The sequence below is a fragment of the Alteromonas sp. 38 genome (genome assembly GCF_902506055.1).
Taxonomy (GTDB): Bacteria; Pseudomonadota; Gammaproteobacteria; order Enterobacterales; family Alteromonadaceae; genus Alteromonas; species Alteromonas lipotrueae.
The window spans coordinates 1960279-2017949 of record NZ_LR733300.1 but is presented as its reverse complement, the minus strand read 5'-3'; the positions used below and the strand labels follow the sequence as shown (position 1 = coordinate 2017949).

56 protein-coding genes and 2 pseudogenes (2 of these 58 only partly in view) are annotated in these 57671 nt (G+C 41.8%); 47 read left to right on the top strand and 11 right to left on the bottom strand.

Going from position 1 to position 57671, the window contains the following annotated elements; translation table 11 throughout:
• Both FLAVO9R_RS08700 and FLAVO9R_RS08695 read left to right on the top strand, forming a co-directional pair.
• Nucleotides 1–172: the 3' end of a DMT family transporter gene (locus tag FLAVO9R_RS08700; RefSeq protein ID WP_159530530.1), read on the top strand. It extends 698 nt beyond the left edge of the window; only the last 172 of its 870 coding nucleotides appear in the window; its start codon lies off the left edge, out of view; it ends in the stop codon at nt 170–172.
• 96 nt (nt 173–268) lie between these two features.
• A complete protein-coding gene (locus FLAVO9R_RS08695) occupies nt 269–592 on the top strand; it encodes a hypothetical protein (protein WP_159530528.1) in 324 nt (107 codons plus the stop codon).
• A gap of 200 nt (nt 593–792) precedes the next feature.
• Here the strand turns inward: FLAVO9R_RS08695 and FLAVO9R_RS08690 are convergent, their stop codons facing one another.
• Genes FLAVO9R_RS08690 through FLAVO9R_RS08675 form a run of 4 tightly spaced genes read right to left on the bottom strand, consistent with a single transcriptional unit; the run spans nt 793 to nt 6495 of the window.
• Complete coding sequence (locus FLAVO9R_RS08690) at nt 793–3018, bottom strand: TonB-dependent siderophore receptor (protein ID WP_159530526.1); 2226 nt, start codon at nt 3016–3018, stop codon at nt 793–795.
• Entirely contained in the window at nt 3015–4337 is a 1323-nt protein-coding gene (locus FLAVO9R_RS08685) for a DUF3526 domain-containing protein (protein WP_159530524.1), read from the bottom strand. The genes FLAVO9R_RS08690 and FLAVO9R_RS08685 overlap by 4 nt, the downstream gene beginning before the upstream one ends.
• Complete coding sequence (locus FLAVO9R_RS08680; protein WP_201299251.1) at nt 4334–5779, bottom strand: ABC transporter permease; 1446 nt, start codon at nt 5777–5779, stop codon at nt 4334–4336. Before FLAVO9R_RS08680 ends, FLAVO9R_RS08685 begins: the two co-directional genes overlap by 4 nt.
• On the bottom strand, nt 5776–6495 hold the full coding sequence (locus FLAVO9R_RS08675; RefSeq protein WP_159530520.1) for an ABC transporter ATP-binding protein: 720 nt from the start codon (nt 6493–6495) through the stop codon (nt 5776–5778). Before FLAVO9R_RS08675 ends, FLAVO9R_RS08680 begins: the two co-directional genes overlap by 4 nt.
• A 312-nt stretch (nt 6496–6807) precedes the next feature.
• Here FLAVO9R_RS08675 and FLAVO9R_RS08670 point away from each other — a divergent pair, with 312 nt between their 5' ends.
• The 10 genes from FLAVO9R_RS08670 (at nt 6808) to FLAVO9R_RS08625 (ending at nt 15944) form a co-directional block, all read left to right on the top strand.
• A complete protein-coding gene (locus FLAVO9R_RS08670; RefSeq protein WP_159530518.1) occupies nt 6808–7986 on the top strand; it encodes a glutathione S-transferase in 1179 nt (392 codons plus the stop codon).
• 250 nt (nt 7987–8236) lie between these two features.
• Nucleotides 8237–9277 (top strand): hypothetical protein, encoded by a 1041-nt coding sequence (locus FLAVO9R_RS08665; RefSeq protein ID WP_159530516.1) that lies wholly within the window; start codon nt 8237–8239, stop codon nt 9275–9277.
• 79 nt (nt 9278–9356) lie between these two features.
• Entirely contained in the window at nt 9357–9695 is a 339-nt protein-coding gene (locus FLAVO9R_RS08660) for a hypothetical protein (RefSeq protein ID WP_159530514.1), read from the top strand.
• A gap of 116 nt (nt 9696–9811) precedes the next feature.
• Entirely contained in the window at nt 9812–10273 is a 462-nt protein-coding gene (locus FLAVO9R_RS08655) for a hypothetical protein (protein WP_159530512.1), read from the top strand.
• A 141-nt stretch (nt 10274–10414) separates the two neighbouring features.
• Nucleotides 10415–11128, top strand: a complete 714-nt coding sequence (locus tag FLAVO9R_RS08650; protein ID WP_159530510.1) for a hypothetical protein — start codon at nt 10415–10417, stop codon at nt 11126–11128.
• A 120-nt stretch (nt 11129–11248) separates the two neighbouring features.
• Entirely contained in the window at nt 11249–12277 is a 1029-nt protein-coding gene (locus tag FLAVO9R_RS08645) for a hypothetical protein (RefSeq protein WP_159530508.1), read from the top strand.
• A gap of 872 nt (nt 12278–13149) precedes the next feature.
• Complete coding sequence (locus FLAVO9R_RS08640) at nt 13150–13785, top strand: hypothetical protein (RefSeq protein WP_159530506.1); 636 nt, start codon at nt 13150–13152, stop codon at nt 13783–13785.
• Between the two features lie 165 nt (nt 13786–13950).
• On the top strand, nt 13951–14319 hold the full coding sequence (locus FLAVO9R_RS08635) for a hypothetical protein (RefSeq protein WP_159530504.1): 369 nt from the start codon (nt 13951–13953) through the stop codon (nt 14317–14319).
• 11 nt (nt 14320–14330) lie between these two features.
• Nucleotides 14331–14906, top strand: coding sequence for a hypothetical protein (locus FLAVO9R_RS08630; protein WP_159530502.1), 576 nt, complete (start codon nt 14331–14333; stop codon nt 14904–14906).
• A gap of 138 nt (nt 14907–15044) precedes the next feature.
• Entirely contained in the window at nt 15045–15944 is a 900-nt protein-coding gene (locus FLAVO9R_RS08625; RefSeq protein ID WP_159530500.1) for a hypothetical protein, read from the top strand.
• A 379-nt stretch (nt 15945–16323) separates the two neighbouring features.
• Here FLAVO9R_RS08625 and FLAVO9R_RS08620 read toward each other — a convergent pair whose 3' ends face one another.
• Entirely contained in the window at nt 16324–17055 is a 732-nt protein-coding gene (locus FLAVO9R_RS08620) for a CPBP family intramembrane glutamic endopeptidase (protein ID WP_159530498.1), read from the bottom strand.
• A gap of 102 nt (nt 17056–17157) precedes the next feature.
• Here FLAVO9R_RS08620 and FLAVO9R_RS08615 point away from each other — a divergent pair, with 102 nt between their 5' ends.
• From FLAVO9R_RS08615 to FLAVO9R_RS08560, 12 genes and pseudogenes are all read left to right on the top strand, one after another.
• A complete protein-coding gene (locus FLAVO9R_RS08615; protein WP_232370613.1) occupies nt 17158–18072 on the top strand; it encodes a LysR family transcriptional regulator in 915 nt (304 codons plus the stop codon).
• 299 nt (nt 18073–18371) lie between these two features.
• Nucleotides 18372–19232: a PhzF family phenazine biosynthesis protein gene (locus FLAVO9R_RS08610; RefSeq protein ID WP_159530494.1), complete on the top strand. Its 861-nt coding sequence runs from the start codon at nt 18372–18374 to the stop codon at nt 19230–19232.
• A gap of 108 nt (nt 19233–19340) precedes the next feature.
• Nucleotides 19341–19721 carry a DUF5071 domain-containing protein gene (locus FLAVO9R_RS08605; protein ID WP_159530492.1) on the top strand — a complete coding sequence of 127 codons (381 nt, stop codon included), beginning with the start codon at nt 19341–19343 and terminating at the stop codon, nt 19719–19721.
• Between the two features lie 84 nt (nt 19722–19805).
• Nucleotides 19806–20414 carry a DUF3885 domain-containing protein gene (locus FLAVO9R_RS08600; RefSeq protein ID WP_159530490.1) on the top strand — a complete coding sequence of 203 codons (609 nt, stop codon included), beginning with the start codon at nt 19806–19808 and terminating at the stop codon, nt 20412–20414.
• Between the two features lie 84 nt (nt 20415–20498).
• Nucleotides 20499–21014 (top strand): hypothetical protein, encoded by a 516-nt coding sequence (locus tag FLAVO9R_RS08595; protein WP_159530488.1) that lies wholly within the window; start codon nt 20499–20501, stop codon nt 21012–21014.
• Between the two features lie 372 nt (nt 21015–21386).
• Nucleotides 21387–21716: a hypothetical protein gene (locus tag FLAVO9R_RS08590; RefSeq protein ID WP_159530486.1), complete on the top strand. Its 330-nt coding sequence runs from the start codon at nt 21387–21389 to the stop codon at nt 21714–21716.
• A gap of 311 nt (nt 21717–22027) precedes the next feature.
• Nucleotides 22028–22108 (top strand): annotated as a pseudogene (locus FLAVO9R_RS20465) (hypothetical protein); the annotation flags it as partial.
• Nucleotides 22089–22331 carry a DUF2442 domain-containing protein gene (locus FLAVO9R_RS08580; RefSeq protein ID WP_159530484.1) on the top strand — a complete coding sequence of 81 codons (243 nt, stop codon included), beginning with the start codon at nt 22089–22091 and terminating at the stop codon, nt 22329–22331. The pseudogene FLAVO9R_RS20465 and the gene FLAVO9R_RS08580, both read left to right, overlap by 20 nt.
• 68 nt (nt 22332–22399) lie before the next feature.
• Complete coding sequence (locus FLAVO9R_RS08575; RefSeq protein ID WP_159530482.1) at nt 22400–22795, top strand: hypothetical protein; 396 nt, start codon at nt 22400–22402, stop codon at nt 22793–22795.
• Nucleotides 22796–22918: 123 nt separating this feature from the next.
• The gene (locus FLAVO9R_RS08570; RefSeq protein WP_218418393.1) at nt 22919–23431 is read left to right on the top strand and encodes a hypothetical protein; all 513 of its coding nucleotides are present in this window, start codon (nt 22919–22921) and stop codon (nt 23429–23431) included.
• A 128-nt stretch (nt 23432–23559) separates the two neighbouring features.
• The gene (locus FLAVO9R_RS08565; RefSeq protein WP_159530480.1) at nt 23560–23874 is read left to right on the top strand and encodes a hypothetical protein; all 315 of its coding nucleotides are present in this window, start codon (nt 23560–23562) and stop codon (nt 23872–23874) included.
• 122 nt (nt 23875–23996) lie between these two features.
• Complete coding sequence (locus FLAVO9R_RS08560) at nt 23997–25406, top strand: serine hydrolase domain-containing protein (protein ID WP_159530478.1); 1410 nt, start codon at nt 23997–23999, stop codon at nt 25404–25406.
• A gap of 349 nt (nt 25407–25755) precedes the next feature.
• Here FLAVO9R_RS08560 and FLAVO9R_RS08555 read toward each other — a convergent pair.
• Nucleotides 25756–26909 (bottom strand): annotated as a pseudogene (locus FLAVO9R_RS08555) (IS110 family transposase).
• 136 nt (nt 26910–27045) lie between these two features.
• Here FLAVO9R_RS08555 and FLAVO9R_RS08550 point away from each other — a divergent pair.
• The 11 genes from FLAVO9R_RS08550 to FLAVO9R_RS08500 all read left to right on the top strand — a co-directional run bounded on the left by FLAVO9R_RS08550 (nt 27046) and on the right by FLAVO9R_RS08500 (nt 36865).
• The gene (locus tag FLAVO9R_RS08550) at nt 27046–27471 is read left to right on the top strand and encodes a hypothetical protein (RefSeq protein ID WP_159530476.1); all 426 of its coding nucleotides are present in this window, start codon (nt 27046–27048) and stop codon (nt 27469–27471) included.
• Between the two features lie 143 nt (nt 27472–27614).
• Entirely contained in the window at nt 27615–28061 is a 447-nt protein-coding gene (locus FLAVO9R_RS08545) for a biotin/lipoyl-containing protein (protein WP_159530474.1), read from the top strand.
• A gap of 378 nt (nt 28062–28439) precedes the next feature.
• Nucleotides 28440–29201: an alpha/beta hydrolase gene (locus FLAVO9R_RS08540; RefSeq protein ID WP_232370612.1), complete on the top strand. Its 762-nt coding sequence runs from the start codon at nt 28440–28442 to the stop codon at nt 29199–29201.
• Nucleotides 29202–29346: 145 nt separating this feature from the next.
• Complete coding sequence (locus FLAVO9R_RS08535; protein ID WP_159530472.1) at nt 29347–29763, top strand: MAPEG family protein; 417 nt, start codon at nt 29347–29349, stop codon at nt 29761–29763.
• 237 nt (nt 29764–30000) lie between these two features.
• Nucleotides 30001–31134: an alpha/beta hydrolase gene (locus tag FLAVO9R_RS08530; RefSeq protein ID WP_159530470.1), complete on the top strand. Its 1134-nt coding sequence runs from the start codon at nt 30001–30003 to the stop codon at nt 31132–31134.
• Nucleotides 31135–31242: 108 nt separating this feature from the next.
• Nucleotides 31243–31617: a DUF6559 family protein gene (locus tag FLAVO9R_RS08525; protein ID WP_159530468.1), complete on the top strand. Its 375-nt coding sequence runs from the start codon at nt 31243–31245 to the stop codon at nt 31615–31617.
• Nucleotides 31618–31785: 168 nt separating this feature from the next.
• Nucleotides 31786–32388 carry a Pr6Pr family membrane protein gene (locus FLAVO9R_RS08520; RefSeq protein ID WP_159530466.1) on the top strand — a complete coding sequence of 201 codons (603 nt, stop codon included), beginning with the start codon at nt 31786–31788 and terminating at the stop codon, nt 32386–32388.
• A gap of 667 nt (nt 32389–33055) precedes the next feature.
• Nucleotides 33056–33760, top strand: a complete 705-nt coding sequence (locus FLAVO9R_RS08515; RefSeq protein WP_159530464.1) for a spondin domain-containing protein — start codon at nt 33056–33058, stop codon at nt 33758–33760.
• Nucleotides 33761–33770: 10 nt separating this feature from the next.
• On the top strand, nt 33771–34493 hold the full coding sequence (locus FLAVO9R_RS08510; RefSeq protein WP_159530462.1) for a spondin domain-containing protein: 723 nt from the start codon (nt 33771–33773) through the stop codon (nt 34491–34493).
• 142 nt (nt 34494–34635) lie between these two features.
• Entirely contained in the window at nt 34636–35349 is a 714-nt protein-coding gene (locus FLAVO9R_RS08505; RefSeq protein ID WP_159530460.1) for a response regulator transcription factor, read from the top strand.
• A gap of 28 nt (nt 35350–35377) precedes the next feature.
• Nucleotides 35378–36865: a sensor histidine kinase gene (locus FLAVO9R_RS08500; protein ID WP_159534506.1), complete on the top strand. Its 1488-nt coding sequence runs from the start codon at nt 35378–35380 to the stop codon at nt 36863–36865.
• Nucleotides 36866–36939: 74 nt separating this feature from the next.
• On the opposite strand, the gene yfaE is transcribed toward FLAVO9R_RS08500, so the two are convergent.
• The 4 genes from yfaE to ubiG form a co-directional block, all read right to left on the bottom strand.
• Nucleotides 36940–37212 (bottom strand): class I ribonucleotide reductase maintenance protein YfaE, encoded by a 273-nt coding sequence (yfaE, locus tag FLAVO9R_RS08495; protein WP_013784176.1) that lies wholly within the window; start codon nt 37210–37212, stop codon nt 36940–36942.
• A 73-nt stretch (nt 37213–37285) separates the two neighbouring features.
• On the bottom strand, nt 37286–38416 hold the full coding sequence (gene nrdB / locus FLAVO9R_RS08490) for a class Ia ribonucleoside-diphosphate reductase subunit beta (protein WP_159530458.1): 1131 nt from the start codon (nt 38414–38416) through the stop codon (nt 37286–37288).
• 86 nt (nt 38417–38502) lie between these two features.
• Nucleotides 38503–40824 (bottom strand): class 1a ribonucleoside-diphosphate reductase subunit alpha, encoded by a 2322-nt coding sequence (gene nrdA / locus FLAVO9R_RS08485; protein WP_159530456.1) that lies wholly within the window; start codon nt 40822–40824, stop codon nt 38503–38505.
• Between the two features lie 554 nt (nt 40825–41378).
• On the bottom strand, nt 41379–42083 hold the full coding sequence (ubiG, locus tag FLAVO9R_RS08480; protein ID WP_159530454.1) for a bifunctional 2-polyprenyl-6-hydroxyphenol methylase/3-demethylubiquinol 3-O-methyltransferase UbiG: 705 nt from the start codon (nt 42081–42083) through the stop codon (nt 41379–41381).
• 424 nt (nt 42084–42507) lie between these two features.
• Here ubiG and gyrA point away from each other — a divergent pair, with 424 nt between their 5' ends.
• The 10 genes from gyrA (at nt 42508) to pyrF (ending at nt 55373) form a co-directional block, all read left to right on the top strand.
• A complete protein-coding gene (gene gyrA / locus FLAVO9R_RS08475) occupies nt 42508–45204 on the top strand; it encodes a DNA topoisomerase (ATP-hydrolyzing) subunit A (protein ID WP_159530452.1) in 2697 nt (898 codons plus the stop codon).
• 96 nt (nt 45205–45300) lie between these two features.
• Nucleotides 45301–46386: a 3-phosphoserine/phosphohydroxythreonine transaminase gene (gene serC / locus FLAVO9R_RS08470; protein WP_013784171.1), complete on the top strand. Its 1086-nt coding sequence runs from the start codon at nt 45301–45303 to the stop codon at nt 46384–46386.
• A gap of 2 nt (nt 46387–46388) precedes the next feature.
• The gene (gene aroA / locus FLAVO9R_RS08465) at nt 46389–47669 is read left to right on the top strand and encodes a 3-phosphoshikimate 1-carboxyvinyltransferase (RefSeq protein ID WP_159530450.1); all 1281 of its coding nucleotides are present in this window, start codon (nt 46389–46391) and stop codon (nt 47667–47669) included.
• Nucleotides 47670–47826: 157 nt separating this feature from the next.
• The gene (gene cmk, locus FLAVO9R_RS08460) at nt 47827–48498 is read left to right on the top strand and encodes a (d)CMP kinase (RefSeq protein WP_013784169.1); all 672 of its coding nucleotides are present in this window, start codon (nt 47827–47829) and stop codon (nt 48496–48498) included.
• 121 nt (nt 48499–48619) lie between these two features.
• Nucleotides 48620–50290, top strand: a complete 1671-nt coding sequence (gene rpsA / locus FLAVO9R_RS08455; protein ID WP_159530448.1) for a 30S ribosomal protein S1 — start codon at nt 48620–48622, stop codon at nt 50288–50290.
• Between the two features lie 76 nt (nt 50291–50366).
• Nucleotides 50367–50654 (top strand): integration host factor subunit beta, encoded by a 288-nt coding sequence (gene ihfB, locus FLAVO9R_RS08450; RefSeq protein WP_013784167.1) that lies wholly within the window; start codon nt 50367–50369, stop codon nt 50652–50654.
• A 153-nt stretch (nt 50655–50807) separates the two neighbouring features.
• Nucleotides 50808–53147, top strand: a complete 2340-nt coding sequence (locus FLAVO9R_RS08445) for a PilZ domain-containing protein (protein ID WP_159530446.1) — start codon at nt 50808–50810, stop codon at nt 53145–53147.
• 94 nt (nt 53148–53241) lie between these two features.
• The gene (locus FLAVO9R_RS08440; RefSeq protein WP_041452528.1) at nt 53242–53499 is read left to right on the top strand and encodes a LapA family protein; all 258 of its coding nucleotides are present in this window, start codon (nt 53242–53244) and stop codon (nt 53497–53499) included.
• Between the two features lies 1 nt (nt 53500).
• Nucleotides 53501–54670: a lipopolysaccharide assembly protein LapB gene (lapB, locus tag FLAVO9R_RS08435; RefSeq protein WP_159530444.1), complete on the top strand. Its 1170-nt coding sequence runs from the start codon at nt 53501–53503 to the stop codon at nt 54668–54670.
• Between the two features lie 7 nt (nt 54671–54677).
• Nucleotides 54678–55373 (top strand): orotidine-5'-phosphate decarboxylase, encoded by a 696-nt coding sequence (gene pyrF / locus FLAVO9R_RS08430; RefSeq protein ID WP_159530442.1) that lies wholly within the window; start codon nt 54678–54680, stop codon nt 55371–55373.
• A 156-nt stretch (nt 55374–55529) separates the two neighbouring features.
• Here the strand turns inward: pyrF and ald are convergent, their stop codons facing one another.
• Nucleotides 55530–56660 (bottom strand): alanine dehydrogenase, encoded by a 1131-nt coding sequence (gene ald / locus FLAVO9R_RS08425; RefSeq protein ID WP_159530440.1) that lies wholly within the window; start codon nt 56658–56660, stop codon nt 55530–55532.
• Between the two features lie 146 nt (nt 56661–56806).
• Here ald and lrp point away from each other — a divergent pair, with 146 nt between their 5' ends.
• Together lrp and FLAVO9R_RS08415 are read left to right on the top strand one after the other, a co-directional pair.
• Complete coding sequence (lrp, locus tag FLAVO9R_RS08420) at nt 56807–57292, top strand: leucine-responsive transcriptional regulator Lrp (RefSeq protein ID WP_013784161.1); 486 nt, start codon at nt 56807–56809, stop codon at nt 57290–57292.
• 240 nt (nt 57293–57532) lie between these two features.
• On the top strand, nt 57533–57671 hold the beginning of the coding sequence (locus FLAVO9R_RS08415) for a DNA translocase FtsK (protein ID WP_159530438.1). 2549 nt of this gene lie beyond the right edge of the window; only the first 139 of its 2688 coding nucleotides appear in the window; its start codon is at nt 57533–57535; its stop codon lies beyond the right edge, outside the window.

Below are 57671 nucleotides of genomic sequence, written 5' to 3'. Positions count from 1 at the left end.
ATTACCTTTAATTCAATCGACAACGGCTGCCACGGTTCAGTTAAGCGTACCGGTAATTGCCACGCTGATGGGCTGGGCATTTCTTGCTGAAGCCATTAGCGTGCAAATTATGGTAGCCTCTTTAATGACATTAGGCGGTATTTGGTTGGTTATTAAAATGCGCAAAGCTTAATCTAATAAAGCTTGGCCTATAATAAGCCGCAACGCTAATATGAGCGGCAGCTCAGACTAAATACCGCAGCTTCGACCATTACTATAAGGGATTAACGTGGGCTTATTGACTAACATTCGCCGAGCACTAATTGCTTCTAAATTTCAGCGTAAAGACTTAAAAATTATTGAGGCTATCCCAGGCGAAAGGTTTGCCACCATTGTTTTTGACTTTAAAGATAAAGGCTGGGAATTAACTGACGCTAGAGGCGACCTTGATGTAAGCCGTGACAATTGGCAGGGCAAGCTTCGAAAAGGCACCAGCACGCTTACTTGCACATGGAGTAAGGATGACCAAGGCGAGATAGTGGGCTTAACCCGCATTGTTGAGGGCATAGCGAAAGACTACAACTTAAAAGTGCAATCTACGCCTAGTCGATAACCTAAGTCGTTAACCTTAGTCTAGGCTTACAACACATAAAAAAATGACGTAAATAAGCATAAGGGAAAAAGCTTATCTACGTCATTTATCAACTGATGGAGCTGTAACGTCTTAGCGGTTGTGTGAATAACACGCTATTACCATTTTCCATTGCAGCCATCTATGCTAGCTTTTTACTACAAAGCTTTTAACTATAAAGCCTAGAAGCGGTAAGACGCCGACACTCTAAAGCGGCGCGGTGCACCTGGCTCAACCCATACATCGGCAAAAGAGTTGGTGTAGTGCTCTTTATCGAAAAGATTGTCTACTTCTGCACGTACCACTAAGTTTTCAACCGGTTCAATTTGCGCAAATGCGCGCACGGTAGTGTAACTAGGTAAATAGAAGTCTGTTGCTGTTTGGCCTAAACGCTCATCAACGTACAACAAACCAGTGCCTAAGCGCACCGGCATATCTGAAACCGTAAGGCTTTTGCCTACTTGAACGCTTAGTTGATTTTCAGGCACGTTAATTAGCGGATCGCCCGCTTCAATAGCGGCCACAAAGTTAGCGTCAGCCGCATCGTTGGTACTTTCTGCATCGATATACGCATAAGATACCCACAAGCTAATGCCGTTGCTAAATTCAGCGTTTACATCTAGTTCAACACCACGACTACGCGCTTCCCCGCCAGGGGTTAAAAAGAAACCGTCAGACGCTTCATCGCTGCTATCGAACACTAAAATATTGCTTTGATCGATATTAAAGATAGACAGGGTGATGTCGCCGCGTACATCATCAAAGAACGACGTTAGGTCGGTTTTAACACCCACTTCGGTAGACTCAGATTGGTTTGGTTCAAACGGATTCCCTGCGTAATCAGAACCCGTAAGTTGGCGAAAGCCTTCACCGTAGGTGGCGTAAAAACTAATGCTGTCATCAAGTAAATACACCGCACCTAACTGAGGTGAAAATTGAGTATCATCTTGCGAGGTAATAGCTACCGGATCACTTAAGCGGTTTTGAATTTCTTGTTCAAATTTGTCAATTCGACCACCAAAGCGCACTTGAAACTTATCGGTAATGTTCACTTGGTCTTGAATGTACATACCCCATGCTTCTTGGGTTTCTAGGCGGTTTAGGTTGTCTGACAATTCAACATCAGCCACAGGCGAGTAATCTGGGTTAAGAATATCTACCACAAGATATTGGCTTAAATCTAAATCGTTAATGTCTGTGTCGCCAGAAAAATAAGATGGGCGGTAACGCAAGATAACCTGATCGTTTTCAAACTTATCGTAATCACCACCAATAATAACGCGATGGCTAATTGAACCCGTATCAAACTCACCGGCAATTTCGCCGCGCAGTACTACATAATCGGTTTCAAAGTCGCGGTAGCGTTTAAAGCGTGAAAGCAAGGTTTGATCTGGGTCGATAAACAAGGTTTGACGCCCTGCAAAGTTGGTTTCTAGTGCATTACCTTCAAAGGCAGTGTCACGTAAGCCTGCGCCGATAAGTAGGTTCCAGTCATCGTTGAGTTCATGAGAAATCTCAAGCTGGTGACCAACCACGTCGGTAGTAATCCTATCGCCAGATGGGTCGCCCACGAAGGTTTCAATAGGCTGAATTCCTAACTTACCATCCACCGCAATAACACCACGGTCGAAAGGGATTTTTTGTTTGGTATACTCAAGCTCGTAGGTAATACGGGTATCTTCAGAAAATTCCCAGGTAACAGAAGGGTAAAAGCCTAACTTTTCGGTTTCTACCGTATCTCTGAAGCTTTCAGCGTCTTCGTAAAAGCCCACTAGGCGAACGCCAATGTCTTCTTTTGCGCCCGCTACCGTTTGCACGTCAGCTTCAATGCGCATCTGATCCCAACTACCATAAGTGGCTTTTACTTCGCCACCTGAAACAAATTGTGGGCGCTTAGTGACTAAGTTAACTGCACCGCCAGGTTCACCACGACCAAACAATGCCGCTTTAGGGCCTTTTAATACTTCCACATGGTCGATACCCGCCAAATCACGAGGGCCACCAAAGCCACGGCCAGCATTAAACCCATTTACCAAGAAGCCACTTGGTAGGTTTTCATCACCAGAAAAACCACGAATGGCAAAACTATTCCACAACCCACCAAAGTTATTCTGCCTAGCTACCGAAGCAGAAAGATCTAATGCATCATTTAGGTTAATAGCACCTGCATCACCAATTAAGCCTAAGTCGATATCTTGCGCGGCGGCAGGCACTTCTTTGTATTCAAACGCACCTTGATAAGCGCGGTGCATGCCGTGTACCGTAATTTTCTCGACCTTTGCTTCTTCGTTTTTTTGAGACGCGCCTTGGGCATTTGGTTGACCGTCATTTGTTTGAGCAAAAGCAGGGGCATTGAAAAATGCGGCAATACTGATGGCGAGTGTAGATTTCACCCAGTTATTTTTCATTGGTGTTTTCCTGTGTGTTCATTTTTTGTTGTAGTAACTTGTGAAGTTGTAGTGAATTGTGGAAGCTGCTTAAGGCTGGCTTCTGTAAACTCAGGCGCAGCAAAAAGTTGTTGGTAATAAAACTCGCGCAACGATGCGTGAAACGCGCGCACCTTATTTTCATAATCAATCATAGATTGCACGTTGGTGTTAGCGGTGTTCGATAGCAAACGCTGTGTTAGCAACGAAGGCGATAACAAAGACACATAACCTGCCAGTTGGTTTTTTCTAAGGGTGGCTTGTTGATAAGCGTTAGAAAGTTCGCTTGCCCGTTCATCGCCAACTTGTTGAAAAGCGTAATACCATTTCCAGTTAAACGAACCATCACGTTCAGGATCGTACGCCGTGTAATTAGCCCATTGTGGGTGAGTTTCAATAAACTTTTCCCACGTGGCTTCTACCGGCTTATCCCACGCACCGTTTACCGCTTCACGTTGTGTAAGCACAATATCGCCACCTTCTGGTGTATCGACAACCGCATTAATAACGGTATGACCGGTAACAGGCACTATTACGGTGGTAATAAGCCATACACCCAACATTAACGAGGCAAGGTGGGTGGCACTGTATTTAGCAAAACGTTGCGCCGCGCCAATGGCCAATACAATGGCAGACCACACGCTTATAGTACCCAGTACAATAACGCAGGCTAGCAATATAGAACGTAGCGATGCGCCATTTACAATGGCAAAGGCAATAAAAGGAATAAGTGTAACTAAGGCTAACGGCACCAGAGTAACTAGCGTACGCGAGGTCCATACCGCATGGCTATTTCGCGCCGTTACATTAAGTAAATCGAAACGTCTGGCTTCACGCTCTTTTGCTTTTAAGTCGTACAGCAGCAAGATAATAAATAGCGGTAATAACACGCTTACCACAAAGGCAAAATCGAAACGCCCTAAAAAGGCTAGTTCTGGGTTGTCGGTGTCGCTTTCATATATTTGCCCTTCAAGGGCTAACATACGTATACGATGCTTCCACGGAAACACATCACGCTCACCCACAACAGCAAAGGCGAGGGGCGAAGGCGGCGCATAGGTTAGGTGAAAGGCGTAATACGCCACCATGCCATAGCTATTTTGATGGGAAAGCACCGCTTCACGCTCTACAGTGTCTTTTTCTAATAAGCGTTCAATAGTAGCTTGTTGCGCCTTCATTTCAGCATGACCCGACCACAAGGCTACCGTGCTTAATAGAAATACCACCAACAAGGTTAATTTAAATTGGCGGTGGGCAAACACAAACCCCGCTTCGCGCTTAATATCGTTAAACCGCATCATGGGTTTAGCCTCCTTACTGCAAGATTAAGAAGTAGTACAGCAACACCCACCCAAAGAAGAAGTTGTAAACAGTACATGGCAGCACTGCTTAAGCGCGCTGTGGGGGCTTCGGGCTGGAAACTAAATTCAGACAATACTGCCCAGTTACTGGCCTCTACTACCGCTTTGTCTGCGGCTTCTTCGCTATCGTTGCGGCTCATATCCAGTTTGTAATCTAGCTTTTCTACGTGCACTTTGTTTAAGCCTTGTACAAACTGCATACGTAGCATTTCGGCTTCACGCAAAAAACGGTGGTGAGTTTCAATACTGGTGCCCGCAAGCAGGGTAGAGAACGAACGCAGTGCCACGGTAGGGGAAAGCCAGCCAAACTGCCTTGCAATACGCGCTTGGGCTAGTTCTTCTTGCATGCGGCTTTCAGCAAATTCATTAATGACAACCGCTTGGCGCTGCTCTGAATATTGCGCCACTATGCCTCGAAAGTTCACAGGAAGGTCGTCTACCGAATCGACATTGTATTTCTCGAGAAGGTCTTGTTTAAGAGCCACAAAAGCCGGATCGTTAACATCGTGACCATCGCCTAAGCTACGAAGTTTTTCTTCTACTTTAAAGTCGGCTTCTAACTTACCAATAGAGGGCTCTATACTGGTCGCCACACTGCTGCCCATTCTAGGTAGCAATATGCAAGCGCTCATCCATATAACGATAAGCACGGTAAAGCTGGCACTGCTTTTTTCAAATAACGTAGAGCACGCGGTAACCACCACAGCCCATAACAAGAAATAAAGCATGTAACCCAAACAAAAAAGCGTTACCACTAAGGCGCTTTCATTGGAAAAGGCGACATACACGCAGGCCAATAACAAGGGCAGTAAAAAAACACCGCTAGCCAGCATTAATGCCACCAGTTTTCCAAGCACCAACTGCCAACGGCTAGCGCCTTGGGTAAGTAATAAAGTTAGTGTGCCGGCTTCACGTTCCCGTGAAACGCTGCCGTAGCCAATTAAAATAATAAACAATGGTGCTAACACCAACGCCAAAAAGCTTGGCGTTAAGCTACTAAAGCGGGTTAGCCCTGCAGACTGACGCTGCTCGGCAAACATTGCACTGTTTTGCCTGTGGCCTTCCAAGAAAATAGCGTTACCTGTATACGTGTCTACACCCGGTTCTATTACGCTAAGCGGGGTAGGCGTACGAAACACATAATGCCCGTAATGCACCATGCGGTGCGGATGTTTGTCGGGCTGCGATAAAAAGCGTTCTTCAGCTTCATGTTGAAGGTGTTCTCTGGCGTGCGCTGCCTCTTCAATATGAAAGCTATTTACCACAAGTGCAGCTAGGGTGAGTACACTGCCTAAAATTAACACCGTGGTAGCAACTTTGGTTCGCAGCCAATAACGCCACTGTTCGGCGCAAATTGTTTTTATTGTATTGTTCATATTCATTTGCGCCCTGCAAAAGCAGCGTGAACGGCTTCGGTATCGATAGGCGTATCACCCACGCGTTCAAACGACCCCGTAAGCTTGCCGTTACTTAGTAACACAATGCGGTGCGCAACCTGACAAGCCCCATATACATCGTGGGTTACCATGAATATGGTTGCACCATTGTTTGCTAATTCAGACACTAGCGAGTTAAATTCATCAATAGCAGCAGGGTCGAGGCCAGAGGTAGGTTCGTCTAAAAACAGCACTGGGGCATTACGAAGAATGGCTAATGCAATGGCGGTTTTCTGCCTCATTCCTTTTGAGTAATTCGATAAGGTGTTGTGCCACGCATTTTCTTGAAGGGCTACTTTTTTAAGGGCTTCATGAATAGCATCGTCCGTTTTTTCGACACCCGCAACCGACAAAAAGTAGCGAATGTTTTCATACCCTGAAAGGTGACCATAAAGCGTAACCGACTCCGGTAAATAAGCCACCGACTTTTGCACTTCGTTGGTATTGTCTGCTACCGACATGCCTATAACAGATGCTGTGCCAGCGCTAGGTTTCATTAACCCTAAAAAGGTTTTAAGCGTAGTAGATTTGCCTGCGCCATTACCCCCTAACAGGGCAAACACCTCACCTTTGCCTACTTCAAAATTAAGGTTATCAAGAATAGTACGTTGGCCTATACGTACCGATAATTCACTAGCACTAATTACAGATTTTGATGTCATTGATTTACGGTATAAAGTCGAAAGTTGGTGATATGTTATATTGTAACAATTGTGATGTGAAATACTTTTTGCTTTTTTCGTTTATATAGCTGTTAAGCGGTTGGGAATTGACTACTTGTTGGTGCTTAGACGGCTAGTTATTGGTGCGTAGCTGGGTAGTAAGTAAAGAGTCGATGGCTAATAAGTAAAGAGTAGAGGCTAGTAAATAGCCATTCTTATGGCGCTATATCATTGAACAAAATAGGCATTTCATAGACGTGAACATGACTTACTATTATCTTGTTGTTATTCAGCGTTTAAGAGTATGTTGTAGTGTATATTTTGTATGGTTCTGAAGTGTCTTTGTATACGGGTAAAATTCGTGCTTACCTTAACTATAAGCAACTGCCTTTTACCGAAGTGCTGTCTACCGTATCGGTATACAAAAAAATTATTCGCCCGAAAACCGGTGTTACCTTTATTCCGGTGGTAAAAACCCCTTCAGATGAATATTTACAAGATACCGCCCGCATTATTGATTACTTTGAAGCACAGGCTCGGGCTAATACACAGGCAGATACCAACACCAATAATCTATCAGTAGTACCCAACACACCGGCACAGCACCTTGTAAGCGAACTATTCGCCCTATGGGGAGACGAATGGCTGGTTATTCCCGCTATGCACTACCGCTGGAACAAAGATAACTTCCCTTTTATATATGAGGAGTTCGGGCAAGTAGTTACCCCTAAAGCACCAAAATTTGTTAGAGCGTATTTTGGAAAGAAACTAGCCAAAAAGTTTCAAGGGTTTGTGCCACTGTTAGGCATTACCGAGAAAAGCATTCCACATATTGAAGACTGGTACGAAAACACCGTTCTGCATTACTTAAACGAACATTTCGCCACCCATAAATATTTGCTGGGCAATAAACCCTGCACTGGTGACTTTGGTTTATTAGGCCCATTGTATGCTCATTTATACCGCGACCCTGCACCAAAACAATTGATGGATAAGCTAGCACCCAATGTAGCCGCCTGGGTAAAGCGAATGAATAACCCAAGCGCTGAAAAGCATACAAGTGCCGCTGCCAGCAACGACATAAATACCCCTGACTTTTTAGAAAACGACGAAGTACCTGCAACCTTATTGCCCCTATTAAAGAATATGTTTGCCCAGCAATGGCCGGTGTTGAAAAACACTTCAGAAGCGTTAGTTGATTGGCGAGAAAAGAATGCGAGTAATGAAAATACTTCGCGCTTTATTCCAAGAACAATAGGGCAGCACACGTTCAAAATAGGGCGGGGCGAAAGTCAAACTGTAGAAGAGCAACGTTTTATATCGAGCTTTCATCAATACAAATTGCAACGGGTATTAGATGTGTTTAATAGCATTGAACAGCCAAGCTTAGAATTGATGAGTTTGTTGGATGAAGTAGGGGGCTTGGAATATATGCAGCTGCAAGTGAAAGATCGGGTTGTTATTGAGGGGAATAGGTTGGTTTTTGGGTGAGTTTGTTGTGAATATCGGTGGGCTGTTTTTTATACAGCTGGTTGTATTTTTAAAGTTAGTAAAAATAAAAAGGAATTGTTCCGGAATGTGGGGATGGTTTTGAAAGGCAGGAACGTAGTAGATTGATAATAGAGTGTTTTCGTGCGAAAGTTTGTGGATTAGGAACGTGATGTACGGAAACTTTCCATCTTGTATAAAGGATCTTTTCCGTATAATAAGCTGTTAAATCTAATCAATACCGGAGTATAAATTGGCAAGGAATACCGTATATATTATTGGTGCTGGAGCGAGCTTTGAAGCTGACCTCCCCGTAGGGAATTCTCTAAAAGATGAGATTGCACGAATATTGAAAATGGAATTTGAGCATGGTTCATTTAAAGATGGCAATTACGATCTTTACCAAACGCTTAGACGCCATACAAACAATAATAATGCCGAAGTGAATGAATACCTTCAGGCGTGTAGGCATATAAGAAACAATATGCCCCTCGCCATATCCATAGATAATTTCATTGACTCAGAACGTGGTAATGAAAAATTAGCCCTATGCGGAAAGATTGGTATCGTTGATTCCATACTAAAGGCAGAGAAAAGAAGTAAGCTATATTTCGATCGGTATAGAGGTTCGCGGACAATTAATTTTTCTGCTTTAGAGAGCACGTGGTATCTTCCATTTTTTAGAACTCTTACCGAAAACTGTAGAGCCGAAGATCTAGCGAAAAGATTCTCCAGCATCACCTTAGTCATATTTAATTACGATCGCTGTATTGAGCACTTTCTACATAACGCACTGATGACCTACTATCGCTTATCAGGGGCCGAAGCAGCAGAAGTCATTGCAAAATTAACCTTCATACATCCATACGGTACTGTCGGTTCACTTCAGTGGCAAGATAGAGCAAGCTCTACTGTCATGGAATATGGTGGAGAGATTCAAACTCACCAACTAATTGAATATGCGCAAAGAATTCGAACTTTTACTGAGGGCGCTCATTCTGATTCTATGGGTATACTTAAATCAAATATGAAATACGCCGAACGTATCGTATTTCTTGGTTTTGCTTTCCATAGATTAAATATGGAACTCTTATCGTTAACAGATGTAGATCGCTATGAAAATCCTGCAGCAATTGACTGTTATGCCACTGCGTTTGAGACATCGAAGAGTGACCAGGAATCAATCAGCAGCTCAATATCACATTTATTTGAAGGCGAGCTAAAAATAAACATAGAAAATATGACTTGCTCTAAACTATTCAATGATTACTCAAGAAGTTTGGGTTATGCGTAGAGTCAAGGATTTAACAAGCAAAGGCAGCCGACGCATAAATGCGCGGCTGCTTTGAGCGTTATGGTTATAAGAGGGTTGCATGGAAGCTAAAATTTTAATTCCTTTAATGTCAGCGTTAATCGGCGCAATTATTGGAGCACTATCGTCAATAATTACAATCTCTATCCAACAAAAATCTCAGTCTAAAAGGGACAAGATGAAACTAGCATCTGAAATGGCTGAGAATGATCGTAAATTCTCACATGAATTAGCGAAAGAAAGAGGAAAGCCCTATACGTTATTACCTGTTAGTATATTTCAGCATTATCATTTTGAAATTCTTACAGCATTGGAAAAAGGTAATGTTAAAGCTAGTGACATCGAAAAAATAACAAGGAAAAATCAGGAGTTAATTAATGCTCTCGATGGTAATAAATAATAAACATAGCAAGCTGTTCAAGCGAGACAAATAACAGTTGGCGGGTTCCGCTCCGCTTCACATTTTAGCCAACTACAATTTGCCCCTTAACAGTGCGTTAGCCTTAAGGATAAAAATTGAGTTATTTCAAACTTCCAGAAAAGAATAAACAATTCATAATTACTATTGGAACTGTAGTCATCTACGGAGCAATATTCGCTATCACTGACACCCTATTCCCAGAAATCCCTGGGGATATTAAAAGGAAGATCACTCAGGGAGGTTTATTTGTGATATTTCTTTCTGGCTTACTGGCTAGCCAAAGCTTTTTGTGGCATTCGAAGGTACAACACAACAAAGAACTGGCAGAAATGGAAATTGAAAAGTCGGAAGAGAGCCTGAAGATTTTAAAGGCTCATGCAAAAAGCACCCCCACAGATTTAGCTCAGCCAATTAAAGAAAATAATGAAAAACTCATAACAGCCAAATCAAAATTGGAAGAAGTTAATAATCACCCATCGACTTTAATTTTTTCAGGAAAATTATCAGTATTTCTGCTTGGGCTAGGGACTTTGCTTTCTATAGTTGGCGCAGGTTAAAAAGGCTAACAAACCGCTGTAGTCGGTCGCAAGCTCCCTGGGACAATAACACGTGGGCTCAGTCGCTTCGCTCCAAATTTTAGCCCACGTGTTATTGCCCTAAGCGGTGCGTTAGCTGCTTTCTTAACTGAGACTCAAATTATGGATGATAAAATTGTTATTGCTCTTATTTCTGGTGGGGCAGCCTTGGGGGCTGCAATTGTTACTGGATTAGTAGCTAAGGCTTCTGCAAAAGAAAAAACAAAACAGATCGAAAGTCAATTGTCACAACAGCTCCAAAATAGTCACTTCGAAAATGCCCGAAGCCATCTAGATGACCTATATATACCTATTGGAAAAGCGATAGCATTATTTGAAAGCAAATTTCGAAAGTTCCACACACAAATAGATATAACTTCTAACGAACATAATCAAGAACAACTAGAAAATATGGTAAATGCTATTGCAGATTTCGAAGAACTCCTCGATACGTTGAGAGCTCAAGGTGCGGAAGTATTTATGATTCCAGAGCTTGAAGAGTTGGTATTTGCATTCGCAAGCTTTTTGAGAGAGTCTCTCAATACATCGGAAACAATTCAAAAAGCCATTATAAAAATGGATTTTGGGATTTTTGGTTTTTCAACATCTTCTGAGCACTCTTTTGAGGTGCAGGGTTCAACCGCTGCAAAATTTAAAGGGAAGATACGTTTGCCAGGAATGCCATTTGGTTTTGCATTAGAGGCTGATGAAATATTGGCCGCCCCTATTATTTCTCAAGATTTTATAAATCATGTATCAAAAACACTACCTAAAATTAAAGCCTCGATCAAAATTGTTACGCTTGGTCCGAGGGGACTCGATAGCTCAAGCAGCTAACAAGGCAATCATGGATGGGACGTCTAAAGCTTGGCTGGCGCTCATTCTTCGCTTATTTTAGCCAAGCATCTATACGCCCCATATTGCGGAGTTAGCTCACTAGGGATACCCTTCACAATTATGAATTTATTCCAACCTATTGTAGACCTAGACAAACAACACAAAAATTTTGTTTCAATAATTAACTTCTCTAATGAGAATGATCGTAAAGAGCTATTGCGTTGGTGTAATGGATTTCCTGACAGGGACAATAAGTTCGTACACGAATTTCAGACGACCTTTAATTCAAGCTTTTGGGAAATATATCTATATGCTGTATTTAAAGAATTAGGTTTAAAGATGGATTGGTCTCATGCATCTCCTGATTTTCTATTAGATTACGATAATCAAGATATTGTGATAGAAGCAACTATCGCGGCAGCAGCGACAGGTAAAACCCCTGAATGGGAAAAAGATTTAGAAAAAGGGACTCCGACAAGATTTAAACAGGTGAATATGGAATCAATTATTCGTCTTGCAAATTCAATCTCAACGAAATACAGAAAGTACAAAAAATCTTATTCAAAGTTAAACCATGTAAAAGCTAATCCGTTTATCTTAGCTGTAGCACCATTTGAACAGCCACATTTTAATTTGCAATGTGAAGTGCCAATCATGGCACTTTTGTATGATTTTTATGTTGATGAGGACGCTTATAAAGACCAACCACATTTATATCCAAATGGACCTCCAGATGTAAAGTTGGGCTATGTAGAAAAAGAAAATGGTGCGGAAATTGAATTAGGTTTGTTTGAAGATAATAGTCACTCTGAAATCAGTGCAATTATACTAAGCACAACTGCAACCTGGGGTAAAGTTGAAGCGATGGCAGCTGAAGTTGAACATCGTTTTGTGAATACTGTCTGGTTGTCGGAGGCTGAACTCAAACCTATTTATAGAAGCTCCGTAACTGATAATAACAAAGAGACTATTCTAGATGGGTTATACGTTTTTCATAACCCATTTGCTAAAAGACCTTTAGATCCTAAAGCTTTCAGGCGTAAAGGTATCACTCAAGTATTTGTAGATCCTAATACTAAAAAGATCACCAAAGAGAGAAACGGTTTATGCCTTTTGCATAGGCAAACTATGAATGTTGTAAAAAAGTGAGCTAACAAGCAATTCAACAAGGGCAAACGACTAAACAAGACAGGCATGTTTGGAAAAGTAAAGCTGCTTTAACGAAGGCTATATTCGTCGCTTGTTGTGTAGGTAAACGTTTCTTTTTAGTTGATGCTCAGAAAAAAGCAGAAGTGCGCGTAAGAGTAGCAGGCGCTTAAGTGTATTTATTCCTTCACCAGCGTGAAATAGTAATCAGTTTTGCGAGATTTGCTATTTAGATGCAACGCTATCCCAGCAATCGCATTGCACTTTGTCGACCTTCAACCCGTTGCTAATGTTGGTTGCGTATTGCTCAAGGTGAGTCACTTTGCCAGCGGTGTGCTAAAGCAGGTTTCAAACTGGGTGGATAAGATTAGCCATTCAGATTAAAGAAAGTGTACTAAGGGAGTGTTTTGGTGGTTTCGAATTATACCTGCCTTGTTGAGTATTGTTGTTTTCGAATTATGCCTGTCATGTTTAGTTCATGTTTAGTTCATGTTTAGTTCCCATTAGGCGACGGGATACACAACATGGTTTGATTATTCGTTCCGACAAAGAGGTAAAATATCCCGCTCAAGAACTAATAGCGAGTATTAGGGTAATCTATAGCATGAGACAGCGGAGTAACCGGTGGGACGATGCAGTGTTGGAATAATTTTTCAGTCGTATGAAGTAGTTAAATATTATATCTTCGACTATGTTGAGTTTTTTTATAACCGCATAAGCCAGTATTCAACACTGTGCTATGTCAGCGCACATTGATAGGAAGAGGCTTACGCTCAACATGGATGTTCACTTTTAGCGGGAAAGCCAACTTTACTTATTAAATCAACGGTTTATAATGTCACTTCTTTTCCTTTATACTTTACAGATCAAACACAATGCCTAATATCGTTAATACATTTTCTATATACGCCACCACCGTTTCTATAGCTCTTACAATTATTGGCGGTATTGCATTAGGTACCTATACATTAGGTAAGGATACAAGCTTAGGTGAAATTTCTGAGCTTAAGCTTCAGCTTTCATCTTATGAGAGAGTTAAGAACTTAGATGTTCAAACACTGGTAAAAAAATTAAGCCAAACTGCAGAAAAGTTATCAATCAATGTTGAAGAGCAAAGAATACTAAAAGAACTGAAAGCAAAAAATATACTATTAACAGAGGCACTTACAACTTCAGAAAATAAATTGGATTCAACTGTAAAGTTACTTTCTAACATTAAGTTGCAAAATGAATCTCTAAAAACAAAATTATCTGAATACAACCTTAATAATAAAAAATTTAGTGTTTCAAAGCGCCAAACAATAGAATTAATTAAGGGAGGTACTGTACTTGGCTTACATGATGTTAGTACTTTCAGTTCATATGCTGAGTTTAACGTTGGAAACAAGAAACAAAAACTAGAGGTAGGTAATTCGCTTTTGGTAAACGTCTCTTCAAAAGAATGCTCTTTAACATTATTAACAGTTACTTATTACGATTCCGCAGAGTTTAGATTAATCTGCCCAAGCTAATATGTTACTTAAAAGGACAAAAAATAGCTGGCTTTTGTTCATTCCTCGCAAATTTTAGCCAGCTATTTCATTGCCGCTTAGCAAGATGTTAGCTAATCTGGGCTTTTCCTTAGATGGCCAATTAAAAACCACAATACTATTGATGGTGTCACTGTAATCGGCATTATGACTACTGAGAAAATAAAAAAGTCTGTGTCTTCCGAACCATTGGAAAACTGCCAATTGGAATTCAAGAAATTGGAAAACGCTGTGGCTCCATTGGCAAAGTTAACTGACAATAGCCAAATAAATACAAGCGTGACCAAAAGTGCCACAACCCCTCTTATTTCGGGAGTAGAAATGAATAAGGAGTCACGGACACGTTTAGAGTTTATTACCCATTGTGTGGCTAATGCCCAACCCCAAATGGACGAAATCGCGAGTCGGTACTCTGAGAAAAAACTCTCAAAGTGCGTCAACATGACTATGCCAAACAATATGGAGATCCAATTAGCAATGAGTATTGATAATATCCCGCTTAGAATTGCCATATAAAGAGTCCAGAAGTGGAAAAAATTAGTAAAGATAATAAACCGGTCCCTGAAATTTTCAATCTCTGGGCTGTGCTGGCAACGATTGTCGCAGCAATTAGCCTATTTAAGTTTGTTGCAACAACTCTAGATATTGGCGTCTGGGCTGTTCTGTTAAAAGTGCTAGATTACTATAGTTCGATTGCTCTTTGGATTTTTCAATATATCCCTTCCTTAATTGACTTAAATATTCCTAACAAAACAGCGGAAGGGTGGGCTCTTTGTTTTATACAGGGTGGCTGCGTAGGTCGAGCATTTATTAAACTCGCAGCTCCAGAAGATGCTAGAAAAAGACTCATGTTTATTTCGCTAGTAATATTGGTAATTATCGTCTCAAGTTTAACTATGGTTACTGGTATGATAGGGGCGTTTTCTCAAGTGGCATTCTTTCACCCCAGATATAGAAAAGAGGCTTATGAGCTACTATTTAGAAAGTCTTATAACAACAACGGACTAGAAATTGTAGTAACACTTGCAATGATTTATTGGGTTCTAACAATTTTAATAATGCTAGCCTTCTTTGTTTTAAATGCTTTTGCTCCCTCTGGTTAATTATGGGCTCGATTATTATTTTATTGCTAAATTAGTAGAATGAAAAAAAATAGCTAACAAAGCCAGTCAGCAGGACGCAGCAAAGCTGCGCCTCTGCTGGCGGCATTAGCACTTCAATGGAGCCTGTAAATATCTGCTATGTATAAAAAGTCATTAGACGTTATCTGCTTAGGAAACATCAAAGAAGCCGCATTGTATTTCGATAGGGTAATTCCTGTTCAATGCAATGCATTAAAACATAATGACGAAGGTCCTTACGTTACATTGCCAGAAGAAGTTCCTGTCAGAGTCGCAACTGACTTAATTTATGGTAACAGTGCACCCGATTATAAAATCTTAGAGTTTATGACTAAGAAATGGTCACCATTTGTTGATGCTTTGCATAAAGAGTTTAATGGTAAAATATCAAGATATAATGTGGACGACTATCGTGAATTATATGAAAAAAGTGAAATTGGACTTAAAGGGGCTTCTATAAGAAGCCACTTTTTAAGCTTTGCGAGCACTTTAGGTGTGCAAAAACCAACGATTCTTCTGAAAGAAAATAATGACAGCTGTGATTTTGAAACAGCCTATTTAAACGTAAGCATGAAAGGTATTGATCTAATTGATACGTCTAGCGCTTCGTGGGATCAAATCATGGAACTTCGTATGGACACTGAAGCTCATAAGTCTTTAAGGAATTTGAGGCTATTTATATACGAGAATTATGTAGGAAAGCCATCAAGTTATATCTTCGATGATGTGAGCAAACGACTGGATGTGTATTCAGATGTTAGTAAAAAACATGGTTTTGAATTAACAACTTCAGTTTTAAGTGTTTTACTTGATTCCAAAAATATTCAAGCATCTTTGGCTGCTGGGTTAGCAGCTAGTTTTTTTGGTGGTGCAGAGCTTGCTGTTGGTGCTGCCTGTGCTGTAGAGCTGGGTAAAGGCTCTTTGGAACTTGCTAAAAAATATCATCCAATACAGAGCTTTAAACTAAGCCATGAGCTAGCATATTTAATTAAGGCTCAGGAAGTTGGAGTAAAGTGCTAACAAGCGCGTGCACCAAGGACTAAATTTCCGTCGCGCTTTTTGGCATTGCTACGCAATTATACGCCAAAAACCACAACAAAAATTTAGCCTGTGGCGCGGCTAAACAAGACAGGCATATTAGGGAAGGTAAAGCTTTTTATGAAGGCTATATTCGTCGCTAATTGTGTAGGTAAACGTTTCTTTTTAGTTGATGGTTAAAAAAAGAAGAAGTGCGCGTAAGAGTAGCAGGCGCTTAAGTGTATTCATTCCTCCACCAGCGGCCTGCTTAAAGCAGGTTTCAAACTGCGTGGTCAAGATAAGACATTCAGATTAAAGAAAGTGTACTAAGGGACAGTTTTACCGGCTTCGAATTATGCCTGTCTTTTTAAATTTAAAGAAACTAACAAGCGTCCGTAATGCTACTCGCTTGTTCTGGCTTCGGATTACTACACACTATGTAGGCTAATAGCCCACCATAAATATTCACAAGTGCGTGCACTGCAATCGCAATCCATATTGTTTCTGTAAGCCATGAAATTACACCTAATATTATGCCCATAACGCCCGTTCTTAGCACATGAACGCTCCCTTGATACGCATGTGCTAAACCAAAAAGTAAGCTCGAAACTAGAAGAGCAGGCCAAAAACCAAGGAAAGGTGTCATCAAAAACCATAGAAACCCGCGAAACAGAAGTTCTTCACAAATGCCAGCTGATAACGACACGCCACACGTAAAATACATTAATTCTTTTGGGCTTCGCGGCATCAGCCACGCTACGTGTTCCAATTGTGCTTCAAGTGTTGGGTGTGTCTCTTTTGCGTTTTTCGTCATTATTAAATTAAGCGCAAAATAGCCTGTCATCGCTAACACGGCCAATGCACCTAACCAGTTATTAGTGCTGCCTACCCACACAAGTGAAATTTCAACAGTACTTATCTGCTCACTATACAAGCCAATAACTAGATATAAAGTGGGCAACCATAGCAAAACCATTGTTGAAGCGTAGGCTTCTAATTTTGATTGTTCGCCCGATACAACGGCCAGTTCAGTTTTATTGCCTTCCCACAAGCAATATAGCGGTATGGCAAGGATGATAACCAACATTGAGTAGGACCAGATGCTTACATTCATAAATAGTTTCTTAAGTGACTTCGTAATGCTTACAGCATATTCAACTGGCTTTGTTAAAAAAATAAATTAATATTAAATAATAGATAAACTAAAAGTTTAAGCATGAGTAATGCTATGCAATTAAGAGAATTACGAACGTTTGAGTTAGTGGCTCTAGAAGGGAATATGACTAAAGCCGCAGCGTTAATGTCGAAGAGCGTAATGGCGGTTAGCAAGCAAATTAGTAATTTAGAACACAGTGTGGGTCAGGCTCTTTTTATTCGTACACGCAGGGAGCTCAAGCTTACTGAGTATGGGAGAGAGTTTCTTAAGCGATGTACTGCACTGAATAATCAACACCGAGAACTGCAGCGGTGGGTTCAATCGACAGAGTACGAGGTGTCGGGTGAAATTCGAATTTTAACGCAAGCTAACGAAGTAATTACAGAGACTTTTACACCATGGATAGGGGAGTTTCTTAAACAATACCCACTTTTGAACGTTGTACTGGATGTGAAGGAGTCTCTCGTCGACATTGCACATGACGAATATGACATTTATTGGGGGGTTGGCTCGTACTTAGGTGACCGCTTTAACGGATTGAAGCAACGTTCTTTATATAATGAGCGCTATGGCATTTTTGCTTCGCCCGAGTACCTTAAAAGAAAAGGCACTCCCAAAGTACCTGATGACTTAGAAACACATGATGTTGTTGGTTATTTGTATAACCAGCCAAGTAATGTATTGGTATTACAGTCTCAAACAGGTGAGGTAATTCATAAGATTCTTAACTCACGGGTAAAAGCCGTTGCGGGCATGGTTGAGTGTGCTCAGTCTGGATTAGGATTAATAAATGCTTTACCTAAGGCTAAACAGATTGAGGAGGCCGTAGAAGATGGTTCATTGGTACCAGTGATGGAAGAGTACTGGTGGGATAGAGCTGAGGCGTTTATTTACTATCATCAAACTGTCACGGTAGAACCAAAAGTGCGCGCGTTTATCGATTTCTATCTTGATAAACGGCCGCACTGGGCTTAGTCACGAATAGAGACTAAACAAGACAGGCATCTTTGTGTACAAACGTATACATATTGTGCCTGTCTTACTCTCTAGGCTGTTTATTTATACAGTTAGTCGAGTTTTTTGAATGATTAAAAATAAAAAGGAATTATTCCGGAATGTGGGGACACTTTTTAAAGGTTAGATTGTAGTTGATTGATAATAGAATGTTTTCGTGCGAAAGTTTGTGAATTAGGTACATGATGTACGGAAAGACTCCATCTTGTATAAAGGATTTTTTCCATATAAAAAGCTGTTATACGGGGAAGAAGTTGTTGGTGAATATCGAAGTTAATTTGGTCAGCTCATTTACAGTAAATGGCAAAGGCGGAAACCCTGCAGGTGTTGTCTTGAATTCAGACAAACTATCGGATGCTCAAAAATTGAAAATTTCACAAGCTGTAGGGTATTCAGAAACGGCTTTTGTTTCCAGTGATGACGAAGCTGATTATGAAGTTTCTTTCTTTACGACAACAGGTGAAGTTGACTTTTGTGGACACGCTACATTAGCAACTTTTTCTACTTTGTACCAAAAGGGCATTCTAACAGCAGGTTCTTATGTTCAACGTACGAAAGCTGGAATATTACCAGTAACCATCGAACCAAGTGGTAAGGTAATCATGGAGCAGCAATTACCTCAAAAATTAGATTGTTTTTCATATCAAGAAATTTCAAATGTTATTGGCATTAAAAGTAGCATACTAGAAAGCACTAAGTTACCTATTGAAGTTATTTCAACAGGTCTACCTGATGTGATTATTCCGGTTCCTAATGGATATTTAGATATAATAAAACCAGATGACGAACTTATCGCTAACTTTTGTGAAAAGCATAAAGTTGTTGGTTTTCATGTTTTTGAACTTTGTGGTTCTGAAAGTAAACTTACAGCAAGCTGTCGTAATTTTGCTCCCTTTTTTGGTATCTCAGAAGAATCAGCTACGGGTAGCTCTAGTGGTGCTTTAGCATGCTATCTTGTAGAGCATTTAGCCTTGGGAAGTAACTATGTTTTTGAGCAAGGTAGAGTAATGGATTGTACTTCAATAATTACAGCATCTGTTAAATCGGATAACTCTACTGTAATCAGTGTAAAGGTTGGTGGCTTCGCAAGTAATATTGGTACGGCGGTAATCCCCGTATAACAAGGGTTTTCAAGACGGACAAATTACAGTTGGCTTTTTGTTCGTGCCTCACTTATTTTGGCCAACTGCAATTTGCCGCTTAAAACGGCGTTAGGTGTAGTACTGATAATGATTCCTTTATCAAAGCATGATTTAGACTCCGTAGAAAAACTATCTGCTGCTTCTGACTCGGAAGTAATTGCAATACTTCCCGATCTATTTAAATGGTTTGAAGATTGTAATTGGCCTGTTTTTCCAGCAATCTGCAAAAGGATCTCCAAGCTACAAACAGGTCACCAAACTGAAATCAAGAACGTTCTGCTTGGCCAAGATGTAATTTTAAAATGTAATGTTGTCGGTCATCTGTTCCCATTAATGGATTTAGCACAGGTCTTGCAATATCGTTCACTTTTACAATCCTTAGTGGACAATGCATCATTGGAAGACTTCACGGAGGGGTTAATTGATTATGTTGAAATTCAACTTTCAAGAATTGCGAAAAACACCTAACAAGGCGCTTAAGCTCACTCACTCCGTTCGTTGGGACAATTACTTGCTGCTTGGCACTTCGTGCAAGTATAAGCAGCAAGATAATTGCCCCTTAGCTTAGCGTTAAATTTCACCATGATTGAAGAACTTGCCAAATTCTGGAGTAGCGAATTCGATAATTTCGCTCCTGAAGCTCATAACTTAAAACATGAGTATAAAAGCCGATGGGTACGCTTTCATTCGTTGCCAGAGTCGAAGCGATATCCAGAAAATGAAGATGAGTATTTAGAGGTCTTGCATAGGCACAATATCGTTCTTCAAGAGTTGTGCGGTAATGGAAGTAAGGTTTTCGTTGTATTACCAGAGTACTCTGAGGAAAGAGTACCCTCGCAACCAGAGCCAGAACTCTTAAAGCTATTTTCAGCCAGTGAACCTTGGTGCACACTGGAGCAACACGAAGATGATGACGATTACGAATCCTATTGGCATCTTCATGTGTCAGAGGTCGAGTACACAGGCAGTGAGCTGAATAGCCTTTTTCGTATGGTGGCCAACGATGAGGTGGGTAATATTATGATTATCTGCCCCAGCAAAGGCATCGTTTTTCACCCCTATGATGGTGGCGCGGACATCGTGTTGGCATCAGCAGAGGAAGGAGATCAACTAAAGGAGCAGCACCGTGAATGGTTATCGTCGCATCCTGAGGGTTTCTAAATTTAACAAGCGCATGTTGTCGGACTGGTTTTCCGCTGCGCTCCAAACCAGCCGCAAATGCGGGCTTAAGTTACCAAGGAAGATATGCGCAAATTTCTAGCTCTGGATAAACAATCGCAATTTAATCTTCGGAAAAAGTTTCCTGACTTGGATAAGTTAGTTGCTGTGGAACAAACTGATGCATATACCTATATGGCAATTTCAGTTTTCGATCGATGGCTGGGAGAAGAAGATTCAATCAAATACTTATCTGACGTTTCTGTCAAGGAACAAAATAGCCGAGATTCAAAGTTCGTTAAATTTGCTAAAAAGTTGATCGACAATACCGAAGTTCTAAATTTCACATTCAAAGGTCGGTGGATTTCAGCAACACCACAATTTCGTAAATTCACTTCAAACACAGCTAAAGAAAAATACTTGATGTGTGCTCAACATAATGTGGATAGTAGTCACTTTTATAAAGTTGTGTTGCCTGAATTAGAAGCCGTGTATTTCGAAAGTTGGGACGACACAAATGTTTTCTATTTGCGTAATCCAGAACATGCTGTTCAAATTGCAAAGTGGGCTAATGAATGTGGCTTGTATCGTCTCAATAGGTAACTTAACAAGTCAATCAAAAGGACGCAAAAACGCTTGGCTTGCGCTCCTTCGTCGCTAATTTTAGCCAAGCATTTCTGCGCCTATTATTGAGGCGTTATATTCTAAAAAGGAAAAGTTCAGTTGGACTCTTTTTTTGCTATTGCAGTTTTTCTCTTTGGCTTCGTCTTCATAGCCGCTGCAATTTTATTTGCTTATCTAGCTTATAATGACCGACTAAGAGGAATTGACTGGTTGAAACCTGCTGTACTCATAAGTTTTTGCTTATTCGTCGCTTACAACACTTTTTCAAGTGGCTATTATCGTATGATAAAAAGCGGCTTAATAGGATGAAAGCGAGCGAACATAATAAGCTGTTATATGGTACAAGGAAGTATGGTGCACAGAAAAAATATTATCGAAACGTTACAATTGATTGCCTCATCAGAAAATCAGTTTTCATACGAAAAAAATGTACCTATTGCTAATGTTCCAGCTGAGCTGTTTTGTATGTGGTTCGACGATTTTTATCATCCCAACTCTACTGAGTTTGTAAATGCATTTAATACTAATGAGCTAATCGATCTCTCATTGTTTAATGAATACTTCGATAAATTTGGTGAAAATGTACCAATGAATAATGGTGTATCAGGCTTGCAAAGTGATTCGAATTGGCTTGCTATCCAATCATATGCAGGTAAATTATTAGACAAGAATAAGTGGTAAGTACCATATAACAAGCCCATGAATTCGTTCGCAAGCTCACTGGGGCAAATACTCGTTGGCTTTACCTCGTACCTCGGTCATTATAGCCAAAAAGTATTTGCCCCTTATGGGAGCGTTATCTTCCAATTGGCATATGCGCTCTTCTGCGATAATCTTAATTTATGCCGACAGTATTAAGATTAGGGCCTTATCGTTTCTTCTTTTATAGTGATGAAAACGATGAACCAGCACATATTCAGCGAGAGAAGATGCTTGCTTAATTCTGGTTAAAGCCCGTTGCTTTAGCTAGCTCTACTCGTTTTCCACCGAAAAAGTTAAGAAAACTCGAGCAATTGGTGGTAGAAAATAAAGAAACATTTTTGGAGGCTTGGAATGGCTATTTTAGCAGTTGAACATCACCCTCTTGCTCATTCAGTTAGTTTCGACTCAGACTCACTTATTATCAGCCTAATTGATGGACGCACTCTTTCCGTTCCTTTAGCTTGGTTCCCATCTCTTTCATCTGCGACTGCAGATCAACTTAAAGATTGGGAAATACTAGGTGATGGCGAAGGTATTCATTGGCCTCAACTGGACGAAGACTTAAGTGTTAATGGTCTACTTTTGGGCAACTAAGGAAAGAAGATAACAAATCAATAAACACACTCACTACGTTCGCTGGGACGCATACAAGGATGGTTCAGGTGAAGTTAAACCTTCAATACGCACATAACTCGCATGAAGAGTCAGAAGATAAACCTATTAAATTAGCAGAAGAAGCTTTAATGGAATTTGATGATTTTGATTGGGTTGGACAAGCTAAAGAAGCCAATAAATTACAAAAATGTGCACCTACACTGTCATTAATTATTAATGAAGGCAAAGAATACATTTGGGTTTCACCTTTCGAGAATAATAATGGATTAACATTTGTTTCTGAATGCTACTTTCCTTGCGTTGTACCTTCTTGGTTTGGCTTATCTAAAAAGCAGGGAACCATTAATTTGTCCTCCCAATCTTTATCTCTTTCCGATGCGCGTCGAGTCATTGAACATTTCATTAAAAAAGAACATGATAATTTGCGTACAATGTATGCATAACAAGCCCATGAATTCGTTCGCAAGCTCACTGGGACGCCTTCTCGCTGGCTGGCGTCACTACGTTCCTAAGTTTAGCCAGCGTTCAGTCGCCCTTATGTGAGCGTTATGTCACAAGGAGTTTTTTTGAAGAACTTAATATTTTTAATATTGCTACTGCCTAGTTATGGATTTGCATCAAACTTAGACATAGATATAAACAAAGGATTTTTAGGAGCTAAATGGCTCTCTTCTCAAGAAGAGGTTGAAGCCGTGTTAGGCAAACCGAATGGATATTATCGAATAAATAAGAATAGAACGCTTTTGTTCTACGGAAAATCGGTAAGCTTACTCATTTCAAGAAATAGATTCCGAGAAGTTCATATCGGTGGCGATTTATCAGACGCGTTTTCAGAACTTCCGACAACATTTAACACAAAATATGATGTCAGTAACTTAACTATCAATGGTAAGCCATTTTTCAGGGAGCGATTTGAAAAAGTCGAGGAAGCGCTGAAAATTGAATTGGGAGTTCCATCCTACAGCGTCTCTGCCGGCACGGACGAAGTATTTGTTGATTTGAGCTTTTCTGGCGTAGGCGGTTATGGTTCAGAAAACGAGTTTGTTCTAAGGAAAATAAGCTTTGCCTACCAATTGTGACATAACTAAACGCTTAAGTCGCAGTCCGCTAGGGCGGCCTGCTGGGAAGCTAACACGCAGGACGGCTTCGCCATTATGCCCCACATGTCTGCGCCCCTTATTGAAAAGTTATGTGTTTCGAGATATCTATGAACTCTGAGAAATTTGTGTCTTTATTAAAGTCTGAATTAGACAACTCATTTGAGCTTTATGCTAATAAGGAATCTTATATTGGCAGTAAACTTGACTCATTAGATCTCTCTACTGAGAACAAAGACGAAGTGTTAGCACTCGTCAAAGATGCTGTAACAGAAAACTTATATGTTTTGCTCAGTGCACTTGAGGGGAGTAGTTCTCTTGCAGGTAATCAGCAAATCTATACTGTTTCAGACGAAAATAATTCTATTATTAGTGGTGAGTTAGATTCAGAGTTCTATATGCAAGTCATTGAAGCTAATATATAAAACATATAACAAGCCAATCAAGCGGGACTAAAAACAGTTTGCTCGGTTTCGCTTCGCTACATATGTTAGCAAACAATTTTTAGCCCCTTATTGGTGCGTTATGACAGAAAGGATTCCGCCAAATGGTTCAAAATTTAGCTTTAATCTTTCTTTTATTCTTTGCCAGTTCTTCACTGGCTTTGGACAGTGAGGATATAAAGCAAGATAAATCTGTTAGTCTCGCAACGATTGCAGACAGCATCGCCATGCAATACCAGCAGATGGGCTGGTTTTCCGGCGCATTACTGATAACTAAAGATAATGAGGTGGAGTTTGTGTCATCTTATGGCTTTCAGAATGTCGAAGAAAAAATAAAGAACAGCATTCAAAGTCGCTTTAATCTTGGCTCCATCATGAAAGACTTTACCAAGGTCTTGATCTTGCAACAGGTTGAGGCTGGTAAATTAAAGTTAAGTGATAAACTAGTTAGCTTCGAGTTGGGGTTCAAACAACCTGATGCTGATAAAATCACGATTGAGCACCTACTAAATCATAGTGCAGGCTTTGCTGATATCTTTGTGGCTGAATATCGTCAGAATCAACTTGCATTTGATACTCTAAACAAGAAAATAAAGATATTGATAAATAACCCCCTTTTATATACACCTGGTACTGATCGAAAATATTCAAATTATGGGTATGTGGTATTAGGAGTGATTCTTGAGAAAGTAACTGGAAAGCCTTTCGAAGAACTACTCAAAAACAATATCTTCAATCGGGTTGAGATGTCTTCAACGACCTTCAGGCCGGTTAATTCTCATGAATATCAGTCAGTCCGATATACATTCCAGTACAATGGCAATTTGAGGAAGGTCGGTATTATTGAACACCCTAGTCCCGATGGCGGCATTGAATCGACTGTTGTGGATGTGCAACGATTTTATCGAGCGTTATTCTATAGCAATAAGTTATTAAAGAACTCAGACGCGATTAATCGCCATTTATTTGCAATGGACGGCTCCCATTGGGGCGCATATGGAGGTGGTCAGGGCGTCAGTGCAGCCGCGGAAGTAGATTTGGACACTAGCTATGAAATAGTTGTTCTGGCAAACACTGATCACTTAGTTGCCGAACGCATTTCTGGTCGAATACACTCTTACATCAAAAATGGTGAGTATCAACCAATTAGACAATTGGAAAAAAACTTTGCCTTTAAGTACTACCAATCAAAAGGAAAACAACAATTCTATAAACACTTCAAACAGGTTTATAACGACAATGGTTACAGTCGATTCATCGGCAGAACAATTAATGAAGTAGGAATGGAACTACTTAATACAAAATCATGGACCGAGGCATTTGATATGTTCGAATATTTAGTTTCATTGTTTCCCAATGCACCGCAGGCCTACGACAGTTTGGCATTCGCCTATTTATCGAAAGGAGATAGCGAGGCTGCGAAAAGTACTTTTAGCAAATCTTTAACTATTGATGGTAGTTTTAAAAGTGATTACGTGAGTGATAATTACGGTCATAACAATACGCTCAAGTAAGGACAGGCTATCGCCAGCCTCTTAGCTTTGCGTTGGTATGACTCCCCTTGTCAATAAAAACCGAGTGTCTCCCTGACATTTTTTCGGTCCATAATTAGCTGCTTTCTTGCTCTAAATAAATGAGCTAACGCACCGGATGAGGTAGTAATGTCGTCGGTTGTCATGCTGGTATTCGTGGATTATTCATCTCTCGATGAACAGCGCCTACCTTACTCACTCCGCCGTGGTCACCTTCTCATCAGTCTATGTTCGTGGATCAATAACCGTTAAGTTATTGCCGTCATAACGCCCTCGTAGGTTGTGCCACATTCCGCGGCCTGATCCGAATGCGTTAGCTCAAACTCGTTTGTCATGCAGGTACTCTGCTCAGTCTTAATTTTGGATTGACCGGCGTAAGCACGACCTCTCTCACAATAGCCCATATGTAGGCTGCCATTTCTCTGGCTATTGCGGTAATAATGAGATTGTAATGTTTACCTTTCTTGCTCATTCGCTGGTAGCGTTTGCACAGGCGAAGCTGTGCTTTCCACGCAATGTCGACGATGTCTTTGGGTAGCCCTTCTTGCCGGATTTGAATATTAGTCGACACATTCGCGGGATATCGATAGCTGTGCGCCCCCTCAATTAACAAGCGCCTAGCTCTGCCGTTACCAGACTTCGTAATAGCGCCCAAATGACGTTTTCCGCCTGAGGAATGCTCGCTTGGTACCAAACCTAAATAAGCCATAAGCTTCCTAGGATGGTCGAAGCGGTGTAAATCACCAAGTTCCGCAACAACCCCAACCGCCACTAGCAGTCTCACACCACGCATGGCTTGGATCGCTTTAACGACAGGATAATACCGCCACTGGTGTACGTGATGTGTCAGTTCGTTATCTAACCTTTCCAATCGTCGTATGCGCTCTTCTATCGTTTGTAAGTACTCTTGCAGCACAATGTGCTGCGCGGGATGAGGTAATATCAACTCAGTCAGCCACCGCAGATGTTTCTTCGACCAATTAGCAGTGCCCTCATATCGAATATTATTTCTCAGTAGCAGCGCTTTGAGTTGGTATTTGGCTTCTTTTAGATCCTTCATGGCAAGCTCGCGAGCGCGGGATAAATCTCTTACTGCCTCATCTTCTGGCTCAGGCACATAAATAGGCGTGAGATCTTCCGACTTTAGCAGCTCACCAGCTTCAATGCATCGCGCCTATCGGTCTTGATATGTTCACCAGGCTTTTTCGGAATAAGGGAGGGCGCAACGACGTAGCAACAATGTCCTAAACTTGCGATAAGTCGATAAATCCAATATCCACATGGCCCTGCTTCATACACCACGTGAATCGTTGCCCCGGGGTATTTCGATTCAAACTGACGAATGAGCTTTTTGACGCTGACTTTTGAAGAAGAAATTCGGCCATAGTGCACCGCACTTGCTCCACGCTGCTCTTCACAATAGGCAACCTCGTGAAACTCTTTATGCGTATCCAATCCGATAAAAATCATGCTATGTTTGTTCATGCTAGCCTCCAAATTGATTTAGTATTGAACAAACTAATTATGGCTTTGGCTGAAAAGTTAACCCACGAAAATGCGGAGGCTAACATTTCACAGGGAGTCATTGTGTCTATGTAGCCAAGGATAGTTCGGTGTTTGTATGACCTACGAAGAATTTTATTACAGTATTGATTGCAACTTTCCTTATCATGATGAAAATGAGTGGAAACGAATTATTCAACAATCTATCGAGATTGGTGATGACGCGCCCTTTCTGGTATTGCACGAAATATGTCGCGTGCCAGCTTCAGAAAAGATTGAAGAATCTAAGCATTTAGAAATGTACAACTATTGGAAAGAGTCATTTTCTAGCCCTGTACAAGAAATCGTTGAACCTGCCTCACTCACATATATTAATAAAGGTGAACTAACAGACAACGAGGCGCTGGAGATTATGGTTAAACTTTCAAAGTTTCCAAACTCGTACAATGCCCTTCAAGTTGTTTTACTTTCGTGTCCCGATGATGAAGAGTTAGTCGACGGAAAGTATGAAGAAATTGTTAGTATGTGGAAGTTGGCTACATAACAAGAAATTAAACAAGGACAAAAAACAGTTGGCTTGTGCTCCTTCGTCGCTAATTTTAACCAAGCATTTTTCGCCTATTAGTAAGGCGTTATAAATAGGACTTACCCAAACTTAGTGGGTAAGACCAATCCCAAGGAAGGTAAGTGAATACTGAAATTAAAATACCTCAATTACCAGAATCAACTAATTCCGCAAATATCATTCGAATTTATGTTAATGAAGGTCAAGAAGTTGAGTACGATCAAGCGTTGTTTGATATCGAAACAGAAAAAGTAGTTCTAGAGGTAGTATCACCATCAGCGGGTGTCGTAGAGGGTTTCAATATATCTCAAGGGGAGCAGATTGTTTCAGAGCAAGTCGCAATGAACTTACGTGTAAAAGCAAATTCTGACACGCCTGCCGAATCAAAGAAAATTGAGTATATTGAAACTATAGTAGAGAAAAAAGTTAAGGAAGATTCAGATAGATTATTACTAGAAGAAACTATAGGTAATTCTTTATTTGATAAAAGAGGCCAAATCTGCGGATTATTTGGATTCGTAATAGGAATAATAATTGGTGTCATTGGCACAGTCGTTGTCCTCGGCTAATTCGGGTTATAACAAAAACATCAACGGAAAACTGCTCGCTGTAAAGCGCTCGTATTTTCTAGTTATATTAAGCGACTAAACAAGACAGGCATAATTGGAAAGGTAAAGCTGCTTTTGCGAGATTTGCTATTTAGATGCAACGCTATCCCAGCAATCGCATTGCACTTTGTCGACCTTCAACCCGTTGCTGATGTTGGTTGTGTGCGTATTGCTCAAGGTGAATCACTTTGCCAGCGGCCTGCTTAAAGCAGGTTTCAAACTGCGTGGTTAAAGTTAGCCATTCAGATTAAAGAAAGTGTACTAAGGGACAGTTTTGGTGGTTTCGAATTATGCCTGTCTGGTTAAGTTTCTTAGTTCTTCGAAAAAGGAGTTTAAAATTTGAAAACCTATTACCTGTTACTTTCAATTTTCTTTTGCTTTACCGCAGATGCCCAAACTCACAAAGTGAACGTTATTGTTCCTCAGTCATACGAAACTGAGACATCAAAAGAATACCCTGTTATTTACTTACTAGACGGCACCTCGAATCAGAATATGCTAAATGGCATGCTTCAAAGACTCCATTTATCAAAGGGGTCTTATGAGCATATTATTGTAAGTATCGATGTAGAGGATCGGCTGGATGATTTCGCACCAACCGTAAACATGGATCCACGAGGCCCTGTTGGAAAAGGAGGTGGCGGGGACCAATTTTTAGATTTCTTAGAAAAAGAGCTTATGCCGCGCATCAACAAAAAATATCGCACAAGTGAATTTAATTCCATCGCTGGCCACTCTGTTGCTGGACTGCTAGTTATCCATAGCTTTCATTCACGCCCAACACTTTTTCAGTCTCATCTAGCCTTCAGTCCTGCTGTCTGGTGGGGAGCAAGAGAGACGGCTAAATCGGCTCAAAATTACGTGCTCTCAAACGGAGGCAGCGAAAATTACCTTTATATGAATATTGGAAGTGAAAACGGTGAAATGAAATCAGTGTATAACTCGTTTGCAGCTACACTATTGAAAAACCGTTCCATCGACTTAAAGTTAAAGCTAAACGAGTTTGACGATGTTTCTCACGATTTCACAATGGTTGCGGGCTTATACAATGCTTTATCAGGGTTATATCAATATCAGCGCGGTAAGGGCATACAACAATGACATTACATTGCTCGCAAGCTCAATGGGACATTCACACGATGGCTCTGTCCCTTCGTTCCAATTTTAGCCTACGTATTGCGACAATTTACCCTAGCGTATTTGCAGTGATGTACGCATAACAAACTGGTTACATAAGGAGTTACGAATGAATTCTAGTCATATCTTTTGGCCTGTATTGGCTCAGGTTTTTCTTACCCTAGTACTTTTTATCATTCTGGGAGCAAGAAAGGCCAAGGTAGTGAAAGCTGGCAAGGTTAATCGTCAGCAAGCGGCGTTAGATAATCGGGTATGGCCTGAAGAGGTCGTCAAGGTTTCCAACAACATTGCCAACCAATTTGAAGTCCCGATCCTTTTCTACGTTTTATGCGTTGTTCTCTACAGTATAAATGCCGCCGGTATTGTGGCCGTCGTTCTGGCTTATATGTTTGTTGTGAGTCGATACGCGCATGCCTGGGTCCACGTGGGGTCCAACTATGTGCCAATGCGGTTGCGGCTCTTCATGGTTGGTTGCGTGGTGTTACTTGCCATGCTTGGAGTTGCAGTTTGGAAATTGGCTGCATGACCGGTGTCTGCATAACAAAGCAATCAAATTTGTTTCGGCCTTCGGCGGGCGATTCCCCCGAATTAGTTGTTTCAAAATTCTTGAAACTGTAGAGTTTGTTTGGGGTAATGCAAGTTAAGAGTCTTTATCAACATTATGCGAAATTTATCTAAAATAAATTAATTAACAACACTCGTGTTGGGTTGTTGTCGTTTCCCACTCTAATGGTGAGTAGTGTAATAAAATTAAGGAAAATGATTGAAAAAATTAATTTACGGAATACTGCTGCTTATACTGGGAAGCCACAGTAATAGCTGGGCTATATCGAAGCTACCGACATTACAAGAATTGACGATTGATAGTAGTGTACTTGGTGAAAAGCGTGATTTAGTGGTTTACCTGCCGGCGGGGTATAAATTTAGTCAAAATCATTACCCCGTATTATACCTGACCGATGGTGACATTCAGGGATCACATACTGTTGGCACAATAGACTATCTAGCAAAGTTTGAGCAGATACCGCAAATGATTGTAGTGGGTATTGTAAACCCAGCTAAAACACGTATTAGAGATCTGACGATAACACCTTCAGATAAGCAAAGTCTTAATCAACTGGAAAACGCAGACAGATTTTTAGACTTTGTAGAGAAAGAAGTCATTCCTTATGTGAAACAGCAGTACCGCATTCTGGACTATCAAATTCTATCTGGAACTTCTCATGGCGGGCAGTTTGCTATCAATGCAATGGTAAAGCGGCCAGACTTATTTAATGGCATTATCGCCATCAGCCCATCTTTATACTGGAATAATCGGCAATTGCTTGGGTTAGCCGAGCAAGCTCTAAAAGACAAAAAGTTACAAGGACGTCTGTATATGTCGATAGCTAACGAAGAGCCAACCATGACAGATCCGTATCAACAGTTTATCGATCTACTTGTTAGTTATCCATCTGAGAAGCTGGTAGCCACATCTCAGACTTTTAGTGATGAAACGCATAATACAACCGCGCTCAAAGGGCAATATGCCGGATTAAAATACTTGTTTTCCGAATGGCCTATTCCAGAGGGTGAGCCTAAAACGTTGGCTGATTTACAGTCAAAATTTGCCAGTCGCTCAACACTTCTCAAAACACACTTAAAAATTCCAGAAGATAAAGTCAATGGTTACGCCCAGTGGTTGCAATACTTGAACCGTCATGATGATGTGTTGGAATTATTGGAGTGGAATCGAAAAAACTATCCTCATTCAGTAGATGCACATTCAGCCTTAATTAAGGCCTATATGGATTTTAAAATGACAGAAGAAGCCGAGTCAGCCCTTAAAAATGCATTGAAGTCAGTTAATGACCTTAGCCCAAAACAAAAATCACAGCTTAAAAGTTTGATTTTATAAGCATTCGTGGTGAGGCTACTCGATAGCACAACCTGACCCATGAATAAATTCTGCTGTGCAAAGCATCAAATGGCAAAATGACAAAATGGAGTGTACTAAATAATAGATATGTTTGATAAAAATCCAATTCACAGAATTGCTAGCGTATTGCCCCCAGCATTGGTGAGTGCGTTTGAAAAGCAAACATTTTATTCTACTGAAGAAGTGAAGCGTATTTTTGATAGTGAGCTCAAGACTAAACACAATGTAGAATATGCTTTTGCCATGTTTTGCTCGCAGGCTGAGTTCGAAAAATTGGGTTTAGCGTCAACTTATAATGATCTGCGCTTAGACGTATCTAAAACGTGTTTTGGAAATTGGCCTCGATTTAATTTCGAATCACTATTAGATTATTCTCGTCGCTCAACCATCGGTGGTGAAAGTGTTGTTATTGGGGGGGAAGGTGGTTGTGGGGATGGCGGCTGCGGCGGAGGTGGCGAATAGTCTTTTTTATGAGCATGGGATAGTATTTGGCATGCGCTTTTAGAAAAACAAGCCAGTGTGATTAATAAGCAGCCGTGTTATTTATTCTGAACATTCGCTCAACGTTACTAACTATTATTTATCTCGTGGTGAGGTGGGGGGAACCTTCTTTCTTCCCAAGGATTCGAAATGAGTATCTTGCTTTTTTTAAGTACGGCTTTAGCTTTAACTTTAAGTCTCGTCAGAGAAATCGCTAAAAGAGGAGAAGATAGCTTAGCTGTCACGGTTTGGAAATTTTTTAGCTATTACACTACGCTCTCAAACGTTCTTGTCTTGTTATGGTCTGGAGTTATTACTTTTTCTTCCTCACAGGCAGTCAGTACCTTCGCGCTTAATGCCAATATCGCCGCTGCCATTACGTTTTACATCTTTACGGTAGGTATCGCTAATTACCTTATCTATGGATGGCTTAAACTGTCATTCTTCGAGCGTATTGCTGATTTGTTTGTTCACGCTATCACGCCGCTTGCTACATTAACGTATTGGTTGTTATTTTCAGAAAAGCAACAACTCGAATACTCATTGGTAGGGTATTGGCTAATCTTTCCGTTAAGCTACGCCCTTTACACCATTCTGCATGGTAAATGGTCAGAATTCTATCCTTATGAATTTACGAACATTAATGAACTTGGAGTCAAAAAAGTTTTTTTTAATGCGTTGGCCTTATCAATTTGCCTGTTAATAGGTGCTACTTTTTTTATATTTATAGGCAAAGTGATTGGTCATTTTTAACGAAAGAGATAATTGACTCGCATTCCGTGCATGGGCTGATATCTAAGGGCTTACTTCATTTCTAAACCTCACTTTCCTGCACTTGATAATGGAAGGTTATGAAACATTATGGAGAGCCTATTTGCCACATGATAAATTACTATAAAGTAAAGAGTATTCAGGCTTATTTACCAAAAAACAAACCTATTTTTGAAGGGGGTTTTGATTCCGTTTGTTCCAATTAAGGCAGTTCATGCAGCTGAAGATTCTATTTAAGTCATCTTGGAAAAATTTACGTAAAGCATATTGATGAAGAAAGCTGCTCATTTTAGTGGAAGTGTTTTCACCAGAATGCTGTCAAAATTTGATGTGTGGCGGCGTAAGTACGCAATGTCTAATAATTTGTGCATGCGGCGAATACATTTACTGGCTCACTCTATGAGTAATCGAGTGCATAGAACACCCATTAGCTATTGCGGTAAATACGATCATCATGGCCACCAAACCCATGATTCACCTCTGGTTACAGTGGACTCGTTACCTTATCGAACACATTTATCGAGCCAACTTTACAAACCTGTTATGTCATCAGTACAGTTTTGTCCCAATTTCTGGATACTTTCGTGACATCTTTCTTTCAGTATTGATAGGGCGTTAACACTCACTCATTCATTACTAAGGAAACATCATGAAGCGATTTAATAAAATTTCTGCAGCGGCATTGCTTGCGTTTGCAAGCCAACAAAGTTTCGCTGCTGATATAACGGTAGAAATTCAGAACTTAACTCACGGGTTGTACTTCACACCTATTGCCGCTGTGGCGCACACCGCTGATGCTAGCTTGTTTGAAGTGGGTGAGGCTGCCAGCACTGAAATTCAAATGATGGCCGAAGGCGGCAGTTTAGACGGTATTGCTACCATTGGCACTGCTATTGGTGCAGACGTTATCGCCAACCCTGCAGGCGGGCTGTTAGCGCCCACCATGTCTACGTCAGCCGACTTAATGACCGCAGACGACAATGTTGTATTGTCGGTTGTAGCGATGATCCTTCCTTCTAACGATGGTTTTATCGGGTTAGATAACTGGGAAATTCCAACAGAAGCTGGCACCTATACGGTTTTCATTAATGCCTATGATGCGGGAACAGAAGCTAACGACGAATTACGTGGTAGCGGCGAACCAGGTATGGCGGGTATGCCAGTACCACCTCCACTAGACCCATTACTTGGTAACGGCGGAACTGGTGTAGCAGGCGCAGATACTAACACTACCGTACATATTCACCGCGGAAACATTGGCGACGACTCGTTAACGGAAGGTGCAAGTGATGTAGACAACGCCGTTCATCGTTGGTTGAACCCAGTAGCTAAAGTAACAGTAACCGTACGATAAGGAGGCTGTTATGCAATATTTAGCCAAACATTATAAAAAAGCATTGGTACTTACGTTACCCTTTTTGCTTGCGGCGTGTGGTGATGACGATACCCGTGAAGTAATTGTAGAAGTAGAAGTGCCAGCTGAAATTCCCGATCCAGTGCCGGTATCGTACGACGTAACTGTAACTAATTTAACCAATGGTCAGCCAGTATCTCCGCCTGCGGTAGTGCTGCATAGCGAAGGTACGTTATGGGAAGTAGGTGCAGTTGCATCAGTGGAACTAGAGCGTATTGCTGAACAAGGTGATTCTGCCGACTTTTTAACATTAGGTGATGCAAGTGCTGGCGGCGTTGGCCCAATTACCCCAGGTGACTCACAAACAATTAGTGTCACCATTAACGATATCACTGACGCTAACCTGACTATTGCTGCCATGCTGGGAAATACCAACGATGCCTTTACCGGTATTAACAGTTGGAGCCTAGCCAACCTTGAAGTAGGTGCTACCTATACTACTGTTAGCCCAGCTTATGATGCAGGTACGGAAGCAAACACTGAAAGTGCAGCAACCGTGCCAGGCCCAGCAGCCAATGGTGAAGGCTTTAGCCCAAGTCGTGACGACACAGGGTTTATCTCAATGCACCCAGGTGTGGTGAGCTCAGATGACGGGCTTTCAACCTCGGCGTTAACGGTTGAACATAAGTTCGATAACCCGGTTATTCGTATACAAATTACGCGAACAGAGTAATGAAAAACAATGCCTCTATCGCTAGAAGAACGGCCAATTCAGCCGCTAATTTAACGGGCAAGTAAATAAAAAGCGTTAATCTTGTGAAAGATTAACGCTTTTCCATCGTTCTATTAGTTTTTGAACTGTGGTTTTCCCAAAAATGACCGACAAAATATTAATTGTTGAAGACGACCAAGATATCGCAAATTTAATGCGGGTTAATCTGTTAGAACTGGGTGTTGAAATAGAACATCAAACTGATGGAAAAGTAGCACTGGAATGCGCGTTGTCTGATGAATTTGCCATTGTAATTTTGGATGTGATGCTACCTAGCATGAGCGGCTTAGATATATGCCGCAAGGTGCGAGATGCCTTGCCTATGCAAAGCATTATTATGCTTACCTCGAAAACCTCTGAAACCGACAGAGTATTAGGGTTAGAGCTTGGCGCCGACGATTACATGACAAAGCCATTTAGCGTAAGAGAACTGCAAGCAAGGGTGCGTTCTCAGCTTCGAAAATATCATGTGGTGCAGCAAACTCAAACTACGCAACAACAAGCAGATACACCGTTAAAATTAGGTCGCCTTGTTATCGACCAGCGAAATCATCAGGTATTTTTATCTGAAGAAGAATTGGTACTAACCGCCACTGAATTTGAATTGCTTCATCACTTAGCCAGTCACCCTGGGCAAGTGTTTAGTCGCAGCCAATTATTAGAATCGGTGTGGGGTTACCATCATAGTGGCTACGAGCATACGGTGAATTCACATATAAACCGGCTGCGTTCGAAGTTAGAAAACGACGCCACCGCGCCCCAAATTGTACAAACCGTATGGGGTGTAGGGTACAAATTTAATCCTCAAGGAGTATAGCCTCGTGAATAACCTCATAAATAGCCCCATGAAATTTGGCTTTTATCCTCGCCTTGCCGTGTGCTTGGTTGGCGTATTTATGGTGGTGATGATTGCCTGTTTTTACTCCACGAATTTTTTACAAGAACGTACTCAACAAGAAGCAGAACAAAAACTGCATATTGGATTAGCGGAACATCTTGTTAGTGATAATCCGCTGCTTAAGGAAGGGGTATACGACTACGAAGCCCTTGGAAACCTTTTCCATACGCTAATGATTTTGGGCCCAAGTTTTGAGTTCTATTATTTAGACCCTGAAGGCACCATTCTTACGTATTCGGCCGAGCCTGGAAAAGTGAAAGCCGAGGCGGTGGATATTGCCCCTATAAAACAGCTTATTAATACCGATCGCGGTTTTCCTATTGAAGGCGATGACCCAAGAAACATTGGCCTGCAAAAAATATTTTCTGCGGCACCGGTTTATAACAACGAACAACTGCAAGGCTATTTGTATGTGATTATTGGTGGTGAGCGTTACGACTCCATTATCGCGAATTTACAAAACAGCCAGAGCATGCGCGAAGTCGCATTATTTATGTTTGTTGGTTTGTTTTTGCTTTTGCTAGCGTTACTTGTGTTGTTTAAATATTTCACCACGCCATTAAGACGCTTAAGCGATGATATGGACTGCGTACGAGAAGCCGATTTTCATCGTGAAAAACTACCCCCTAATTTGGCTACATGGAACAGAAACAGCGCCAACGAAATAGACCGCTTAGGCTGTGCGTTTACCGATATGCTTACCCATATAGACAATCAGTTCGAACAGCTTAATAAAATTGATAGCCAGCGGCGTGTACTGCTTGCCGACTTATCACACGACCTGCGTACTCCTTTGGCTAGCCTACAAGGTTACATTGAAACATTAGCGCTGAATGAAGACAGTTTATCTAAAGAAGATAGAAGACATTTTGTGGATGTGTCGCTTAAAAACGCGAAAAACTTAAAGCATCTTATCGACCAAATATTTGAGCTTGCGTATTTAGAAGGCGGGCAAGTTACCTTGCATCAAGAGTCTTTTCCGTTAGGTGAATTACTGCATGATGTGGCCGCAAAGTTCGAGCTTGATGCGAAACAGAAAAATATCGCTATTAAAGTTATTCCCGATCACTTTGAATACTACGTGTTTGCTGATATTGGCAAGCTTGAGCGCGTGCTTACGAACCTTATTGCCAATGCTATTCGCCATACCCCGGAAAATGGCAGCATAGACCTTGCTGTGGTGTTACATAACGATAAGCTTAGAGTAGATATTCGTGATACCGGTATTGGAATTAGTGATAAAGAAATAGCGTACATTTTTGATGCTAGGTATCAGGCCAGTAATACAGAAAAAGATACGTGTAGCCATGCAGGTTTAGGTTTGGCTATTTGCAAAAAGCTAATGGCACTGCTTAATTCCGATTTGAGAGTAGAGAGTCAATTAGGGAAGGGCACGTGTTTTAGCTTTGAACTTACCTTAGCGAACAGTCATTAAGGTTGGGCTTAAGCGGTAGGTAAATTATAGCGGGCTTGATTTATAACGGTACTCGATTCATAGCGGGGCTCGATTTATAAAGGCACTTTGATTTTAAGCGGACATAAGGCTACGCAGCAGCACGGAAGAATTTCGTCATCATCAATAAAGGCGAGGGGATCGGTAGTATATTCTACTTCGCCTTCAATCAGCTTAGTTCTACACGCACCGCAAAAACCTTCACGGCAATGGTAGTGAATATTGATGTTAGCGGCTTCAAGGGCGGTAAGAAGCGTAGTATCAGGGGGGGATGAAATACACCCCACATCAACAACGTCGATGCGGAGTGTTTTATCAGCTGTGCTCATTATTTTTTGGCGCTACTTCTTAGCGTTTTTGTAGTGTGCTCTGTTAGCGCTAGCGCTCAAAATCAGCTTAGCGCTACAATTCGAAATCAGCAAAATCGTCTTCACTAACCGCAGAGTCAATTTGACCTACCAAGTAAGAACTAATTTCAGACTCTTGTGGCGCTACCTGAACGTTGTCAGAGTTAAGGTAGTTATTCATCCACGGCAGAGGGTTACTGCTGATTTCAAATGGTGCATCTAGGCCAATAGCCGTCATACGTTGATTGGCAATATATTCAACGTAAGAACAAAGGATTTCTTTGTTAAGGCCAATCATAGAGCCATTCTGGAAAAGGTAATCAGCCCATTCTTTTTCTTGCTGAACGGCATTCATGAAGATAGCGCGAGCTTCTTCTTTGCAATCTTGTGCAATTTGCGCCATTTCAGGGTCGTCTTTGCTTCGTGCCCACAAGTTCAAAATGTGTTGGGTAGAAGACAAATGTAGGTTTTCATCACGGGCAATCAGGCGGATAATTTTAGAATTACCTTCCATCAACTTACGTTCCGCAAAGGCAAACGTACAGGCAAACGACACGTAGAAACGAATGGCTTCTAAAGCATTCACTGAGTTCATACACAAGAAAAGCTTCTTCTTTAACTCGTACATGTTGATGGTATGTGGCACGCCATCAACAGTGTGCACACCTTCACCTTGTGTTTGCCATAATTGAGTGGCAAAAATAAGGTCGTCGTAGTACTTCGAAATGTCGGCGGCACGGCGCTTAATTTCATCGTTAACCACAATGTCTTCAAAAATATCGCTAGGATCTGAAAACAAGTTACGCAAAATGTGCGTGTAAGAGCGAGAGTGGATGGTTTCAAAGAAAGACCATGTTTCCACCCAGGTCTCAAGCTCAGGCAATGAGATGATAGGTAGAAAGGCAATATTAGGGCTGCGGCCTTGAACCGAGTCTAATAGGGTTTGGTATTTCAAGTTTGAAATAAAGATGTGCTTTTCAGGGTCGGTTAATTTTTGAAAATCAACACGATCGCGAGATACATCTACTTCCTCAGGGCGCCAGAAAAAGCTAATTTGCTTTTCAATAAGCTTTTCGAAAATGGCATGCTTTTGTTGGTCGTAACGGGCTACATTCACCGGGTTACCGAAGAACATAGGTTCAACCAATGGGTTGGTACTTTGCTGATTAAACGTAGTATATTTCATGAGTGCCTAACTAAAAACTTAATGATAAACGCGTTTTATTATTTATGTTCTTGCTGCGATACCGATTTCGCAAAAGCGGGCGCGTGCTAAATTTTGCACGCACCGCCTGCACAATCATCGTCTTCTTCTATAACCACTTCTTCTTGACGAGGTAACGGCTCATTGGCTTTAACATCTAATGCTGAAGCGTCTGTCGCACCATCGCGTGTGTTGTGGTAGTACAGGGTTTTCACACCCAGCTTGTACGTTGTTAATAGGTCTTTCAGTAACAGCTTCATCGGAACCTTGTTACCGTCATAACGGCTAGGATCGTAGTTGGTGTTAGCAGAGATAGTTTGGTCGATAAACTTCTGCATAATACCTACTAGCTGCAAGTAACCATCGTTAGAAGGAATATCCCACAACAATTCGTACTGATCTCTTAAGCGCTCGTACTCTGGTACTACTTGCTTAAGTACGCCGTCTTTACTTGATTTAATACTAATAAAGCCACGTGGCGGCTCAATACCGTTGGTTGCGTTTGAAATTTGAGAAGATGTCTCAGAAGGCATTAACGCAGACAAAGTAGAGTTACGTAAACCGTGAGTCTTGATTTCTTCACGAAGGGCATCCCAATCGTAATGAAGTGGCTCGTTACATACGCCATCAAGATCTTTCTTGTAGCTATCGATAGGCATGATGCCTTGCGAATAAGTCGTCTCGTTAAACTTAGGACACGCGCCTTTTTCTTTCGCTAAGTTGTTCGATGCTTTCAGTAGGTAATACTGCATAGCTTCAAACGTGCGGTGAACTAGGCCATTCGCGCTATGGTCTGAATACTTCACACCATGTTTAGCTAAGTAGTAAGCGAAGTTAATAACACCCACACCTAAGGTTCTGCGACCCATAGTGGCATTGTATGCCGCTGGTACTGGGTAGTCTTGGTAATCGAGTAGATTATCAAGTGCACGTACTGCTAGGTCTGATAATTCTTCAAATTCGTCTAGTGACTTAATGGCCCCTAAGTTGAAGGCAGATAGCGTACAAAGGGCAATTTCACCTTCTTCGTCGTTAACGTGCTGCAAAGGCTTAGTAGGCAATGCAATTTCAAGACAAAGGTTACTTTGACGTACAGGTGCCACTTCAGGGTTGAACGGGCTGTGCGTGTTACAGTGGTCAACGTTTTGAAGGTAAATACGACCTGTGCTTGCACGCTCTTGCATGAACAAGCTGAACAGCTCCATAGCTTTAATGCGCTTTTTACGAATGTTGTCGTCGTTTTCGTATTGCACATACAAACGCTCGAACTTTTCTTGATCGGCAAAGAACGCATCGTAAAGGCCAGGTACGTCAGATGGGCTAAATAATGAAATATAGTCATCTTTCATCATGCGTTGATACATGAGTTTGTTGAACTGTACGCCGTAGTCTAAGTGACGAACGCGGTTTTCTTCTACACCACGGTTGTTCTTAAGCACTAATAACGATTCAACTTCCATATGCCATAGTGGGTAGAACAAAGTAGCTGCGCCACCACGAACACCGCCTTGCGAACAGCTTTTAACGGCTGTTTGGAAGTACTTGTAGAAAGGAATACAACCTGTGTGGAAAGCTTCTCCACCACGAATAGGGCTACCTAGTGCGCGAATACGGCCAGCATTCACACCGATACCTGCTCGCTGGCTTACGTATTTAACGATAGCGCTAGCGGTAGCGTTAATTGAATCAAGGCTATCGCCAGTTTCAATTAGTACACACGAGCTAAATTGACGAGTAGGGGTACGTACGCCAGACATAATTGGCGTAGGTAGTGATAACTTAAACGTAGAAGCGGCATCGTAGAAACGACGAATGTAGCTCATACGGGTATCTTTCGGGTAGTTAGCGAACAGACACGCTGCTACCAAGATGTATAAGAACTGGGCACTTTCGTAAATTTCACCGGTTACACGGTTTTGAACCAGGTACTTACCTTCAAGCTGCTTAACGGCGGCGTAGCTGAAGTTCATGTCGCGCCAATGATCGATATAAGTATCCATCTCGGCAAATTCTTCAGCAGTATAATCTTCAATTAAATGCTTATCGTATTTGCCCATCTCAACCATATTAGTGACATGGTCAAACAGTGCAGGGGGCTCGAACTGACCGTAGGCTTTCTTGCGAAGGTGGAAAATAGCAAGGCGAGCTGCCAAGTATTGGTAATCAGGCGCGTCGGTAGAAATTAAGTCTGCAGCTGATTTGATAAGGGTTTCATGGATTTCGCTGGTATTGATACCGTCGAAAAACTGGATTTGAGCTTTAATTTCAACTTGTGAAACTGAGACGTTTTCAAGTCCTTTTGCAGCCCATGTCACCACCTTATGAATTTTTTCTAGGTCGATGGATTCTTGCTCACCATTTCGCTTGGTGACGGATAAACTATTATTCATGTTACTCTGGCCGTTGTCTGTTAGCGCGCGAGGCGTGGGTATATCACCCTGTTATAATGTGTATTCTTTTTAAGTTAGTTGTTTCGCTGCGAAGTAATACATCTGCGTAAGACCATTTGCGCGAAATACACAACTAACCACGACCAACCCTAAACTTATTAGCGCATAAGTTTGAGAGATGCCGCTGAATGCTTTTCTTTAATAGTATGTTTTGTCTGATCATCCGAATAAACGCAGTAAAAGGATCGTTGTCGATCTCAATAATCTCCAAAAAAATCGCTTTGGGATCCCGCGTTGGATTAAACACAAGATAGTGAGGTTTGCCTCACAATGCAACCCAATATCTGGTGCTTAAACGACCACTTAAACTGGCACGGATTTTAGGTTAGTAGTGACTAACTTTTTAGCTTTCTACAAGCCTTAAATATACTGATTGCAAGTACTATTCGAAAAAATGATCGAGGCTTAAAATAATTTAACTTAATATCGTACTTAACACCTAAACACGATATGTGGTGTTGAAATTATCATCAAGCCCCAATATGTAGTGCTAATTAATCTTGCGACACCGTATATAGTAGGTAGTTAACGTCTACATTGCGGTCAGAAAGATAAAAGCCCTGGGAAACAGGGTCCATATGTAAGCCGGTCATATCTCGTGGTAGCAAACCGGCATCATCTGTCATCTGCATAAGTTCAGAAGGTTTAATGAATCGAGAATGATCGTGAGTGCCTTTTGGCACCAGCTTTAATAAATACTCAGCCCCAACGATCCCCATCAAATAAGACTTTATATTTCGGTTTAATGTAGAGAAGAAAACATGGCCACCAGGCTTAACTAATTTAGCGCAAGCCCGCACTACCGAAGCAGGGTCGGGAACATGTTCAAGCATTTCCATACAAGTCACTACATCGAACTCGCCTGCGTGACTGTCTGCGAAGGATTCAGCGGTAACACAGTGGTAGTCAACATTGATGCCCGACTCTAAACCGTGAAGCTTGGCAATTTCTAAAGACGCACTTGCCATATCGAGCCCAACAACTTCAGCACCGGCTTTCGCCATAGACTCAGCCAATATGCCGCCACCACAACCAATATCCACCACTTTCTTGTTAAACAAGCCATTGCTGTGTTGGTTAATAAAATCTAAACGAAGTGGGTTAATTAAATGTAGGGGTTTGAACTCACTTTCAGGATCCCACCACCGTGAGGCTAACTCTGAAAACTTATCAATTTCCTGCTCATCAACGTTTGTCATTTATATTTTTTCCTTTCTGCGCCTGCTTATTGTTTTGCACTAATTTATAGCATCGATTTTTATATACCGATTTTGCAAAAGAACGCACATGACTGATGCCGCTCGACAGATAGAAGATATCTGCGATTAATTAAACACTGCCTATATAAGAGCAATAACATAACGCAAAACCAGCGTTAAGGCATCGTTTTTGGCACTTGAATGCCGTTTCGAGTGCCTGCTTGAACGAAAAATAATCGCTTGTTAACGAGTACGTAAGGAAGGGCAATTAAGCGCTACATAAATGTGTCATCAAGTGTTACACTCGAAGCAAGATTATGAGCCCATAATAACAATGCAAATCTATCGTTTGCTTCTCTATATTGTGTAGATTGAGCTAGATAGATAATGCAGAACAAACCGAAAAAAAGGGATTAAGCAGTTTATGTCTGATAACGCTAACGAAATCCTCCCCGTTAATATTGAGGAAGAGTTAAAGAACTCCTATCTCGATTACGCGATGAGCGTTATTGTCGGGCGAGCATTGCCTGACGTGAGAGATGGTTTGAAGCCTGTACACCGCCGTGTGCTGTTCGCAATGAACGAACTGAAAAACGACTTCAACAAACCATACAAGAAATCTGCCCGTGTGGTAGGTGATGTAATTGGTAAGTATCACCCACATGGTGATTCTGCGGTATACGATACTATTGTACGTATGGCCCAGCCATTCTCACTTCGCTATATGTTGGTAGACGGCCAAGGTAACTTTGGTTCGGTAGATGGCGATTCAGCCGCTGCGATGCGTTACACCGAAATACGTATGGCAAAAATTGCCCACGAACTTCTTGCCGACCTCGATAAAGAAACCGTCGACTTCGTACCTAACTACGATGGCACTGAACACATTCCAGAAGTGTTACCTACTAAGGTTCCTAACTTACTGGTAAACGGTTCTTCTGGTATCGCGGTAGGTATGGCAACTAACATTCCGCCACATAACTTAACTGAAGTTATCAACGGCTGTATTGCCCTTATTAAAGACCCATCAATTACGATTGATGACTTAATGCTTCATATCCCTGGTCCTGATTTCCCTACTGCCGCTATGATCAGTGGTCGTAAAGGTATTGATGACGCTTACCGTACCGGTCGCGGCAAAATATACATGCGCGCCAAAGCGGAAATTGAAACGGAAGATAACGGTAAAGAAACCATTATCATTAATGAAATTCCGTACCAGGTTAACAAAGCTCGCCTTATTGAAAAAATTGCTGAGCTAGTTAAAGAAAAACGTATCGAAGGAATTTCTGCACTACGTGACGAGTCTGATAAAGACGGTATGCGTATTGTTGTTGAAGTAAAACGTAACGAATCAGCGGAAGTACTACTTAACCATTTATACGCTAATACGCAGTTACAAACGGTATTTGGTATTAACATGGTTGCGTTAGATAACGGCCAGCCTAAAGTCTTTAACTTAAAAGAGACCTTAGAAGCCTTTATTCTGCATCGCCGTGAAGTCGTTACCCGCAGAACGGTATTTGAACTACGTAAAGCTCGCGACCGTGCACACATCCTTGAAGGTTTAGCCATTGCGCTAGCCAACATCGACCCAATCATTGAGCTAATTAAAGCCTCACCTGGCCCTGCTGATGCGAAAAAAGCGTTAGTGGCACAAGGGTGGGATTTAGGCGATGTTTCGCAAATGCTTGAACGTGCTGGTGATGATGCTGCACGCCCAGATTGGTTAATGCCTGAGTTTGGTATTCGTGACGGACAATACTTCCTTACCGAACAACAAGCACAAGCTATTCTAGACCTTCGCTTGCACAGACTGACTGGTCTTGAGCACGAAAAAATTCTTGAAGAATATAAACAGCTTCTAGACGTTATCGCTGAACTACTTCACATCCTTAATAGCCCAGAGCGATTAATGGAAGTGATTGAAGAAGAGCTTGAGAAAATTCGTGACGAATTTGGTGACGCGCGCCGTACTGAAATTACTGCTGCTAGTCACGATATTGATATTGAAGACTTAATCGAACAAGAAGACGTTGTAGTTACCTTGTCTCGTGAAGGCTATGTGAAGTATCAAAAACTTAATGATTATGAATCTCAGCGTCGTGGTGGCCGTGGTAAATCCGCTACCAAGATGAAGAATGAAGATTTCATTGAGAAGCTACTCGTTGCGAATACTCATGACCACATACTTTGCTTCTCAACCCGTGGCCGTTTGTACTGGTTGAAAGTGTATCAATTGCCGTTAGCGAGCCGTAACGCGCGTGGTCGTCCAATTGTGAACATTCTTCCTTTAGAAGATAACGAGCGTATTACTGCAATTCTACCTATCAAAGAATTTGAAGAAGGTAAGTTTGTATTAATGGCGACGGCTAACGGTACGGTGAAGAAAACCGATTTAAGCCTTTATTCACGCCCACGTTCAAGCGGTATCATTGCTGTTAACTTGAACGAAGGTGATGAACTAATTGGTGTTGACATTACCCATGGTGATGACGACATTATGTTGTTCTCAGACGCGGGTAAAGTGGTTCGCTTTAACGAAAAACTGCGTGACAGCGAAACAGGTAACGTTAAATTAGATCCTGAAACTGGCGAAGAACTATTAGCACTACGTCCAATGGGTCGTACCGCTACCGGTGTTCGTGGTATCAGATTACAAGACGACCAACGCGTTGTGTCCCTAATTGTACCTCGTGGTGATGGTCCTATCCTTACTGCCACAGAGAACGGTTTTGGTAAACGTACACCGCTAGAAGATTACCCAGCGAAGAGCCGTGCTACACAAGGTGTAGTATCGATTAAGGTTTCTGAGCGTAATGGTAAAGTGGTTGGCGCGGTTCAAGTTGATGAAGCCAATGAAATCATGCTTATTTCTGACCAAGGTACTTTAGTACGTACCCGCGTTGGTGAAGTATCAGTGGTAGGTAGAAATACCCAAGGTGTTCGCTTAATCCGTACTGTTGAGAACGAACACGTTGTTGGCTTACAACGTATAGAAGAAGTAGTAGAAGAATTGCTAGAGTTAGATGAAGATGGCAATCCAATCGCTATAGAAGAACCTATTGAGCAAGAAGAAAACGCTGCACAAGACGGCGACAGCTCAACGACAGAAGAGTAGGGTATTGCCCGCTTAATTTAAAAGCGGGCAGTTATCGGTGTTCTTTATTACAAGCGGCTTAGGCCGCTTGTTATTTTATAGGTGTTGAAAAACGCAATGAAAGAGGTTTTCAATTTTAGCGCTGGCCCGGCAAAGTTGCCTGAAGCCGTAATGCAAAAAGCACAAGCTGAATTTACTAACTGGCGCGACTCAGGTTGCTCGGTAATGGAAGTCAGTCACCGCGGAAAAGATTTCATCGAGATAGCAGCCAAAGCTGAACAAGATTTGCGCGAATTACTCTCGGTTCCTAAAAATTATCATGTTCTTTTCACCCATGGCGGTGGACGTGGTCAATTTGCAGCGGTTCCCCTTAATTTATCGTCTGCTTCAGACACCAGTCTTCACTTAGTCAGTGGGTCTTGGTCTGATGGTGCGGTGAGTGAAGCTGCGAAATACAATAATGCTGTAGTGGTAGGCGAGCTTTCTAAAAAAGAGGGTTTGCATTACATGCCGCAACCCTCACTGGCCAATGTAGATCAATCTGCAGCGTATTATCATTTCTGCCCGAATGAAACCGTTGACGGTATCGCCTACGATTGGTTACCAGAGTCTGGCGATGTACCGCTGGTTTCTGATATGTCTTCTACTATTTTGTCTCAGCCTGTTGATGTTGCTAAACACGGTCTTATTTACGCCGGTGCGCAGAAAAATATAGGCCCAAGTGGTTTGTCGGTAGTGATTGTTCGTGAAGACTTAGTGGGCAAAGCCCGCAAAGAAACACCGTCAATTTTCGACTACGCATTAGCCGCTAAAGCTGATTCTATGTATAACACGCCGCCCACGTTCTCGTGGTATTTGGCGGGGTTAGTGTTTGAGTGGCTCAAAGAGATGGGCGGCGTTGATGCTATGGCAAAACGCAACAGCGAAAAAGCATCATTGTTGTATTCTGCTATCGACAGCTCTGATTTTTATGCTAGCCAAGTACACCCAGACAATCGTTCTAAAATGAATGTGCCGTTTCAGTTGGCTAACCCAGAATTAGATGCGCTATTTTTACGCCAAGCACAAGATGCTGGTTTAATGGCATTAAAAGGTCACCGCTCTGTAGGCGGAATGCGTGCTAGCATTTATAACGCTATGCCCGTTGAAGGGGTGATGGCGTTAGTAGAATTTATGCGTGAATTTGAACGAGTAAACGGGTAGTCATGGAACAGTTAACATTAGAACCTATTAGCAAAGTATCAGGGGAAGTAAACGTTCCTGGGTCTAAAAGCCTGTCGAACCGAGCATTACTGCTTGCTGCATTAGCTGAAGGCGAAACCGAACTAACAAACTTGCTTGATAGTGAAGATATTGAGCATATGCTAAATGCGCTAACCAAACTTGGCGTTACTTATTCACTCAGTGAAGATAAAACTCGCTGTAAAGTAGTGGGTAACGGCGGGGCGTTTTCAGTTGCCGAGCCATTAGAACTTTTCTTAGGTAATGCAGGTACGGCAATGCGCCCACTATGCGCTGCACTCGCTGCCAGTAAGGTACAAGTCGTACTTACCGGTGAGCCGCGCATGGAAGAGCGCCCTATAGGCGATTTGGTTGATGCATTACGCATGGGTAACGCGGAAATTGAATACCTTAAAAACGACGGTTTTCCTCCGCTACAAATTAAGGGTAAGACGTTATCCGGCGGTGAAATGGAAGTAGACGGTAGTGTGTCGAGTCAATTTTTGACTGCACTATTAATGTCTGCACCGTTGTTTACTGGTGACGTGACCATTCGTATTAAAGGCGAATTAGTGTCAAAACCGTATATCGATATTACCCTAGATACCATGGCGAAGTTTGGTGTTGAAGTGAACAATGATAACTATCAAACATTCACCATTAGTGCAGGGCAATCATATCGTTCGCCAGGTAAATTTATGGTGGAAGGTGATGCTTCATCGGCTTCTTACTTCCTTGCAGCCGGCGCCATTAAAGGCGGAACGGTACGCGTAACCGGAATTGGTAAAAATAGCATCCAAGGTGATATTCGCTTTGCCGATGTGCTTGAAGCCATGGGCGCTAAAATCACTTGGCATGATGAATATGTGGAAGTAACAGGGGCTCCACTTAAGGGTGTAGACATGGATATGAACCATATTCCTGATGCCGCAATGACCATTGCCACTACTGCGCTTTTTGCACAAGGGCCAACCAGTATTACTAACATCTACAACTGGCGAGTAAAAGAGACTGACCGTTTAAACGCCATGGCCACTGAGCTTAGAAAGTTGGGTGCAGAAGTAGAAGAAGGGCATGACTATATTAAAGTATGGCCAACGGATACGTTAAAGCATGCTGCCATTGATACCTATAACGATCATCGCATTGCCATGTGCTTTTCGTTAGTGGCTCTCAGTGATACGCCGGTAACCATTAACGACCCAGGTTGTACCCGCAAAACCTTCCCTGATTACTTCACACGGTTTGCCACACTCTATTCTTAGTCTGAAAAAAGACCTTATTTCGTTCATAGCGTATTATTTTTAAAACGAAATTTAGCCTTATGTACAATGCCATCAACGCTCGATGGCATTGCTTATCTCTACTTAACGCGTATAATTGCGCGCGATTTTTACGTATTTTATAAATTCTGGAGCAGGTATGCATTCTACACCCGTAGTCACGGTTGACGGTCCCAGCGGTGCAGGTAAGGGAACGTTAAGTAGCTTACTCGCAAAGAAGCTTGGATGGCACTTTTTAGATAGCGGCGCGATTTATCGTGTTTTGGCTGTCGCAGCTCTACACCACGACTTACCGTGCGACGATGAAGAATGTGTTGTTCCGTTAGCAACGGGTCTTGATGTAAGTTTTGAAACTGACAAAGACACCACACGTGTCATTTTGGAAGGTGAAGACGTAACTGACGACATTCGCACTGAAGAAGTGGGTAGTGTTGCATCGAAGGTTGCCGCGTTACCTCGCGTTCGTGAAGCTTTGCTTCGACGTCAACGTGCTTTTCAACAAGATCCTGGCCTTGTCGCCGACGGTCGAGACATGGGTACAGTGGTTTTCCCCGACGCAAAAGTGAAGATATTTCTTACCGCTAGCGCCGAAGCCCGTGCTGAACGTCGCTATAGCCAGTTGAAAGCTAAAGGTATGGATGTTAATATTGCGCGCCTTTTAACCGATATCAAGGCCAGAGATGAGCGAGATACACAACGTTCAGTGGCGCCATTGGTACCGGCTCAAGATGCGGTAATTATAGACTCAACGGACTTGGATATAGACCAAGTCTTTGAAAAAGCGATGGATATCATCAATTCGCGCCTTTAAGTAAGGTGAGTTTTTAAGATATTCAAAGCAGTGCTACCACAGGGAGTGGCGGCTTTTACTAATAACCCCACGTTATCCGGATTTGAAGCGTGGATATCAACTTAAAGTTAATTTAAACCTTATGACTGAAAATTTTGCACAACTTTTTGAAGAAAGCTTACAAGAACTAGAAACACGTCCAGGTTCAATTGTAAAAGGTACTGTAGTTTCTATCGACAAAGACATCGTTCTTGTTGATGCAGGCTTGAAATCAGAAAGTGCTATCCCAGCTGACCAATTTAAAAACGCTGAAGGCGAGCTTGAAATCGCTATCGGTGACGAAGTAGATGTAGCTCTAGACGCAGTAGAAGATGGTTTCGGTGAAACAATCCTTTCTCGCGAAAAAGCGAAGCGTCACGAAGCGTGGGTTGAGCTGGAAAAAGCTTACGATGATAAAGTTACCATTAAAGGTATTATCAACGGTAAAGTTAAAGGCGGTTTCACTGTTGAAGTTAACACAGTGCGCGCTTTCCTTCCTGGTTCATTGGTTGATGTACGTCCAGTACGTGACACAACTCACCTTGAAGGCAAAGAGCTAGAATTTAAAGTTATCAAACTTGACGCTAAGCGTAACAACGTTGTTGTTTCACGTCGTGCCGTTATTGAAGCAGAAAGCAGCGCAGAGCGCGAATCTCTTCTTGCTAACCTTGAAGAAGGCCACGAAATCAAAGGTATCGTTAAGAACCTTACTGATTACGGAGCATTCGTTGACCTTGGTGGCGTAGACGGTCTACTACACATTACCGATATGGCTTGGAAGCGCGTTAAGCACCCAAGTGAAATCGTAAATGTTGGTGACGAAATCAACGTTAAAGTACTTAAGTTCGATAAAGAGAAGCAACGTGTTTCTCTTGGCATGAAGCAAATGGGCAACGATCCATGGCAAGAAATTGCTTCACGTTACCCAGAAGGTACTAAGATCTCTGGTCAGGTTACGAATCTTACCGATTACGGCTGCTTCGTTGAAATCGAAGACGGCGTTGAAGGTCTTGTACACGTTTCTGAAATGGATTGGACTAACAAGAACATCCACCCATCTAAGGTTGTTAACCTAGGTGACACAGTTGACGTTATGGTTCTTGAAATCGACGAAGAACGTCGTCGTATTTCTCTAGGCCTTAAACAGTGCATCGACAACCCTTGGGAAACTTTCGCTAAGTCACACGAAAAAGGTGACAAAGTGTCTGGTAAGATCAAGTCAATCACTGACTTCGGTATCTTCATCGGCCTTGACGGCGGCATCGACGGTCTAGTTCACCTTTCTGACATTAGCTGGAACAAGTCTGGTGAAGACGCTGTTCGTGACTATAAGAAAGGCGACGAAATCTCAGCTGTTGTTCTTCAAGTTGACCCTGAGCGTGAGCGTATCTCTCTTGGCGTTAAGCAAATCGAAGAAGACCCTTTCAACAAGTATCTGACAGATAACAAGAAAGGTGCTATCGTTGTAGGTACGGTTACTGAAGTTGACGCTAAAGGCGTTACAGTTAACCTTTCTGAAGAAGTTGATGGCTACATTCGCGTTGCAGATTTATCTGTTGAGCGTATTGAAGACGCAACTGAAGCTGCTAACGTTGGCGACAGCATCGAAGCGAAATTTATGGGCGTTGACCGTAAAAACCGCACCGTTAACCTATCTGTGAAAGCAAAAGATCAGGCTGACGAAAAAGAAGCTATCGACAAGGTTAATCAGCAAGAAGATGCTGGTTTTGCTAGCGCAATGGCAGAAGCATTTAAAGCTGCTAAAGGCGAATAATAAGCTATATGTGGGAGTGTCTTGCACTCCCTTGTTCGCAGTAGCTGTTTAACGATAATATTGAAACGAGGTTGGTATGACCAAGTCTGAATTAATTGAACGGCTCGCGGATCAAGCGCGTCAAATTCCTGCGAAAGATCTTGAACTGGCAATTAAAGAACTTCTCGAACAGATGGCCCAGACCCTTCAAAAAGGTGACAGGATTGAAATTCGAGGCTTCGGCAGTTTTTCATTACATTACCGCGCTCCGCGCGTGGGACGTAACCCAAAAACTGGCGAAACAGTAGAGTTAGATGGAAAATATGTCCCTCACTTTAAGCCAGGAAAAGAGCTTCGAGAAAGAGTAGACGCCTCCATAGCTTAAATAAAAAAAACCGCACATGTTGCGGTTTTTTTATATCTATTGAAAAAAAATTTGGTATATTCGTTACTTAAGTTTAAATTTATATCTGGATGCAGGTTTTATTTTCAAATCTGAATAGATTGTAGTTAATTAAATACGGTGCATGGTGTACCAATGTCGGCCGGCGAAGAACAACAAATCATAAAGCAGTATCAGCCGCTTATTCGTGCCTTAATTCCTTATGAGCAAGATAATCGCTTATTGGAAGGTATTAATAAATTTTCAAAGCGGCTCCCAGGCAATATCCGCAAAATCATTAAAGAGGAAGTCATTAGGCTTACGTCTTTAACTGATGCATCTGCGGACAATTCTGCATTCGCAAAATTCCCTGTCATGAAGTTCAAACATTTTGGCATCCCCATGCGTTTAGACAAAGTGGGCGCTAAAATCCTTCAAAATGAAACTGCCTTATATCAAGAACGATATACCGTAGGTGTGTTTGAATCGGTGATGAACTCCGATTTTTATCAAACACAAATTAAGCGCGATCAATTTAAAAAAATTGTTGAAGCATTTAATGTAGAAAGCCAGTCATTTACTGATATAGATTTTGGTGATGACATTGCTGTAAGACCCAACTTCACCGTGTCTTCCGTAGATTTTGAAAAGGGCAGGCACTGTACGGTTAGCTCCCTTTCTTTTACAGGTATTGCTGTAGAAACAAAACGACCGCCTAATGCGACCACTGGTGATATTGTAACCTTCGTTATACCAGAAGTGATGGGCTTAACCACCGAGCCGACTGAAATTACCTATGAGCTGGATGCGATAAAGTACAATAAACACCTTGGTAAGTATGAATCGTTTTTCATTATGTCTTCAGAAACAGATCTGACGTTACTGAATAGTTTAAAGCGGTACATTAAAGGCACGTCGTATAAACAGCCTTTGCAGCGAGACTTAGAAATTGAAAGGGCAATGCAAGACCTCGAACGAGATCGTATTTTAGAAAATAGCCCGTGGTTGCCAGTATTTCTTTCTGCCCATCAAAAATCCCTTAAGCCAATTATTGCGCTATTTACTAAAGCGAATGTGGATAATAACAATTCAGAAAAATTACTGGCGAGTCTGCAAGACAAAGCGCATTTTGAAAATCTGGTTCAAGAATTAAAAAAGTACAATGAAGCTTTTGTCTTTCATGGCATCATTAAAACTAAAAATGGTGCAATTACCATCACTGCAACCCATCGCCAACTTGTAGAACTTGGTCAGCTCAATGCTATCGTTTATCTACTGGTTAAAAGTGGGGAGTTTACTTGTACGCAGTGCCGCTTAGAAGATGTAAGCCGTGAAGACAAAGTAAAAGCATTCGCTATTCATGATATCCCTAGCAAAGAGTTTGAGCATCTTGCTGCGTTAAGCCACGTAATGTACTGCCGCGATATCTCTATGTACCTTACTAATTTAACCCTAAGCGAAAAGTGTGATTTTAAACCCTTATCGAAAACGCTGCGGGCTTCGGGCGACAACTGGTCCATTGATTTTGTGATGGAAGATGATCTTGATAGGCGTTCTGAGACCCGGTATATCATCGATAAAGTCGCCATGATAAAAGTAGGGCTGTTATCTTCAATTAATGTACGTGTTGCCGATTTATCTGCCAGTGGTATGAAGATAATGGTTGCACCAGGCACTGAACTGCAAAATGAAGTGCGGGTATCGGTACCAGACCTTAAAATTAAAAACGAGAAATATAAGGTTGTTCACTATGACGCTTCGTCAGGCGTTGTACGCCTATGCTTAGAAGATGTAAAAAAATCTAAAGCTGGGGCAAGTGTTGATGCCATGGTTGAGGAAAATTCCGCGTATTTCAAAATTAGAGATATAGCGCGTATTCAACGCTCAACCCATCGATTTATTTGGGAGCTAGCAGTACGTCATATGCCTTCGCTCGCTGTACTTTGCGTAATGAACAGGCATATTCTGGATAGACTTAAAACCGTTTATCAAAGCGATTCATCTGACGATTTATACCCATTTTCACGTACCGCCAACATTATTCCATTACATGGTTTTTTTGCCGATAAAGCGGTGGCTAAGCCTAAATCTATGATGCTTGATGCCATGTTTAAAGGCGATGTTGAAAACAATCTTGTGGTGCATTGTGTACGTAAAAGCGACAATCGCTTGGTATACATAAAAGAAAGCGATTTTCTTTATTCTAAATTACGCACACAAATTCAAAATCAGCTAGAAGAAGATAAAGTGCAAGTGAGTGCCACTAATGTAACGGCTATACGCTGTTATGGCGCCACTACACCGCTGACAAAGAAGCGCTTAGCACAGCTGTCTAAACTTGATAAGGCAATGTACGATAAATTAGAAACCATGCAAGCTGGCTATACACACTGTATTTTTGTGACTAATATGTCTGCATTGCATCACGACTTGGTTATGGCCAAATTAATTGCAAAGCAAGAGCGCCCTTTATCAGAAGATGAAGCCACCGCCTAACGCTAAGTAAGCACAACTAAAACCTTGGGTTTTGGTGTTATCTCTTGCTGCATTTTGCTATTCTTTATTAATTACGTACAAGAAGGGTTTGGTCTTGAAAGGGATCCTCACAATACTCGCCATTTTGGTATTACTGACATTTGCGTTTGTCATTGGCACACAAAACGAAGCCTATATCACCGTTAACTATCTTATTGCTCAAGCTAACATGCGGGTTTCCACCCTTATTGCTATTGCGCTTTCTTTGGGTGTGTTAGTAGGGATACTTATTATGTCAGCAAGCTGGTTGCGTTTACGCGTACAGTTGTTGTCGGCGAATTCAAAAATCAATAGCCTGAAAAAAGAACACTAATATGCTCGAACTGCTGTTTTTACTTTTGCCTGTTGCAGCAGGTTACGGATGGATTATGGGCCGTAACAGTGTTCGCCAAGCACAACGTAAACAGTCTAGTATTCTGTCTAAGCATTATTATAAAGGCTTAAATTTCCTCCTTTCCGATCAACCAGATAAAGCGGTAGACACCTTAATCAAAATGATTAATGTGAACAGCGATACGGTTGAAACTCACATTGCGATGGGTAGTTTTTTTCGCCACCGCGGCGAAATAGACAGAGCCATAAAGGTTCACCAAAACCTAGTAAGCCGAGACGAGCTTCAACCTACGCAACGTGAAAGCGCGTTAAAAGAACTTGGGCATGATTACACTCACGCTGGTTTCTTAGAACGGGCTGAAAACGCCTTTCTTCAACTACTCAATAGTGATAAGCACTATTTGGTTGCGCAAACACAGTTATTTAGTATTTACCAAACCACCAAAGAATGGGACAGAGCCATTGAACTTGCTGAGCGCATGGTGGAATGTCATGGCGACAACGATGATGTGTGTGAACGTTTAGCGCATTTTTATTGTGAACATGCCGTAGCGAAGCTAAAAGACGATGATCAGGGCTCTGCGTTGTCCTTGCTTCAAAAGGCCGTTAACGCCGATGAGCATGCCGTAAGACCTTGGTTAATGTTTGGGCAGCTTGCACTTCAACAACAACGTTACAGCGACGCACGGGCGTATTTTGTGCAAGTGGCAGAGCGTGACATTAATTGGTTCAGTGAAGCGGTACCTAGTTTAGAAAAAATTGCGGAAGAAACCGGAGATTGGGATAATTTCGCCGAGAGCTTAGAAGCCCATTGGCAAGAATGTGCAACCTCGTACCTTGCTATGGTTGATGTATTGTTGAAAAAAGGCGATACCACGCAAGCGGCGGATTATCTATTAGAACAACTACGTAAACGCCCAACCATGCGTGGTTTCAAAACCTTAATGGGTTTGTATATCGACCAATTAGACGATAAAACCTCAGCAGAGAGCTTACGTATATTAAAAGAATTAGTAGAAAAGCAAATGTTGCAACGCCCTAAATACCGCTGCCATAGCTGCGGGTTTTCGGGGCGTAAACTCTACTGGCTATGTCCTTCATGTAAAAAATGGGGCGTAGTAAAACCGATAAAAGGGCTAGACGGAGAATAACTTTACCATGCAAGAACCTCGCGTTATTGTTGCACTCGACTATGACAACCAAGAACAAGCACTTTCGTTTGTTGACCAATTAGATCCCAGCCTGTGTAAAGTTAAAGTGGGCAAAGAAATGTTCACCTTATTTGGCCCTGAGTTTGTAAAATCTTTAGTGGCGAAAGGCTTTGACGTTTTTCTTGATTTGAAATTTCACGATATCCCCAACACAGTGGGTAAAGCATGCAAAGCAGCCGCTGAACTTGGCGTGTGGATGGTAAACGTGCACGCCAGCGGTGGACTTCCAATGATGCAGGCTGCCAAAGAAGGCATTGCGCAAAGTAGCCGTCCTGAAACCAAATTAATTGCGGTTACTGTACTCACCAGCATGGATCAATCGCAGCTAAGCGGCGTGATTGATAATGTAACACCCGAGCAACAAGTGTTGCGCCTAGCGTCGTTAACTGCCCAAGCGGGCTTAGATGGTGTAGTGTGTTCTGCTAAAGAAGCCGCGATGCTACGTAATGAAATTGGCGACGACTTTTTGTTGGTGACTCCGGGTATTCGCCCTAAGGGGAGTGATGCGGGCGATCAAAAGCGTGTAATGACGCCATCAGAAGCAATCGACAGTGGGGTAAGTTATTTAGTAATGGGACGACCTATTACGCAAGCTAGCGACCCTATGGATGTATTGAAGCAGGTAAACGCCTCTATTAGCTAGTTGCCGACTAGCTAACTTTAAACAAAAAATAACAAAAGAATACACACAAAAAAACGCCCAGTAGTGTCGCATTCAATATGCTAACCACTTACTGGGCGTTTTTATTTACTAGTACTTATATAAGTACTAGTAAGCCAAACATTTACTTATGCGCGCTTACGCGTTAAGTGCTTCTTGTGCAGGTGTGTAAGTTAAACCTAACTTTTCACCTAATGCATCAACGACTGCTTTATAGGTTACTTTGCCTTCATGAACGTTAAGACCGTTCAATAAATGCTTATCTTCAAGCATAGCTTTAGCAGGGCCTTTATTCGCCAATGCTAAACCAAACGGTAGCGTCGCATTGTTAAGGGCCATCGTTGAAGTACGTGCAACTCCACCTGGCATATTCGCAACACAGTAATGCACAACGTCTTCAATGATGTATACAGGGTCTTGGTGTGTAGTGGCTTTAGAAGTTTCAAAACAACCACCTTGGTCAATAGCAACGTCTACCAATACAGAGCCTGGCTTCATGGCCGCAATTTGTTCGCGGTTAAGCAGCTTAGGTGCTGCAGCGCCAGGAATTAGTACAGCGCCAACAACAAGATCAGCTTTTGAAGAATAATGCTCTATAGCATCAACCGTTGAGTAAACCGTTTTAACTTGGCCGTTAAAAATGTCATCTAACTGACGAAGGCGAGGAAGTGAACGATCTAGAATAGTGACGTCAGCGCCTAGGCCTAAAGCCATTTTAGCTGCTTGCGTACCTACAACACCGCCACCAATAATAAGCACTTTACCCGGAGCTACGCCAGGAACGCCGCCCAATAGCGTACCGCTGCCGCCGTGTACTTTTTCTAAATAATGTGCACCGGCTTGAACTGACATGCGGCCAGCCACTTCGCTCATTGGCGCTAATAATGGCAAACCACCACGGTCGTCGGTTACGGTTTCGTAAGCGATGCAGGTTGCGCCAGAAGCAATAAGAAGCTCTGTTTGCGTAGGATCAGGTGCCAAATGAAGGTAAGTGTAAAGGGTCTGGCCTTTACGAAGCATTTTACATTCATTCGTTTGAGGCTCTTTCACTTTAATAATCATTTCTGCTTCAGCAAAAACTTGCTCAGCAGTTGATGCGATAGAAGCACCAGCTTCAACGTACATTTCATCGGTAAAACCAATTGCATCACCGGCTAGCGTCTCAACTAACACTGAATGACCATGACTGGTAAACTCTTTTACTGCCGCAGGCGTTAAGCCAACGCGATATTCATGGTTCTTAATTTCTTTTGGTACACCGATTAACATAACTTTTCCTCTAATTGATTAGCCTAGTGGCTCACTTGCCGATTATTATTTGATTCAGTATACGTGAGATAAAAACGAACTATGTGCTGAAAAAATATCAGTTGCAGCATATAATCTGGCATAGCGTGATTAAGTCGGAATAAAATATGTTGGTAAAAACTCCAAAACACCTTGACCGAATAGACAGGAATATACTGATTTCGCTACAAAAAAACGGGCGAATATCAAACGTGGAATTGGCGAAAGACGTGGGCTTGAGCCCTAGTCCTTGTTTAGAGCGAGTTAAGCGGTTAGAGAGCCAAGGCTATATAAAAGGCTACCATGCCGTGGTTGATCCAGAAAAGCTGGGTGCGGCCATGCTCGTTTTTGTAGAAATAACGTTAACGAAGACGTCAGTAGATATCTTCGCAGAATTTTCTGCGGCAGTTAGGCTCCATGACGATATTCAAGAATGCCATCTTGTCTCTGGGGATTTTGATTTCTTGCTAAAAGCACGGGTTGCAGACATGTCGAGTTACCGTAGATTATTGGGCGACACCTTACTGCGCCTTCCAGGTGTGAGTGAGTCACGAACCTATGTAGTCATGGAAGAAGTGAAAAGTACAACATCACTTCGGATTAATTTGAAGTAATGAAAGCATGGCTCAATTATGGGCATTTGTGATAGGCTGTGCAAAAATACAGTGGTTATTGTTAATGTGAATTTCACCCGCAATAGTGGGTGTACGTAAACCGATTTGTAATACACCTTATTAATAAATTACTTATTGAAAACATTACGATAATATTGGCACTGCATTTGTATTCTTCTTTATCGATAGAATTATCACAACATCGAAACATCAATTTAGTTTAATAAGTGACTTAGGGTTATGACGCAATTAACAGGGATTCAGCGAATTTGGGAAGCCGGCATGATAATAGCCTGTGTCTTCGCCTTTTTCTTATTGCTGGCATTAGTATCTTTTCATCCGGGTGACCCTGGCTGGAGCCAAGCCGGCTTGCAATTAG

What these genes read in the sequence shown, in the direction of transcription:
- lrp (WP_013784161.1), top strand. Translation starts at nt 56,807, where the DNA reads ATGTTGGTAAAAACTCCAAAACACCTTGACCGAATAGACAGGAATATA.
- FLAVO9R_RS08675 (WP_159530520.1), bottom strand. Translation starts at nt 6,495, where the DNA reads ATGACATCAAAATCTGTAATTAGTGCTAGTGAATTATCGGTACGTATA.
- FLAVO9R_RS08560 (WP_159530478.1), top strand. Translation starts at nt 23,997, where the DNA reads ATGGTTCAAAATTTAGCTTTAATCTTTCTTTTATTCTTTGCCAGTTCT.
- rpsA (WP_159530448.1), top strand. Translation starts at nt 48,620, where the DNA reads ATGACTGAAAATTTTGCACAACTTTTTGAAGAAAGCTTACAAGAACTA.
- FLAVO9R_RS08595 (WP_159530488.1), top strand. Translation starts at nt 20,499, where the DNA reads ATGCGCAAATTTCTAGCTCTGGATAAACAATCGCAATTTAATCTTCGG.
- FLAVO9R_RS08510 (WP_159530462.1), top strand. Translation starts at nt 33,771, where the DNA reads ATGCAATATTTAGCCAAACATTATAAAAAAGCATTGGTACTTACGTTA.
- FLAVO9R_RS08615 (WP_232370613.1), top strand. Translation starts at nt 17,158, where the DNA reads ATGAGTAATGCTATGCAATTAAGAGAATTACGAACGTTTGAGTTAGTG.
- FLAVO9R_RS08590 (WP_159530486.1), top strand. Translation starts at nt 21,387, where the DNA reads ATGGTGCACAGAAAAAATATTATCGAAACGTTACAATTGATTGCCTCA.
- serC (WP_013784171.1), top strand. Translation starts at nt 45,301, where the DNA reads ATGAAAGAGGTTTTCAATTTTAGCGCTGGCCCGGCAAAGTTGCCTGAA.
- FLAVO9R_RS08645 (WP_159530508.1), top strand. Translation starts at nt 11,249, where the DNA reads ATGAATTTATTCCAACCTATTGTAGACCTAGACAAACAACACAAAAAT.
- FLAVO9R_RS08685 (WP_159530524.1), bottom strand. Translation starts at nt 4,337, where the DNA reads ATGATGCGGTTTAACGATATTAAGCGCGAAGCGGGGTTTGTGTTTGCC.
- nrdA (WP_159530456.1), bottom strand. Translation starts at nt 40,824, where the DNA reads ATGAATAATAGTTTATCCGTCACCAAGCGAAATGGTGAGCAAGAATCC.
- pyrF (WP_159530442.1), top strand. Translation starts at nt 54,678, where the DNA reads ATGCAAGAACCTCGCGTTATTGTTGCACTCGACTATGACAACCAAGAA.
- aroA (WP_159530450.1), top strand. Translation starts at nt 46,389, where the DNA reads ATGGAACAGTTAACATTAGAACCTATTAGCAAAGTATCAGGGGAAGTA.
- FLAVO9R_RS08640 (WP_159530506.1), top strand. Translation starts at nt 13,150, where the DNA reads ATGCCTAATATCGTTAATACATTTTCTATATACGCCACCACCGTTTCT.
- FLAVO9R_RS08660 (WP_159530514.1), top strand. Translation starts at nt 9,357, where the DNA reads ATGGAAGCTAAAATTTTAATTCCTTTAATGTCAGCGTTAATCGGCGCA.
- FLAVO9R_RS08635 (WP_159530504.1), top strand. Translation starts at nt 13,951, where the DNA reads ATGACTACTGAGAAAATAAAAAAGTCTGTGTCTTCCGAACCATTGGAA.
- lapB (WP_159530444.1), top strand. Translation starts at nt 53,501, where the DNA reads ATGCTCGAACTGCTGTTTTTACTTTTGCCTGTTGCAGCAGGTTACGGA.
- FLAVO9R_RS08690 (WP_159530526.1), bottom strand. Translation starts at nt 3,018, where the DNA reads ATGAAAAATAACTGGGTGAAATCTACACTCGCCATCAGTATTGCCGCA.
- FLAVO9R_RS08525 (WP_159530468.1), top strand. Translation starts at nt 31,243, where the DNA reads ATGTTTGATAAAAATCCAATTCACAGAATTGCTAGCGTATTGCCCCCA.
- cmk (WP_013784169.1), top strand. Translation starts at nt 47,827, where the DNA reads ATGCATTCTACACCCGTAGTCACGGTTGACGGTCCCAGCGGTGCAGGT.
- FLAVO9R_RS08535 (WP_159530472.1), top strand. Translation starts at nt 29,347, where the DNA reads ATGAATTCTAGTCATATCTTTTGGCCTGTATTGGCTCAGGTTTTTCTT.
- FLAVO9R_RS08500 (WP_159534506.1), top strand. Translation starts at nt 35,378, where the DNA reads ATGAAATTTGGCTTTTATCCTCGCCTTGCCGTGTGCTTGGTTGGCGTA.
- gyrA (WP_159530452.1), top strand. Translation starts at nt 42,508, where the DNA reads ATGTCTGATAACGCTAACGAAATCCTCCCCGTTAATATTGAGGAAGAG.
- FLAVO9R_RS08620 (WP_159530498.1), bottom strand. Translation starts at nt 17,055, where the DNA reads ATGAATGTAAGCATCTGGTCCTACTCAATGTTGGTTATCATCCTTGCC.
- FLAVO9R_RS08445 (WP_159530446.1), top strand. Translation starts at nt 50,808, where the DNA reads ATGTCGGCCGGCGAAGAACAACAAATCATAAAGCAGTATCAGCCGCTT.
- FLAVO9R_RS08550 (WP_159530476.1), top strand. Translation starts at nt 27,046, where the DNA reads ATGACCTACGAAGAATTTTATTACAGTATTGATTGCAACTTTCCTTAT.
- FLAVO9R_RS08680 (WP_201299251.1), bottom strand. Translation starts at nt 5,779, where the DNA reads ATGAATATGAACAATACAATAAAAACAATTTGCGCCGAACAGTGGCGT.
- FLAVO9R_RS08650 (WP_159530510.1), top strand. Translation starts at nt 10,415, where the DNA reads ATGGATGATAAAATTGTTATTGCTCTTATTTCTGGTGGGGCAGCCTTG.
- FLAVO9R_RS08625 (WP_159530500.1), top strand. Translation starts at nt 15,045, where the DNA reads ATGTATAAAAAGTCATTAGACGTTATCTGCTTAGGAAACATCAAAGAA.
- FLAVO9R_RS08605 (WP_159530492.1), top strand. Translation starts at nt 19,341, where the DNA reads ATGATTCCTTTATCAAAGCATGATTTAGACTCCGTAGAAAAACTATCT.
- ald (WP_159530440.1), bottom strand. Translation starts at nt 56,660, where the DNA reads ATGTTAATCGGTGTACCAAAAGAAATTAAGAACCATGAATATCGCGTT.
- nrdB (WP_159530458.1), bottom strand. Translation starts at nt 38,416, where the DNA reads ATGAAATATACTACGTTTAATCAGCAAAGTACCAACCCATTGGTTGAA.
- FLAVO9R_RS08565 (WP_159530480.1), top strand. Translation starts at nt 23,560, where the DNA reads ATGAACTCTGAGAAATTTGTGTCTTTATTAAAGTCTGAATTAGACAAC.
- ubiG (WP_159530454.1), bottom strand. Translation starts at nt 42,083, where the DNA reads ATGACAAACGTTGATGAGCAGGAAATTGATAAGTTTTCAGAGTTAGCC.
- FLAVO9R_RS08505 (WP_159530460.1), top strand. Translation starts at nt 34,636, where the DNA reads ATGACCGACAAAATATTAATTGTTGAAGACGACCAAGATATCGCAAAT.
- FLAVO9R_RS08580 (WP_159530484.1), top strand. Translation starts at nt 22,089, where the DNA reads ATGGCTATTTTAGCAGTTGAACATCACCCTCTTGCTCATTCAGTTAGT.
- FLAVO9R_RS08520 (WP_159530466.1), top strand. Translation starts at nt 31,786, where the DNA reads ATGAGTATCTTGCTTTTTTTAAGTACGGCTTTAGCTTTAACTTTAAGT.
- yfaE (WP_013784176.1), bottom strand. Translation starts at nt 37,212, where the DNA reads ATGAGCACAGCTGATAAAACACTCCGCATCGACGTTGTTGATGTGGGG.
- ihfB (WP_013784167.1), top strand. Translation starts at nt 50,367, where the DNA reads ATGACCAAGTCTGAATTAATTGAACGGCTCGCGGATCAAGCGCGTCAA.
- FLAVO9R_RS08515 (WP_159530464.1), top strand. Translation starts at nt 33,056, where the DNA reads ATGAAGCGATTTAATAAAATTTCTGCAGCGGCATTGCTTGCGTTTGCA.